Annotated in this window: 35 protein-coding genes (1 of these 35 running past the window's edge); 10 read left to right on the top strand and 25 right to left on the bottom strand. The window is 56.8% G+C overall.

Annotated elements, in window-relative coordinates; all coding sequences use genetic code 11:
* A protein-coding gene (locus tag IEX75_RS16345; RefSeq protein ID WP_188795530.1) for a RidA family protein crosses the window boundary here: on the bottom strand, window positions 1-397 show its 5' portion. 5 nt of this gene lie to the left of the window's left edge; only the first 397 of its 402 coding nucleotides appear in the window; the start codon lies at window positions 395-397; its stop codon lies off the left edge, out of view.
* A gap of 36 nt (window positions 398-433) precedes the next feature.
* A complete protein-coding gene (locus tag IEX75_RS16350; protein WP_188795532.1) occupies window positions 434-862 on the bottom strand; it encodes a DUF1801 domain-containing protein in 429 nt (142 codons plus the stop codon).
* A gap of 189 nt (window positions 863-1,051) precedes the next feature.
* Between IEX75_RS16350 and IEX75_RS16355 the strand changes: the two genes are divergently transcribed.
* Window positions 1,052-1,639, top strand: coding sequence for a hypothetical protein (locus IEX75_RS16355; RefSeq protein WP_229720887.1), 588 nt, complete (start codon window positions 1,052-1,054; stop codon window positions 1,637-1,639).
* 556 nt (window positions 1,640-2,195) lie between these two features.
* Here IEX75_RS16355 and IEX75_RS16360 read toward each other — a convergent pair.
* Window positions 2,196-3,497: a hypothetical protein gene (locus IEX75_RS16360; protein WP_188795534.1), complete on the bottom strand. Its 1,302-nt coding sequence runs from the start codon at window positions 3,495-3,497 to the stop codon at window positions 2,196-2,198.
* Between the two features lie 163 nt (window positions 3,498-3,660).
* On the opposite strand from IEX75_RS16360, the gene IEX75_RS16365 reads away from it, so the two are divergent.
* Entirely contained in the window at window positions 3,661-4,110 is a 450-nt protein-coding gene (locus tag IEX75_RS16365) for a winged helix-turn-helix transcriptional regulator (protein WP_188795536.1), read from the top strand.
* 54 nt (window positions 4,111-4,164) lie between these two features.
* On the opposite strand, the gene IEX75_RS16370 is transcribed toward IEX75_RS16365, so the two are convergent.
* From IEX75_RS16370 to IEX75_RS16385, 4 genes are all read right to left on the bottom strand, one after another.
* A complete protein-coding gene (locus tag IEX75_RS16370; protein WP_188795537.1) occupies window positions 4,165-4,848 on the bottom strand; it encodes a hypothetical protein in 684 nt (227 codons plus the stop codon).
* 110 nt (window positions 4,849-4,958) lie between these two features.
* Window positions 4,959-5,432: a hypothetical protein gene (locus tag IEX75_RS16375; RefSeq protein WP_188795539.1), complete on the bottom strand. Its 474-nt coding sequence runs from the start codon at window positions 5,430-5,432 to the stop codon at window positions 4,959-4,961.
* Window positions 5,433-5,538: 106 nt separating this feature from the next.
* Entirely contained in the window at window positions 5,539-5,817 is a 279-nt protein-coding gene (locus IEX75_RS16380) for a hypothetical protein (RefSeq protein ID WP_188795541.1), read from the bottom strand.
* Window positions 5,818-5,902: 85 nt separating this feature from the next.
* Window positions 5,903-6,310 carry a hypothetical protein gene (locus IEX75_RS16385; protein WP_188795544.1) on the bottom strand — a complete coding sequence of 136 codons (408 nt, stop codon included), beginning with the start codon at window positions 6,308-6,310 and terminating at the stop codon, window positions 5,903-5,905.
* Between the two features lie 368 nt (window positions 6,311-6,678).
* On the opposite strand from IEX75_RS16385, the gene IEX75_RS16390 reads away from it, so the two are divergent.
* Entirely contained in the window at window positions 6,679-7,158 is a 480-nt protein-coding gene (locus tag IEX75_RS16390; RefSeq protein WP_188795546.1) for a hypothetical protein, read from the top strand.
* 267 nt (window positions 7,159-7,425) lie between these two features.
* On the opposite strand, the gene IEX75_RS16395 is transcribed toward IEX75_RS16390, so the two are convergent.
* Window positions 7,426-8,460 (bottom strand): patatin-like phospholipase family protein, encoded by a 1,035-nt coding sequence (locus IEX75_RS16395; RefSeq protein WP_188795548.1) that lies wholly within the window; start codon window positions 8,458-8,460, stop codon window positions 7,426-7,428.
* Window positions 8,461-8,834: 374 nt separating this feature from the next.
* Window positions 8,835-9,050, bottom strand: a complete 216-nt coding sequence (locus tag IEX75_RS24495; protein ID WP_425490557.1) for a JAB domain-containing protein — start codon at window positions 9,048-9,050, stop codon at window positions 8,835-8,837.
* Between the two features lie 73 nt (window positions 9,051-9,123).
* On the opposite strand from IEX75_RS24495, the gene IEX75_RS16400 reads away from it, so the two are divergent.
* The gene (locus tag IEX75_RS16400) at window positions 9,124-9,699 is read left to right on the top strand and encodes a hypothetical protein (RefSeq protein ID WP_188795551.1); all 576 of its coding nucleotides are present in this window, start codon (window positions 9,124-9,126) and stop codon (window positions 9,697-9,699) included.
* A 61-nt stretch (window positions 9,700-9,760) separates the two neighbouring features.
* On the opposite strand, the gene IEX75_RS16405 is transcribed toward IEX75_RS16400, so the two are convergent.
* From IEX75_RS16405 to IEX75_RS16420, 4 genes are all read right to left on the bottom strand, one after another.
* A complete protein-coding gene (locus IEX75_RS16405; protein ID WP_229720888.1) occupies window positions 9,761-10,699 on the bottom strand; it encodes an alpha/beta fold hydrolase in 939 nt (312 codons plus the stop codon).
* A 36-nt stretch (window positions 10,700-10,735) separates the two neighbouring features.
* Window positions 10,736-11,236 carry an SRPBCC family protein gene (locus IEX75_RS16410; RefSeq protein WP_188795553.1) on the bottom strand — a complete coding sequence of 167 codons (501 nt, stop codon included), beginning with the start codon at window positions 11,234-11,236 and terminating at the stop codon, window positions 10,736-10,738.
* Window positions 11,214-11,612: an ArsR/SmtB family transcription factor gene (locus IEX75_RS16415; protein WP_229720889.1), complete on the bottom strand. Its 399-nt coding sequence runs from the start codon at window positions 11,610-11,612 to the stop codon at window positions 11,214-11,216. The genes IEX75_RS16410 and IEX75_RS16415 overlap by 23 nt, the downstream gene beginning before the upstream one ends.
* Before the next feature lie 204 nt (window positions 11,613-11,816).
* The gene (locus IEX75_RS16420; protein ID WP_188795554.1) at window positions 11,817-12,857 is read right to left on the bottom strand and encodes a hypothetical protein; all 1,041 of its coding nucleotides are present in this window, start codon (window positions 12,855-12,857) and stop codon (window positions 11,817-11,819) included.
* 342 nt (window positions 12,858-13,199) lie between these two features.
* Here IEX75_RS16420 and IEX75_RS16425 point away from each other — a divergent pair, with 342 nt between their 5' ends.
* Both IEX75_RS16425 and IEX75_RS16430 read left to right on the top strand, forming a co-directional pair.
* On the top strand, window positions 13,200-15,281 hold the full coding sequence (locus IEX75_RS16425; protein ID WP_188795556.1) for a DUF2278 family protein: 2,082 nt from the start codon (window positions 13,200-13,202) through the stop codon (window positions 15,279-15,281).
* 254 nt (window positions 15,282-15,535) lie between these two features.
* On the top strand, window positions 15,536-16,993 hold the full coding sequence (locus IEX75_RS16430; protein WP_188795558.1) for a ComEC/Rec2 family competence protein: 1,458 nt from the start codon (window positions 15,536-15,538) through the stop codon (window positions 16,991-16,993).
* A gap of 86 nt (window positions 16,994-17,079) precedes the next feature.
* Here IEX75_RS16430 and IEX75_RS16435 read toward each other — a convergent pair whose 3' ends face one another.
* From IEX75_RS16435 to IEX75_RS16455, 5 genes are all read right to left on the bottom strand, one after another.
* Window positions 17,080-17,679 (bottom strand): hypothetical protein, encoded by a 600-nt coding sequence (locus IEX75_RS16435; protein ID WP_188795561.1) that lies wholly within the window; start codon window positions 17,677-17,679, stop codon window positions 17,080-17,082.
* Between the two features lie 954 nt (window positions 17,680-18,633).
* Window positions 18,634-21,225, bottom strand: coding sequence for a hypothetical protein (locus IEX75_RS16440; RefSeq protein ID WP_188795563.1), 2,592 nt, complete (start codon window positions 21,223-21,225; stop codon window positions 18,634-18,636).
* Between the two features lie 13 nt (window positions 21,226-21,238).
* On the bottom strand, window positions 21,239-22,645 hold the full coding sequence (locus tag IEX75_RS16445) for a hypothetical protein (protein WP_188795565.1): 1,407 nt from the start codon (window positions 22,643-22,645) through the stop codon (window positions 21,239-21,241).
* A 15-nt stretch (window positions 22,646-22,660) separates the two neighbouring features.
* Complete coding sequence (locus IEX75_RS16450; RefSeq protein WP_188795567.1) at window positions 22,661-24,055, bottom strand: hypothetical protein; 1,395 nt, start codon at window positions 24,053-24,055, stop codon at window positions 22,661-22,663.
* 117 nt (window positions 24,056-24,172) lie between these two features.
* Window positions 24,173-29,938 (bottom strand): hypothetical protein, encoded by a 5,766-nt coding sequence (locus tag IEX75_RS16455; protein ID WP_188795569.1) that lies wholly within the window; start codon window positions 29,936-29,938, stop codon window positions 24,173-24,175.
* A 378-nt stretch (window positions 29,939-30,316) separates the two neighbouring features.
* Between IEX75_RS16455 and IEX75_RS16460 the strand changes: the two genes are divergently transcribed.
* On the top strand, window positions 30,317-30,484 hold the full coding sequence (locus IEX75_RS16460) for a phosphopantetheine-binding protein (RefSeq protein WP_268236490.1): 168 nt from the start codon (window positions 30,317-30,319) through the stop codon (window positions 30,482-30,484).
* 264 nt (window positions 30,485-30,748) lie between these two features.
* Here IEX75_RS16460 and IEX75_RS16465 read toward each other — a convergent pair whose 3' ends face one another.
* The gene (locus IEX75_RS16465; RefSeq protein WP_188795573.1) at window positions 30,749-32,038 is read right to left on the bottom strand and encodes a glycosyl hydrolase family 18 protein; all 1,290 of its coding nucleotides are present in this window, start codon (window positions 32,036-32,038) and stop codon (window positions 30,749-30,751) included.
* A 576-nt stretch (window positions 32,039-32,614) separates the two neighbouring features.
* Window positions 32,615-34,039 carry an aldehyde dehydrogenase family protein gene (locus IEX75_RS16470; protein WP_188795575.1) on the bottom strand — a complete coding sequence of 475 codons (1,425 nt, stop codon included), beginning with the start codon at window positions 34,037-34,039 and terminating at the stop codon, window positions 32,615-32,617.
* Window positions 34,040-34,186: 147 nt separating this feature from the next.
* Between IEX75_RS16470 and IEX75_RS16475 the strand changes: the two genes are divergently transcribed.
* Window positions 34,187-35,089 (top strand): LysR family transcriptional regulator, encoded by a 903-nt coding sequence (locus tag IEX75_RS16475; RefSeq protein WP_188795577.1) that lies wholly within the window; start codon window positions 34,187-34,189, stop codon window positions 35,087-35,089.
* A gap of 448 nt (window positions 35,090-35,537) precedes the next feature.
* Here IEX75_RS16475 and IEX75_RS16480 read toward each other — a convergent pair whose 3' ends face one another.
* A complete protein-coding gene (locus IEX75_RS16480) occupies window positions 35,538-35,678 on the bottom strand; it encodes a hypothetical protein (RefSeq protein WP_188795579.1) in 141 nt (46 codons plus the stop codon).
* Window positions 35,679-35,841: 163 nt separating this feature from the next.
* On the opposite strand from IEX75_RS16480, the gene IEX75_RS16485 reads away from it, so the two are divergent.
* Window positions 35,842-37,125: an SGNH/GDSL hydrolase family protein gene (locus IEX75_RS16485; RefSeq protein ID WP_188795581.1), complete on the top strand. Its 1,284-nt coding sequence runs from the start codon at window positions 35,842-35,844 to the stop codon at window positions 37,123-37,125.
* A 421-nt stretch (window positions 37,126-37,546) separates the two neighbouring features.
* Window positions 37,547-38,662 carry an RICIN domain-containing protein gene (locus tag IEX75_RS16490; RefSeq protein WP_188795583.1) on the top strand — a complete coding sequence of 372 codons (1,116 nt, stop codon included), beginning with the start codon at window positions 37,547-37,549 and terminating at the stop codon, window positions 38,660-38,662.
* 419 nt (window positions 38,663-39,081) lie between these two features.
* On the opposite strand, the gene IEX75_RS16495 is transcribed toward IEX75_RS16490, so the two are convergent.
* From IEX75_RS16495 to IEX75_RS16510, 4 genes are all read right to left on the bottom strand, one after another.
* On the bottom strand, window positions 39,082-40,311 hold the full coding sequence (locus IEX75_RS16495) for a glycosyltransferase family 4 protein (RefSeq protein WP_188795585.1): 1,230 nt from the start codon (window positions 40,309-40,311) through the stop codon (window positions 39,082-39,084).
* A 59-nt stretch (window positions 40,312-40,370) separates the two neighbouring features.
* A complete protein-coding gene (locus IEX75_RS16500) occupies window positions 40,371-41,792 on the bottom strand; it encodes an HlyD family type I secretion periplasmic adaptor subunit (RefSeq protein WP_188795587.1) in 1,422 nt (473 codons plus the stop codon).
* Window positions 41,789-43,921, bottom strand: coding sequence for a type I secretion system permease/ATPase (locus IEX75_RS16505; RefSeq protein WP_188795589.1), 2,133 nt, complete (start codon window positions 43,919-43,921; stop codon window positions 41,789-41,791). Before IEX75_RS16505 ends, IEX75_RS16500 begins: the two co-directional genes overlap by 4 nt.
* An 81-nt stretch (window positions 43,922-44,002) precedes the next feature.
* Complete coding sequence (locus tag IEX75_RS16510; protein ID WP_229720890.1) at window positions 44,003-52,471, bottom strand: beta strand repeat-containing protein; 8,469 nt, start codon at window positions 52,469-52,471, stop codon at window positions 44,003-44,005.
* Between the last annotated feature and the right edge of the window lie 105 nt (window positions 52,472-52,576).

The raw sequence follows: 52,576 nt of genomic DNA on the forward strand, positions 1-52,576 counted from the left end.
TATCGTCGACGACCGCCATCGCATCGACTTCGATCAGATAGTCGGGTGATAGGGCTGCGACTCCTACTAGAGTGTCGACGGGCTTGTGATCCCCGAACAGCGTCACCCTGGCCGCTTCGATGATCGGCAAGTGTTCGTCCCGCTTGTAGTCGACAACGTAGATCGTAATTTTGGCTACGTGTTTGGGAGCGGCGCCGGCGGCTGCGAGAGCTCGGCCGAGGTTGGCGAATACCTGGCGAGCCTGCGTTGCTAAATCGCCTTGGCCAACGAGTTTACCGTGGATGTCTTCGGGCTCCTGGCCGGCTACGAATATCAGCCTGGCACCCGTCGCGACGACGACTTGAGTGTACGTCTGCGGAGTGGGTAGATCCTTGGGGTTGATGCATTCAAGCGCCATGGGTTTGCGACCTTCTGTGCGATTGACAACGATCCATTAGACGCGTGTCTGTTCGATTCCATATCGCATTGCATCTTCGAGAACACCAACGTCTATATTTTTTAGCGTGCGGAATTTGATGCAATACCCCGTTACGCTCGCCTGACCGATCTTCTTTCCAAATTTCTCGGCCAAGTATTTTTTGTCTTTTATGCCCATGATGTAGATGGATATGCCTGTTGTATTTGCGCTCATGCCGATCTGATAGAAATCCTTGTTTTTTCCATCGGCATACTTAATAACCTGCACTCCGTAACCTATGTTCGGATTGGAAACCACCCGGCCGCTTTCGTCTTTTCCATCGAGAAACCACAATTTACAGTCCGGCATGATTCCAAGAATGAGGCCATGAAGCTCTTGGAGGTCTTTTTGTTTTGGCTCTGGCTGGGCCGCGATATAGTCCTTGATTTGGCTGCGCACGTTCATATGAAAAATCCCTGCCTGGGGTCTGCTTAGCCAATCCTACTCCCGGTAACACAGGCCAATCACCTTTCAACGGCGAGCGCCTGTTCGACGCCGATATCGCCCAGCAGTTCTTTGAACACACCCACAGCGGCAGCACTAAGCGTAAGATCGGAGCCCTCGCGCACTCACCACAGTCTTGAGGGAGGCCTTATGTCCCTTCTTCGTTACGCAGTTTCAGCAACTTTGGTCGTGGTTGCTACCATCGCTACCGGCCTTCCCGCCCGTGCCTCGCAGGATGAGCCGAAACCGCAGCAGACACCTAATCTTTCTGGCGTACACGATTTCGACTTTTTCATCGGCAGTTGGCGCACGCACAGTCGACGACTGAAATATCGTCTTGTTGGCAGTCACGACTGGGAGGAATTCGACGGCACGATTCGCTCGTTCAGTCTTATGGGTGGATTGGCGAATGTCGACGATACCGAGTTTGATACACCGGAAGGCATCTACCGTGGCGTAGCGCCGCGTGCTTACGATCCGAAGACTGGATTGTGGGCCATCTGGTGGATTGACGGCCGCAACCCCCATGGCGCACTCGACCCACCGGTCAAGGGTCGTTTCGTGCACGGCATCGGTACCTTCTACGCCAGCGATACACTGCGCGGCAAACCGATCAAGGTGCGCTTCACTTGGTCGCAGATCACTCCCAACACTGCGCATTGGGAGCAGGCCTACTCTGGTGATGACGGCAGAACTTGGGAAACCAACTGGATACAGGATGTGCGTCGGGTCAAGTGAACCCGAACCTCGAGACTAAACGCGTAGCGGACTGTTGAGAAACGCTCATCCATCTCTATCGCGATAACAGTCCCTAATCGCCCTGCCCGCGCGGTAACGGTGGCGTGTTCCGGACTTGCACTCCTGATCCTCCGGCTTGAACTACGCCGGAGGCTGAGGTATCCCCACGTTTTCTGCTTGATGATCTGAACAAAATCAGCAAGCTAGCCAAGGCTTATTAAATTACCTCGGCGTCATTCCGGCGAAGGCCGGAATCCATGCTTCGCATTCACCATGGATTCCGGCCTTCGCCGGAATGACGCTGAGGTAAAAATGCCAAGTATTGGCCACGAAAAAGCCCTTCCTTGAGCAGCTCGAAAAACGTGGGGAAACCTCAGCGTCGGAGGATGAAAATAAGGCGGCTTATTTGCTGCTGGCGCCGATCGGGCATGTCCCACCCGTCGAAGCCGAAGCGGCTTACTGTCAACACCACACCATGCTCCCTATTGCCGGGTGACTCACACCAAGCAGCCTCCGAGATTTCCGACGTGGTTCAATGTCGCTTCGAAAACGCTCTTTAACGCACGAATTGGCCGCCGGGTCTGGATTTCTTCAAAAGTCGATTGACTGCGTCCGCTGCGGGGAAATTGGATTCCAGGCAATTAGGCGCGGCCTGTGCAATCGATTCACCTGCGCTTTGCTTCACAGGGGTTGCTAGAAAGGCGTGCATCTCGCCCTGGTGCGACCCGCTGCATACGATTGCCATGCCTCCGATTTGTCCGCGGCTATTGATCTTGGCGGCGAAGGTCGCGAACAGGCTGGAACTGGCGGGGAACAGCGTGTTGAGGTCGGTCATCACGCCGTTCTGCCAGATGAAGGCATGCGACCAGTAGAGGTTGGAGTTCCACTCACCCCCTACTACTTGGCCCTGGTTGTTGTTGCCGAAAGCTATGCCAGCAGCATCTCCCGGCAGCAGCCCGAGCACTGTGGCGAGTTTGGTGGTGCTTGTGCCTTTGACAATCTGCCAAATCGCGCCAGTTTGGGTCGTTCCGTCAGCACTACCGACGGTTCCAACAATTTGGCCTTCATCGTTGATGTTCTCACCGAAGCCGCCGGTTCCGAGATCAGGAAGCGCAGACGCAGTGCGGTTTTCCCACAATATGCCGTGAATGGGTCCGCTGCAGTTTCCCGAGTAGCCGACGGCCTGACCACGATCGTTGATCCAAAATGCGAACCCGTCTGGATCATGATCTACCGTAGGAAGCGCGTGGGCGTTGCCGTTTTCCCACAACACCGGCAGTTGAACCCGATTATTGATGGTGCCCGTCTGGCATGAGGAGTCCACGGCACCGTTTTCTGCCATGCCAACGATTTGTCCACGGTTATTAATCGCGCTCGCCTCCCCGTTATTTCCGCCCAGTGTTGGGAGCGCGCTCATCTGAAAGGGCTGCCAAAGAAACGGAAGACACGTAAGGTGGGTGCCGAATCCGCAAATGTCTTCGCCGTTCGGATCTGGGACAGCCGTTTCGGAATCACCCACTACCTGCGCGAGGTCGTTGATCTCGCCAAAGTTCATCCAGCTGTTCGGTCCTCCGAGCGTGCCGAGGTCGACATAATATCCGTCGACGTTTATCAGGGCGCGTCCGTTTAAAGGTACCCCGGATAACGAATCGCCCTGCCCCGGCAGAAAGTTTCCAGCCATGATCTCCGACCAGCCCTCATCGTTGACGGACATGATCATCGAATAATTGTCATTCTTCGGAACGCCCAGATCGGTAACTTGGTAGCTCACCTGGGCGAAGGCATTGCCAAAGCAAGTCAGAGCAAACATCGAAGCGCACGGTATCCAGAGATTGCGCAGCTGCTTGAACATGTTCATGTTTTTGCCTCCCACGAAGTTTCGGTCCCGATCCCCCAGGTTCCTGACAACGCAGCCTTCCACGCGCGCGCAAGCTGGATGGGGCGCGCGCCGTGATAACCAGAAAAATAGTGCAACCAGTTACAATTTGCAACTGGTTTTGTTGTCGTAGAATGGCGCTGGAATGTCCACCCGAGTTGGAACCCGCGTGCGCACGAGTAGCAGATCAGAATGCGTCATCAACCAAACGCTCGAAGTGCTTGGCGATCAATGGACTTTGCTCGTCATCCGCGACATCGTTTTCGTTAATCGAAGGCATTTCCGCGAACTCCTGACCAACTCTTTGGAGGGAATCGCATCGAATATTCTTGCCGACCGACTTCGAAAGCTTGTCCAGGAAGGGATCATTACCAAGTCCGATGACCCGACGCATAAACAGAAAGCGATTTATAGCCTTACGGAGAAAGGCATCGCACTGGTTCCTCTTCTGTTGGAAATGGCTGCATGGGGAGACGAGTATTTGCCCACTTCTAAGTTGCAGGGTCTGGCTCGCACCTTGAAAGAAGGTGGGCCTGAATTGCGCGCAGAATTTATGGATGAACTTCGGAAAGCACATCTTGCGGCATCAGGATGAGCTGCTTTCTCGTCGGTTCGTGCGGCAAAATCGGCTAACAGATATGGGCGTTGACTAAGCGGCCAGCCATGCCTGCAGCCGCACCCGCTCAATGGTTTGATTGCCCCAGTAAAACGAGTCCTGGCGCTCCAGATTCGCCAGACTGGCATCAGACTGATTGGTCAGCCAGTCGACAAACATCTGCCGGGAAGTCCATTGTTGGTCAACGGCCCCCATCGCGCCATCCCACACTTCGCCATAGCACCAGACAGCATTCCGGTATTCCAGCCCCATGCCGCAGTAATCGCGGTGCCCGTAACCCAGTACTCCGCCCGCTTCCAGTTTCGTGGCCACCGCGTCAGCCAGAACTGGGCCATAGCACTCTGTCCTGCTTTGCAAATCCCGGCGTACCTGTTCGATTTTCTCCTGGGCGTTGCTTTTCTTTTGCTCGGCCAACGCCCGAGACTGCGCCTGAAGGTCAGCCATCGATAACGGGTGAAAATTGGTGCGATTCCCGATCAGATCGATCTCGACGATCAGCCCGGCACAGTCGAGGCTCTTGCAATAGTCCGTCAACAGAATGCCCAACTCGCGATCGGTGAGAAACACCAATTTCTCGGAACCATCGGGTTTGAAGCCTTGTAAGGATGTCAGCGCAGACGGTCGATACAGAACCTCGCCGCTGACGCACTGATACTTTTCCAGGTGGAGTCGGAGGATGCGTTCGATGGAGGGGCGAAGTTGTTCTGTCGTAGGCATGGCGGGAAGGTGCTCGGAGAATTGTCGACAATGCAGGCTTGATGTCGGGTAGCCGGTCCTGGCTGAGGATTCAACCGCTTCCCCGCACTAGTACACTATTCAGGCCGCCATCACGTGAAGCGCAAACCCGTGATCTGAATTCCCAGCGATCCCATCATCGTGGCATAACCAAGACGGTCTTCGATGATTTTCTGGATGTCCGGGTTGCTCGACTCTCCAACGATGTAGATATCGCAATCCTCGCGCGTCGCAGCGGCGAAATCGGTGGCGAAATTTCCGCCTTCCGGATCGATGAGCGCGACGAGCAGGCTGAAATTTCCCGACATACTCAGCCGTTTTTCGGCCTCCGCGAGTGAAAGGTCGTGCCAAACCACTATGGGGCCAGATTCGGAGGACTCTCCCTGTTTACTGGGAAGCTCGACATCGTCCAATCGAACGACCCGAAACGCACCCTTGCCTGATCTCGGTAAGGGATCAGCATCGAACGCTTTTTCGATATGCTCGGCAAGCGCGTTTTGAAACTCAACAGGAGTGCCTGCAGCGGCTAGTTTCGAGAACAGGTCGAGAACGCTCAAGGTTTTCATTTTGCTCCAGGGTGGCGCTGAGTACGTGCGCTAAGCCTAACGGCACAAATCTCTTGAAATGCAACCAATCTATCCGCTGGATAGCGAAAAGCGCTTATTAATATGGTCAGGAAGCCATGATGTACGTGATGCAGGAAATAACGCCACCGGTAACGCCAAGAGCCACGATGGGGAAGAAAGTCATCTCCACCAAGAACCACACCCAGTACTGCACGGGGTTTTCATGACGCAAAATGATTCCACGATGGGTAACAACACGCCCCGGCGGTGAAATCAGCTTGCCTTTCGGCAGCCAGAACAAGGCCATCAACGGCAGCATTAGGAAAGCAACGATCACGGGCAGCCCGAGTATCAATACGAGTAAAACTTCCATAGCCTTGATCACTGTTTCAGACTCCTTTAACCCATAGGCGCCGCAACGGGTATTGCCGGACCAGGGTAACCATGACGCGCATTCATCTCTCGCTCTTTTACCCCTCGCATTGCGCTGCAAATCTCTTCAGATGAGACACCACGTGCGGGTAATCCGCCACCAAAGCGATCAAGCAAGCGCTCACTTTGCCCACGCCAAAAATATGATATTGACATGCGTTCACCACGTCGCCGTCAAACGTAGTGAGCACACGTTTTTTCCCGTTCTTTTCCAAATACTCATCCATGTCATCATGCATGACCTCGGACTCCTTGCCTGCACATTGAAATTCGCTGCATCCCTTGTCTAAAAAAGAGTCCAAAAGAAGCATGCCTTTCCTGCGATCCTCTTCATTAAATGCCAGAAATAAAACGGCAAACGGCCGCGGAAAGGCGTCCGGGATACGGTCGTCGAGTGACCCGCAAAAAATCTCTTTTCCCCCAAACTTAATCGTTTCGAATGACATCACTGTTCGCCCGTCAGGTCATGTGTATTCAGCTGAAAAGTCCGTACTTCACTAGAAAGTGTCCGTTCTTGACGTAACCTTCACGCCGTTTCATCAAAATTTTGGCATATGGCAGGGGGATCGGGAACGTGGGGCGACTCAGCGGTGGCCGGCTTGATGGCAAGCTCGGCCACCGCGCGGTCGTTCCCTGCTTTTTCATTTGCGCGCATCGTTTAGGAATACTGACCGACCTACTCCGCGCGGATCCTTTTTTATCCATCGTTAGCAACGATTGTGAGGCATCACGTTCGATGCTCATCCATCGTTTCGATCGGTGATTTTTCGCCGCGTTCTGGCGCCATTACCCATTATCGTAAGGAGTGGACATCATGCCTAAATCGAAGCGAACAGCGGCAAAGAACGCAACGCAGGCGGCAAAAAAGAAAGCGACCGCGGTTAAGAAAACAATACAGAAACCCAAAAGAAGCCAGGACTGCCAAGCAAGATTGCGCATCAATGGATCCAACTATGACGGATCAACAGGCCGGGGAAATGGTCACGCCGAGATGGATGCGCTCCATAATTTCATCATGGAGAACCCTGGCAATCGAGGAACAATCAAGGGATCCATCGCTTACTGCGCAGATTTGCTTCTGCATGATGCAACTCCAAAATCAGTCTCATGTCCGTCCAGACCATGCTGTAAAAAGTGCTCGAAAGTTTTGAAGGATCTGGGATTTGTGTTGGCTGCCGGGACGCGGTGGAGCTCGACTCCCATGGGCTCCACCGAATGGGGCGCTTCATTAAACGTCCGCGCACTCCTGGCCCTTTGTGATGTGGACTATGACGCAGTGAAAGCACTGGCGTGATGGCTCCCTATCACAATCTTGCACAGCAGCAGGTATCGTTTGGCAGTAAATGATCCGTGTCTGCTTGATGATTAGTGCTCAGAAGAAGCCATCGGGAAGAACGAGCCTATGAGGTTGGCGATGACATATGTCATTGACACTCACGTAAAACATGGCTGGCGAAGTAGCTGCATATCGAAAGACCGGCGAGAGATCGCCGGGCTTTCGATCATTTGAATTACCGCGCACAGCGACGAAGCGTCGATATGCGCTCAACGGCGGCAACGATCAGGCCGTTTCCATTTGAGCCCAATTTTGTTTCACCCAGTTACGCACGTTCTGCCATGCGGGCGTGTTCATATAGTTGCTCGTCGCCTTCACCAACTCGTTGACATGCTGCCAGTCGTCCAGCGGGTAAGCTCGACTGAGTCCAACATTGCCACGCTCACACGCCGTCCCCAATATTTGCTTGGCCTGGATCGCGGCCAACTCTGCCGTGGCATCCAAGGTCAAGTTGAGGAGAGCCATGGAGGGAATGACACTGTTGGGGCCGCTGCTCCATGGATAGAGCCAACTGGTCACACCCCAGTTCAACGGATCTCCGATGGCAGCTGGCGGAATGCCTTGTGGGCATTCTCCAGTGCCCAGTGACAACATTCGGATGGATGCCAAGTTGGGCACGACCTTCTGATACAGCAATTCGGTCACTGCTGTCATCGATGGATTATTGGCAAAGACCCCACCATCGGCAAAGTAACCAAAATCATAGCCAGCACCGGCTACATGATGAGGAGGAAAGTAGGTCGGTGCAGCAGAAGTAGCGAGCGCAGCATCAACCATGGTGATGTTGCGATATGTATTTCCAGGTCCATTGGAAATCGTGCAAGGAGCCCAGCCACTACCGTCCCACAGTCGTGCAGAATTGACGGCGACAAACTTTTTCGCTGACGAGATCAGCGCACTGCCCAGCAATTGCTGAGCAATTTGCTTCAAACCGCTATTGACGTATTGGCAGGAGAAAAAGCCAGGCCCGCTAGCCAAATCGGTCATGGATGCGCCTAGCGGACGTTCCTGATGCTTGTCATCCAACAACCATCCGTTCGGCGTAAACACTGTCGAACCTTCATTCAAGTAGACATTCACAATGTCCCCGATGGGCACGCCGTTCGCCAAACCCAGCGCCAACAAACCGCCTGTGGACGTACCGGCAAAGCCATTGGCGCTTGCGACAATACCGAATTTCGTATCGAGGTCTTGGATCAACATGGCCGTGATCAGCCCCCGTATTCCACCGCCATCGCAGCTCAGTATTTTGAAAGCCATAACATCACTCCTTTAATGAATGGACTAGCGTCGAGAAAGGAGCGCTCGCTGCATCCTTCGTGTCCCAGATGCCAAAGCTTTGCGAACGCGTGATGATGATGGACGCGACTTGCCCTGTATGATGCGCGCAGCCGCGCCCGAGCGTGACCTCGGCGTTTTGGACCGAGGCTACACCTCGAACAAACCCCACGCTGGAACGCGTCTAAGACGACAGACCTGCCGTGCTAAGTTGCATTGATCCCTGTTCCCTTGAAACCCAGCGCCATGCTGGCGTGGGGTCCAGTGAATGTGCGCTTGAACTCGTAAGGCCGATGTCTTTTCCCGGTTACGTTGCGGATAAGTGCAACTAACGGCTCCGTTTTCCTCGGCGCAGGCTACAAGAGCCCGCGTGCCGCCATGCTCACCGTCTCACCGGCGATGATCACCAGGTGATCGAGTATCTGCACATCAATCAGGCGAAGGGCGGTGGTGATTTCCGATCGGCGCTGCTCGGTTCGCCTACCCCACTGGGACCGATCTCTACCACACGACGGTGCAATATCGTTTGAAGCAAGTCGCCGTGGTTCACCCGACCGAGGACACGCATGCACGGGTTGAGCTCAAAGGCATAAAGCAAGAACTCTCAGCTGGCGTCTTTCCATTTTGATGAGCGGCAATCAACCCATGAACATTTGGCAAATCAAAAACGACTTGATCAACAAGGTGGCAATGTTAGTGGCCACCGAAGATGCGGAAGAAGACGACGACTTTTGGGAGCAGTTCGAAGGTGCAGGTCGGCCCCCTCACTGGACAGGGCGACCGAAGCTCGAGGTCTTTAAAGAAAAGCGCAAGAAGGAGCCCAAACCACGCGCCGACATCAGTCCGCTCACCGCTGAGGGCTTGGCATTGAGCGCCAAGGCTCGCGACGCACTGGGCGACTTCCTATCGCAGTTCGGTCAACTGCTCGAACTCGACGTTGAGGGTCATGTTGAGTATTACTTCAACCCCACCAACCTGATCCGTTGCGTGGACAAAGACAAATCAGTGAGGTGGGCTTCGGGGGCCATCGACAAGCCGTCATTCATTGACTCCACGATCCCGACCGACGCCGCTGTGTTCATTGATCCATCCATGCCAGGGGACATCTACGTCAACGATGAGGCGCGGACCGAGTTGGAGCGACGGGTCAAGCAGGTCGGCATCACTGGGATGAGTTTCATGCAGGTGTGGGGCGAGCCGGTGGTGTCGGCGACCATCTGATCGAAGGACACACGCAACTCTCCAGCGCTCTAAATAGCCCCCCTGCGTGCTTCGCAAACTTCTAACCTACTGCCTTCAATGCAGCTCCGAAGAAGCGCTCGACGATCTCCGGCAGCATCGGCTCGACGGGAAGTGTGTAGTGGGTGGTATTCGGCAAGATGGCGAGCTCGTTGGCGGGCCGCTGGGAGCCATCGATCCCGGCATCGCGCTGGCCGCCTCCCAGCGCCTTCCAGAACTCGACCATGTGTTCGGGCCGGATGGCGTCCGCGTCGGCAAAGACCAGCAGTGTGCGTGCCTTGAGCTTGGCGACGTCGGCGCTCCAGTCGAAGGGGCGTTTGGTCAGGTCACCGACCTTCCTGAAGAGGTTGGTCCAATCGACATCGGGATAGGTCTCCCCTAACGGCGATGCTTTAACGCTAGGGCCGAGTGTGGCAGCGTTGGCCTCCAACTGCTTGAAGGCCGCCACCACCTCCGGATAAAAGCCGTCTTGCCTCATCGTCGCGGACACGAGCACGAGTCGGTCGACCACGTCCGGATGGCGGATAGCGGTCTGCAGCGCGACGCTGGCGCCCAGCGAGTAGCCCATGATGTCGGCCTTGCCGAGGTTCAGATGGCCGATCAGCGCGGCAATGTCGTCGCCCATCGTTTCACTGCGCAATGGCCTGTCAGTGTCCGGCGTGCGCCCATGTGCCTGGAGATGGACGGCAATCACCTGCCGGCCCTTTGCCAGTTTGGCCAGATTGCTCCCGAAACTGTCTGGGTCGATGCCACCGTGGAGAAGAATGAGCGGCTTGCCGGCGCCATGCACGCTGTAAAAGAGATGCTGGCCATTGACGTCGGCAAAATGCTCGTTCGAAATCGCCATAGTCTTCTTGGCTTGAATGGGAAGAGTCGCAGTCAGCACTGCGGTCGCTATGGCAGTCTTCAGGAAATCGCGTCTGAGCATATCGTCCTCACGTGGTGCCGAACTGGCCAGCGCGGCGATGATCGTGTGTTTCACCGTCATCCCTTCCACGCGCCGGGGACCGCAGTGTGGTCATGATCTGCTTGCGAGCAACTCATCCAGCTGCGCGAACTGCTCGGGCAGTGCCTCCGCCGAACCGGCGAGGGCTTCGTCGAGGGCCGCTTCTGTGGGGTAGAGTTCGTGAAAGGTGACCAGCGTCTTGCCGGCATTTTCTTCGAACGTTACCGTGGTCACGGCGCCCTGATCGCTATCTTCGTTGGTCCATACGAGACGCCTGTTTGGCGTTACTTCTCTATACGTGCCGAAGAACGCCATCGGTTGATCGAAGTCCGGATGGCTGAACACAAGGCGATACGTACCCCCGGTGCGAACATCCATCTCGCACGAGACCAGCGACATACCCACCGACTTCGGAATCCACCAAAGCTTGAACAATTCGGGTTTGCTCCACGCTTCGAAGACGATGTGCGCGGGGGCATTGAACGTTCGCGTCACGACGAGTTCGCGGTCGGACTTGCGTTCCACAGCGGTACGGTTCGTGGTGGCGGGACTATCTTCTTTTGCTTCGGGCATCTGCCTTCTCCTTGTTTTTCAAGTGTTCGACAAGCTCGTCCAGCGCGTCGAAGCGCGCGCTCCAGAGTTGACGGTGCTGCTCGATCCAGGCGGCCTCTTCTTCCAGCCGGCGAGGCCCGAGCTTGCAGGTTCGCACGCGCCCGACCTTCTCCGTGGTCACGAGCCCCGCCTGCTCCAAGACGCTGACGTGCTTCTTCATGCCCGTGAGGGTCATTTGAAACCTTTGGGCCAGGTCACTGATGGAGGCGTCTGAACCTCCGAGCTGCTCCAGCACGCCGCGTCGGGTGACATCGGCGAGCGCGGCGAACGTTGTGTCGAGGCGGGCTTGATAGTGAACCATGTGGTTCACTGTAAGGCGTGCATGGGTGATTTGCAAGCGGATGACCCCGCGGGCGCAAATCGCACGTAGCTGCTCTGTCGCTCTGAGCCCAAACTGCGCATACCGAGCGGGGGCAAAGTTCCGACTAGCGGCTTTGTGGCAGCCAGATCAAGACATCGGATGACTTCTCAGGATTGCGAAAGCAGACGCTGGCCCTACCCGCGATAAAGCTATTTATCAGTGCTTGGTGCGGAAAAGATGTTACTGACTATCGCGGAGCGCTTGAAAATCCGCTGCCTTGAGTCGATAGGTGGGAATGATGTCATTGCTATCCGTTGCAGTTTTTAAATCCGGATATCTCACTTGCCTGTCGCCAGACCACCCGTAACTGCCATTAATGGCGGTGTTAATCTCGATTTGTGCTATCGATTGAACTGACTTTTTTTCGAGACCTAGCAAGGCAATTTGTCGGTTAGGTAGGTCCAACAGGCTAATGATGGCGCCGGTATCTAAAATTGGGGTTGCCGATGACTCCCTGCATTGAACCGTAATGGTCTTTGCGAATCGATCATATTCAATCCTGCCGAAGATCTCCGGTCGGGCACTGCTAGCGGCAAGCGACGGTTCGCGAACCTTATAGTTGACCAAGTCAAGTGGCATGAAGAGAGCAAGATCAATGAAGCGCGAGCTTCCTCCTAGGCCATTTTGTGTGGAAACGAGTGTAGCTACGTCTGGCGCATCCTTACTGAGTATTACCATCTTTAGAATGGGAAGAAGAAGCCCATGCTCCGGCGTGTCTGAGGAAGGAAAAAGACTCGAGTCCGGGTCAATGTACATCTGCAAGATTTCAAGATGAGTATTGCGCACAACAAAAATCTTATCGTCATGGCTGTATCCGAGTGAGTCAAAATCTGTCGATTTGGATGACTTAATATACTTTTCCCATCTCGCCACCAAGGGTGCAAGCTGAGGAAGCGAAGAGGAAACTGTAAACTCAACCCCTAAAACATAGTTCGTTATTCGAAATTGGCCGCGATGTATCTCATGCAGCATCGTTTCTTGACGCGAAAGTTGATCAGAAACGTCCTTTAACTGCTTCCTCTGAGCCACTTCTTGATTGTGAGTGTCGACAGCGAGCGTAACTAGCGCGCAAACTGCCGCGACGATAAAACCAATCACTGTAAATTTATCGGACTTTGCGAGCCCCCCTTTTTTCCGCTTATAGATGACACTACCTATGCCAAATATTGCGCCGAGGAGAATAGCGACTACCTGAGTAATCTCACCAAATGCATTCAGCATGGTTCCACCTCAAGGCTAATTCACCAATTTCTCATATCGCAGGAACGGATTGAGAATAATTCAACGGACAATTGCCGCACAATCACCTAGCACCATACGTGGACTTACCATGCCCAGTTGCACTTCGCATTGTGGATGATGTTCAAGGCTCGTCTGGATTGCTGGCCACCATTCGCCCGCCAGCGATATGCGTGCAAACCCTCTCTGCAAAATAAACGACATCATTTCTTCACAATTTCTATGCAATCCATTTGATAGCAATTGCGGCATTGGCGACCGCTTAGTGGCAACGTCTTGGACATATCCACTCGGGTGAGTTCAGCCAAGAAAAGGGGGAAAGTCATGGCCTTACACGGTTACGGTCTTCTGATCGGGACTATCACGGGTTATCGCAAACCTCGTGGTAGAGAGCGTCATTGGCTGCTTATTGTGCAACCGGGAAATCCTCGCCATCCACCCTACCGGGTGTCGCTTAATGTGCCGTCGGCTCAACCGCACGACCACTCCGAAATCGAATGTCAGATCGTTGACTTTCCGGCGAATCATCCGTTTGTCCGAAAATTGGTGAATATCGGTACGAAGGGAGGTGCAAAAGGCACCTCGAACTTTCTACTCGCCAATGAGAATCAAGGCGTGCCTTGCCTGGACTATGCCGATGGCAACATCGTCGATCCATTAGGCTTTCCTTCCGAGGCCGACGCACATCCAAAGGTTGGGAAGGCTTGGCCAAAACAAACCCTGGCGAAGTTGCGGCGTGGTGTGAAAGAAGCCGCTGCTAGCTTGGAAAAAGCTGCAGAAAGCAACGCGCTGGTGGCCGTTTTTGGCACCGGCCACCCCATGAATCATCAGACGGGTGAATATCCATCGACAGGATTTACCGCTGTCGACAATGTGCATATGAACCAAGGCGCTTTTAACCGTACGCATGGCAGCCTGCACTATCAAGAAAACGGAAAGGCGCAGGACGGCGGGTTGATTATCCTGTTCGAATCCGGCGCACAAGGCATTTTCATCAAATTTCAGTCCCAAACGGTGCATACCGATGAGCATGGAGACCCCAGCATCACGGGTATTGAAAAGATAGATGCTGTTGCACCACAGATATGTCAAGCCATTATGCCTCGCATCCCTCGCGCACGAAGCCAGGCACATGCCATCGAGGCACGATCAGTGGGCGCCGCCGCTGTATCTGCGATGACCTCGGCTGCTCAGCCGTTCGGCCAATCCAATGCGCAAGGCTACGTTTTCGCCGACTTTGATGTAGATGATGCTACGGGTCAATTTATTCCTGACAACGACGGTGCCACTTATAAAACCCCTTTCGTTCAAAAGCAGTCGCTAGGTCAAACACAAGGGCCGGTTCCAAATCCCCGTAGCTATCCGGTTATGGATCTCACCAGCGTCACAGGCCCACAAGTACCGGGCTATACTCAGGATGAAAATGGCCAGCGCATTGCCTTCGACGTCATCGGCGATAGCGGTGCGGTCAACCAAACCAATTTCGACCGGTACGAACAGAAAGTTTCAGACTTGCTTGCCAATGATGCCAAGGCATCTCAGCCGGCCTTCATGTTCCACGTTGGCGATGTGGTGTATTACTACGGCGAACGCGCCTATTACTACGGCCAGTTCTACGATCCATTTCGCGCCTACCCTGCTCCCATCTTCGCTATTCCTGGCAATCATGATGGCTTGATATACCAAACATCCCAAGTTTCCCTGGCGGATTTCCAAAGCGCGTTCTGCGCCACAGCGCCGGGCCGTTGGCCGGGAGCGGGAGGCATTCTACGGAGCACGATGACCCAGCCCGGCGTTTATTTCACGCTTGACGCTCCGTTGGTTTCGATTATTGGCCTGTATAGCAACTGTGGCGAATCGCTTGGATGGCTTGACGGGCAACAACTAAAGTTTCTGTATAACGAATTGATCCGACTCAAGCAAGCACGGCAACAAAGCTTTCGCGCCATCATTTTGGCTATTCATCATTTTCCACGCTGGTTCCCTGGACAATCCAAGAAAGACCGCACCAGCATAGCCATTGATGCCACCTTTACCAAAGCCGGCTTTTGGCCAGATGCAGTGATTTGCGGCCATGCGCATCTCTATCAAAGAGTCGTACGCCAGAACGTGGGCCAGAGAAATCGGCAGGACATTCCCTATATTATGACTGGCGCGGGGGGCTACAACATCAGCCCTCAAGAAGAACTCGCCAAGACCTACATGCAAAAGATTGGTGTCCAAAAAGGCAAAAGCAACAGGCTTGGCAGTGTGATCTTCGAATCAGGCTATGTGAAAGCCACAGTGACGAAGCCAGCGACGGGAAATCCAACGCTGAAATTCGAATACCGAAGTGTCAGGCCGCAATCCAGCCAACCCGACGACATATGTACGGTTGACTTATTGGCTCGCAAGGTCATCAGCTGAAAAGGGCCGCACTAAGCGAAAAGCAAGATCATGACGCAACGGACGGTTTGATTAGCCGAGGGCGATCTGTCTGCCTTAAGCATCTCACAACGCCGGTAATGCCTTTTGATGCAACGTGGCTGAGCTATTGGTGAGTAGAATTCCAGAAATTTCAGGGAGGAGATTGACATGAGTCTGGCTATTAAGGTGGCTTGGCATGTAGGCTGTATGCAAGAAGTTGGCATATAACGATTACGGCCAGGAAAGGACTGCATATGGATGATGTGACAATTTCCACGAATGTTCACTTTTGTGGCGTTGGACAGGGACTTTTTGTTAGAGGCAGTACTCTCATCAAGTTGGTTAGAGCTTCGGCCGAATCACAAAGTGAGTACACAAGAACATTGCTTCACTGGGTCTACGACTGTGGCTCCACGGACGACAAGCTAGTTATAGATAAAGTTAATAGCTTGGCCGGCGCAGATCAGCGTCCACAATTCTCAGAAAGAGCACCTGATGAGCGCCCCATTCTCGATTTTGTCGTTATCTCTCATTTTGATTGCGATCACATCCGTGGCCTTTCATCGCTATTGAAGGCGTACAAAGTCAAAAGGATTTTCCTTCCATACCACGACCCACTCGCAATTCTCGGGGAGGTGTTCTCGTCGTTAGATGAAAGCGCGCGAGACGTTGATCCGCGCGACCTCATTCAGGCATGGACTGATCCCGTGGCGTACATCCGCAGGATACAAAACGGAGGTACTCTGGGCGATTCTATGGTTAGAGCCGATGATGACCCCACTAAAATCATTTATGTGCCCTACTCTGACGATCCAGCGCCTGAACGGGGAAACAGAGAACCTCAATACAGCGACAGCCCTGAACCAGTGATGGCGATACGCCGCCCTCAATCTGAAGAAGTGCCTTCTTCCCAAGATGCTGATGTCAGCATCCTCACCGCTAGTAGCAATGTCGTTTGGTGCGGCGTATGGGAGTTTGTGCCCTACGTTGATCCTCAGGCGCGCCAAGCACTACTGAGTTTTAAGCCTGCTGAGAAAATAAAGCTTGACGCTCAACTTGAAAAGATCAAGACGCGAAGTAATGATCCCAAGGAGACGGAAGAAAGGTTATGGGAGGCAATCCTTGATTTGAAATTACAATTCTACAAGGCAGTATCAAGGAAAAAAGTTAGAAGAGGAAGGTCGGAAAAAGTTTCTCCAAGGGAGAAGAATGTCATTTCGTTGATGGCCTATCTGGGTGCGGTCCCTTCGCTGCCCTCGGGAGTCTGGGCTCGCATCCCTGACGACAAATCGGCCTATCCACCTCAAGTCATGCCAAACGTTCCTGGTTGGGTTCGCCATCATGGCGATGGTGCCCTCTTCACCGGTGACGGTTTTTTGCGTGGCTCGAAGGACATTAGCAAATTAGTCAGGTTTTTAGGAGTATCCCGGATTGAGAATACGGTCTTACTGCAAGTACCGCATCACGGGTCCGGCCAGAATGGCTCTAAATTTACGCAAGACGCACTGAACACTCCGATCAACGTATTTTGCGCCAATCCATCGGAGAGTCCCTATCATCCTGACACCGCTGTCGTCGATGCTTTTGCTACCTGGAAAGACGCATCCACCGGCTATCGCCAGGCTCTACGTGTTTTGGTAAATCGGTTGGACTTTTCGGTGCGTCTTGTGACCGGAGCTAGAGCCTATCCCGGATATTATTGGTGGGTGTAGGACACTTGGTCGAATGGTGAACTTGCGACAATCGACTTGAACATTTGGCAGGCAATCTTCGATCTGCATCAGTAAGTGCCAGACGATCATTTTTCGATTCGGAACGAACATATAGTCCCCCCAGCAAATGAAGCTCCTTGCCACCTATCAAGATGAGGCCAGTTACCTAAAGCTATATTCTCAACTGCCACAATGTCGACAGGTCTATCGCCAGGTAAGGCAGCCACCCATCGATCGAACGAATCTAGGATGACGGGGTTTGTGTTTTTCCAAATGGCAAGTTCACCCGAGCCCCCGAATTCTGACGGTATCGTTTTTTTCAGATCGGCCCCCTCGTAAGCGGCGCGATATTTGATCGGAGGATAATTTGCCATATAAGGCTTTTTGCTGCATCGGAGGGTATCCATATACATGAAGCTAATTGCCCGCCCTTCGAAGGTCATTGATCCCGTATAGAAAGCCAGGTTTTTGTCGGATGAAGCATCTGCAACCGCCTTGATCTGATCACTTAGATTAAGCGGCAGGTTAGCAACCGAATGCTCTCCTCTATTTGCCTTCATCATCGTTAGATATGTCGATGATGGATCTGCAACCGCTACTTTTTTCCAATCTGGAAATGTAAATTCTTTTGTCTTGGATGGCGGTAATTTGGTGAAACGAAAATTGCATAGCTGATCGTCGGTCATTTGAGGTACTCCGGCCTCCTTAACCATTTGTAGGAATTCACCACACATCTTTGGGTTGGAGTTGACCTCAGTTTTGATGGTTGTAGCACCGACGAGCTCGGTCGTTAGTAGCGTTAACAGCACACACAATGAGCGCCCGCAACCGGGGAACAGGGACATAGACATTTCCAGTGCCGACGGTCTTCGAAGCTTTGTCATAGAAATCTTCCCAAAGAGTAATCTCAATTTCTACCTGTAAGAGAAGTGGGAGGAGACTCCCCACCCTGCCTTCATAGGCTCATCGAAACATCGACGGTTTACGGACATGCATGCGCTCATGCCATCGCGCACACATCAAACCAGCGATCGCCTACGTGACATACGTGCCGTATTTGTTACGCTCGGCCCGTCATCGGCGCCGTCTGTTTGCGGGCTACGCCGTTGACCCTTGCAGCAATGCAGTGAGAAAGCGCGGGCCGCATGGGGTGCAACCCATACGACCCGCTACCACAACCAACTACACGGAGTTGATCATGGGTGTCATGGATCATACGGCACGTGCGTGCCCATCAAAACCCTTCTGGCTCATCGAAGAGTCTCAGCTGCCACCAGACCCTGAACAGGCCAGGCGGTACATTCAGCTCATGAGTATCGCCGGCACGTCGCTGGCGATGTGCGTGATTCGAAATCTCTTGAGATGCGACCGGGTCGCCCGCCGACCAAAGCCGGCCCATCGGCCCGCTGACGTCGACGCACGGCCACTCAGCCCAACGCAAGTGGAGGGCCTACGCGCCGCGCTGTACTTCCTGCGCCAATATGGCGACGGGCTGCTGCAAGCGGAGCGGGATGGATAACTCGCTCGTGTACGCATGATCCCCTTCCGCGGCACACCCACTGGAGATCGGTGTGCCGCATCTGGAGTGAGAAACAGCAGGAATGCGAGAGGCATTTCTTCATGCGTTCGGCCTGAGCCGGCTAAAAGATGCGCGTCACGGCTACATCAATCGAGCGTTGCTGGTGGAGGGGTTGACACCCTTTATCGAGAAGCACTGCACGCACATGCCGCGAATAATGATAGGCGCGCATCCATGGCAACTCCGGCGCCGGAAAATCGCTGTGCCAGTCTGCCTGATATCGCAAGTACAAATTGCGGCGCGCGGCGGAGACGGCACGCTCCAGCCTGACACCTATCGCACCGATGTCCCGCAAAGCGGAAAGAAGTTCTTCCACACTGCTGCAGTCCATGCCAAAGGCCGGCGCCAACAGCGAAGCCAGCATCTGCGGAAATTCATTCCACTCCTGCGCAGTCATATCGAGGCATTCCTCGCCGTCGAATATCGTCATGTCCTCGGCGATATGCAGATACTCGGTATCGTGGGTGAGCGCGTGCACGAGCATTGCCGCCTTGTAGGTCGTGCATGCCCTGAAAAAAAGCGACAGCGCCGATGCCAGCTGCGCATCGTCGGTAGTCTTTATAAGCCTGCCCGTAGCGCCATCGCTCAAATACCACGCCAAGGCATTAAGTAGATGCCAGGCTCTTTGGCGATCGGGCGACTGTTGCTCGGTGGCCACTTGTTCGTTGTCGAGCAGGCGGTGCAGCGCAAATATGCCGCGCCGCTGTGCGGCTTTCATCTCGGCGAGGCACTCGGTCAGAAGTCGGTTGTCGGTCTCCGCGGGTGGGTGCGAAGAGGTCCATTGTCGCGACGCCTGCTCGAGATCCCGGATCAGCACGTCCAGGGCGTCATCGGTGACCGGTCCAGGTCCGTTGGCAAGCAGACGTAGACGCAAGAACAACTCGTGCGCCTTGCGGGCAGCGGAGTCTGCGATATCCCGATCGATGCGGTCGATTGGAGAACCCAGCCGGGATTGATAGATGGCTCGGCGCTGTATGGCTTCCCACACGCCGCGATGATTTTCGTCGGTGTCGGCAACACCGCTGCTGCGCACTATTTCGTAGATCCAGTCGAGCGCTGACCGCGCGGCATGGGCATGCGCCGCATGGCCGCCTGCGTCCGCGCGGGCGATCTGTGCCTCGGTATCGGCCAGCGCGCCGACTAGCGGCGCCCTCAACATTTTCACGGTGTCGACATCGGGCCGCGAAAGTTCACCGAGGATGATCACACGGCCCTGATCATCGGTGCCGAAATGCAGGCCCTGGAACAATACGTTCCAGCGATCGCCGGTTTCGTTACCGACCTGCATCGCTCCGGTGAGTGCCGGCGTGTAGCAGCGAAAGGTGGCGAATGCCTGGTCGGACAAGCGCACTACCGGCACCCTGTCGTCTTTGCCGCGCGCATCGATCGAGAAAGCAAACAGCGTGACATGTTGCCCCGGCAGCGTTATCGGCTCATCGCTGTAAAACGAAAGTTGTCTGCTAAATAAGCATAGCGATCGTGTTGCATCCAGGCGGGCGGCAAGCGATGCACTTACCGAAGTCGTATCGCCGAGAACCAGGTTGTCGCCGTCTTCGTGGATGACGATGTCGCCGCCATGACCCGCCTCGGAAGCTGCGCTATCCAGGGGGATCCGTACGGCATCGCCGAAGCGCTGCAGCAGCGCACCTTTCAATACGCGCTGCCAGGCGATCGCACGATAGTTCTCCATGTACGGACTATGCGCCGTAAATTCGATATCGATGGGGACACTGCGCTGCAACCCGTCGAGCAACGCCGCGATGTTTTCGCCCGGTCGCACGAAGGGGGCCAGCAGATTGTCTGCAGCAGCGGAATGATGGCCGCGCCATGCTCCAGTGGCCACGCTGTGCTCCAACAGCGGATCGTCCGCCGCGCTGACGATCCAGCCGCGTGATGCGATCCATTCGTCGCCGGTATACGCAAAGAACGCCTTGGCCAGTGGCCCACTGGCATCGCACGCCGACTGCGACCAGAGTGTCCGCAGCAAGCGGTAACGCTGCGGATGGCAGACCATGACCTGAAACAGGCGGTTGCCCATGCCGATCCGCGTCACAAAGTGCGTTCCGCACGTATCGAAGTAATCCAGGTAGCGGTCGGCTTGCTGTTTGTGGACGATGACGTCCACATCGCCATGGCGGCGTACATGCCCTGCGACGCGCAGGCGGCCCATGGCGTGAAGGCCCTCGCGCGTCCAATAGTTGTCGATATGGATGCGCCGCCCGACGCCGCCCTCTTCCGCCTCGTGCCGATGATCGGCGTCTTCGCGCCGCAATTGCAGCAAGACCAGACCGCCACCGTCGAGTTGCTCCACCGGCAGATGCAGCAGTGCGCTCAGCGAAGCCAGCGCTGCAGCACGCCTTCCACCGCCAAGCATCAAGGCGCTCGGTGGCAAGGCAAAACGGCCGGCGTCGGCGAGTATCGGGCGAACACGATAGGCGAACAACGCGTCCACCAATGACTCAATCGTATCGTGCAAGCCGACTTCGGGCGAACCCCAACTCCCCCTGCCTGAAGGTTCGGATACGGGAAACCCCGCCCATGCCGCGCATGGCGGCAGATCGAACGGCACCACCGTGCCGGATGCCCCAAACCATGCAGGGCGCAACCCGTGCAGCACGTTCACGCTGTTTCCCAATTGCACGGTCGCACCCATCGCGAATAACGCCTCAGGCCGGCGAAAAACGCCCGGCGATCAGCAGGTCGGCTGGAACCTGCACTTGGCTCATGCTGATCAAGTTGCCGGGAAAAACCAGATTCTTCAAGGCGAAATACGTGACCGGAGAAAACGACACGCCCGCCATGGCGTTGCGAATGTCGTTGTTGAGAATGTCCTGCAGACGCGATTTCATCTCTCCTTCGGCACCGCCGCTGACCGTCACCGACGGCGTGCCCGGCACGATCCTGATCGACTGCCCTTGCCCGCTGCCGGACAACGCCACCGCGTAACGTGCCGACACGGTGATGTCGACCAGCGCATTGCCCTGCGTGTGAATCTGCTGCGACAGCGCGAAACCTTCGGTGGCCGTGCCGGTGTAGTCGCCGCCCAGATACACGCTGTAAGTCACATCATGGCGATTGCAGCAATTGCCGTAGCTGAAGCTGCCCTGGAAATGCATCTGCGGATTGATGGTGGCATACCATGCGTTGTAGCCGTTTTTCGGCGGCAACGGAATCAGCGAAAAGCCGCCACCGTGATTGTTGAATCCATGCGTCAACACGTCCTGGTACAGCACACGCGAACTGATCATCAAGGTGCAGGTCAGGCCGTCGGCGGTGGGGATCGGCTCGTTGACATTGATCACATTGCTCGACGGCGTGCTGCCGTTGGTGGTGATCAGCAACTGCACGATGGTATTGCCGGCATTGGTGGTCACCACGTTGAAACGAAACGATCGCGGCGTCAGCCCGGGCGAGCCGGCAAGGCTCTGGAAATCAATGGAGGCCAGCACATAACGGATCTGGTGCGTCGCGAACCAGTTCTTGAGCTGGTTGACCAGCGTGGCATTGTCCACTCCCACGATGGTCAACGCATTCAAGGTAAACGCGCCCTGCGCAAATGACAGCACCAGCGACTGTGCGTTGTTGACGATGCCCTGTACCTGTTGCAGCGCTACCGTGCCGGACAGGTACGGGTGCTTCGACATGTCCACCGGTTGCGGATTGGCCCATTCCACGTGCGGATCGTTGGGCGAGAGGTTGGCGGTGGCCGGGTTGAAGTTTTGCGGCACCACCATGGTGCCCAGGCGCGATGCGCCCTGCAGGATATCCTGGCGCACCGTGACTTCGTTGCGGCCGCTGGTGAACTGAAACAGCGGTGCGCCCAGCTCGACGTTGAACTGCGTAACGTTGGTGTAATACCCCTGGCCATGCGGCAACGGCAGTACGCCTTCGCACCAGATGACGGCGATCGACAATCGGCCGGTCCGGCCGGTCTGCTGGTTCCATTGCGCCATGAAGAACGTGTTGACCGAACTCTCCAGCAGGTTCATCACGGCATCCCAGCCTTGCAACACCTCTTTGTTTTGATACATCTGCTGCAGCAGATTGCTCAAGGTCGCGGGGCTTGCGGTCATCGGAAATCCTTTGGCTCAAGCCTTTGCGTCAGGATCGAAATTGCCGACCATGACCAGGTCGCCGGGGATCTGCACCGCGTCGATCACCGTCTCGTCACCGGGAAAGCGCACGGTGCGCAACGCGAAAGCGGCCAGCGAGGCCAGCGATGTCGCGTCCAGATCGCTGCGGATTTCCTGGCTGAGGATTTGATCCAGATAAGGCTTGAAGGTGTTCTCGGCCACGCCAGCGCCGGCCACCGTCGCCTGGGTGCCAGCAAAGCTCAGCGATTGCTGGCCCGGGTTGCCGCTGCATGTCACCCGGTAGTTCTGGGCGATCTCGAACTGAAGGTCGACGTTCGCGCCGGGGTCGGTATAGGTGGATACCACCAGGCCCTCATTCGGCGAACCGGTGAAGTTCAGGCCGATCTGCGCCTGCTGGTTTACCGGCGGCATGGCGTTGCCCCAATCCACGGTGCCCGCGAAATACATGCGATTCTGCGTCTGCAGGAACCAGGCGCCACGGCCGCCTGCCGGAGCGGCGGCAGCCAGTTTCACATGTTGCGAAAGCGTATTGAATTCCGGCGCGACGACATCCTGGAATACTTTTTGACTGCTGAACATCAGTGACCAGTCCGCGCCGTCGACGACCGGCAGCGGCTCGCCGAGATCCACGCCGGTGCCGGTCGGTGCGGGCGTATCGCCGGTGGTGAAGTGCACCTGCAGCACCTGGTTCCCGCTGGGCGTGCGCACGGTAAGCAGCGCGAGCGAACGTGGTTGCAACGCCGGCGTATCAGCCTGGGTACTGCCATCAACGGTCGCTACCAGCAGCGTGCCGTTGCTGTCGCCTAGCGCATTCATCAGGTGCTGAACCAGGGCGCCGCCGTCTCCCGCCGCAGCAGGCAGTTGGTGTGCCGTCGCAGAGGCAGCCGCGGCATCAAGCACGATGTCGAAGCCGGACGCGCCGCTGCCGGCGGGTCGAACCACCAGCGGCACTTCGATATCCACGCGTGCCGCCGGATGCGCCGGCACGTTCACCGCGCTGTCGGTGTGCCAGGCGACACTCGCAGCGTCGGCGGCAGTCGGCATCGCCGTAGCGTTGCCCGAACGGCCGAGCACTTGCCGTATCGGATGGCTGATGGTGAGCGCCGAACGTCCATGCACCACGCTCACCGCAGGTTCGCCGAGAATGAAGGTCATCTGTCCAACGCCGCGCAGCGCATTGGCGGCGCCTGGGCCGGGCGGCAACGGTTGCGCGCTGAGCAAGGTGACACTGTGCGTTCCGGCCTGATCCGTGGGCCATTGGCGGCGCACGCGCCGCGCCAGGTAATCGCCGCTGATGTTCAGAACGGCGCTCCAGCCATTCAATACCGATCCCTTCGCGTGCATCTCCTGAAACAGTTGCGCCTTGGTGGCAGCGCTGGTGGTGTTCATGAGGTTTCCTTGGCTTGGTTGGCGATGGACGCGCCATTGCTACATTCGACCGCCGGTTCCGCGCGGCGACCTTGCGGTCGCGCGCAGCCCGGCCTCCGTATCGTTCGCTCAGTTGTTTCAGCTTGTCGCATAACCGGGCGGCAGCAGGATCACCTGGGCGGCGTTGTGATCCGGATCGGGCTGATCGACCACCACCATCAAGGGCGGGCTTACCGTGCCAGCCTCGATGTCAATGGTGTAGGTGACCAAGCCGCCCAGCGCCGGATTGATCGGACCGTACTGGAACTGGAATTGCTTCGGCAGGCCGGTGACGGTCGCGCTCCCTGTGCCCTGCCCGTTCTGGAACGCGGTGGTACCGAATACGCCTTTGGCGCCTGCCGATGCACTGATGGTCACGTTGTACGAGGAGGCACTCTTGCGCACGTTCGGCAGGAAGCTGCCCACCACCAGCAAATCGCCGGGCACGCGCGCCTGCTTCATGGTGATCAGTTGCTCGGCCGGGAACAGCAGATTCTCCAAGGCAAACACCGAGATCGGCTTGAAGGTGATTTGCTGCATGTACTGCTTGAGCGTCTTGGGCACCGAATCGCCCAGGCTCTTGAGCAACGCGATCTTCAGATCGTTGTCGTTGCATTCGCAAGGCCCGGTGGGCTTCAGGTCGGACGACTGGGAGAAGTCCACTGACGGCTCGACGGTGCTGAACTTCACCAGCTGGTCCCTGCCGGTGCCGGTGACTTCCAGCGGATAAGCGCCGGTCATGGTGATGTACGCCGTCGCACTGGAACCATGCCAATTACCCCAGCCTCCCGGGCTGCATCCGCCTCGACTGCAAACCGGCGGGTAATACTGCTGGTACTCAAAATTGACGTTGGTGCCACCGCTCGGCGGGCTCGCGGTACCGTTCGTATAGTTCATCACCAGGCCGGCGGCTGGTGAGCGTTCAAACTTCAGGCCGGTCAAATCCCACGTCAACGAATTGCCGCTGGACGAAATGCGAAAATTGGTCTGGGTGCCGCGAATCGTATACGGATTCTTGAAGTCCACATTGCCGGTCGCGCTACCCTGGCTGACCTCGGCACTCCACGCCTTGAAATCCTTGCCGGGATCGATCGCCTTGACCTGCAGATTGGTGCCGCCCTGATTGAAGCTGCTGACGAAGATGTGATCGAACATCAGCTTGGTGCTGATCATCAGGCTGACCGAGAAATCGCTCACGCCCGGGATCGGATTGCTCGGGTCATAAGGGACCGGCTCGTTCAGCGTGATGGTATGCGCATGCTGCACATCGCCCGTCGTGGCGATCAGGATCTGCAGGATGTTGTTGCCGGCATTGGTTGTCAGCGCGTTCAGCACGAACTTGGACGGCTGCAGCGCGACATCCTGGTTGAGATTGGTGTAGTTGATCGTCTGCACCTGGTATTTGATGTCGTTGGTTGCGTAGTAGCTCGCCAACGCATTGGATATCTGCACCGCATGGTGGTTCGGATCCCAATTGGGCGGATCGACTGCGAACTGGTTGAGCGTGAATGCACCGGCGGGGAAATCCAGCACGACCGTATGCGTTTCGCTCGACGAACCCTGCCCAGGTGGCGGCGTCACGATGCCCGATACCTTGGATAGCGCAACACTGCCATTGACGTACGGCTTTTTCGACACGTCGACGTTATTGGGCGTGCCCCATTCGATATCCGCGTAAACCGTATGCGTACCGCTGCCCGCACTTGTCAACGCAATCGGCGCACCACCGGCCGTGTTTGCCAGCTGCAGGCTGGTGACGGTCGCCGTACTGGTCCAGCCGACCACCCAATAATCGGTGTCGGCCTGCAAAGGCGCCGGCAACTGCCCAGTGGAGCGAAGCTTGACCTGCATGTTGTTCTCGAACACGCCGAGCACGGACAGGGTCAAGGTGCTTTGCCCGCTGCTGCCGGTGAAATGGACATCCTGATCGACCAGGTAGCACTTGGTGGGGTCGAAGCCGTTCTGGGTCACGCCGAGCGTGCCGACCACGACGCTGCCGCTCAGGATGTTCTGGACGACGGTAACGGAATCATTTCCGGGCACGAACTGCAGCAACGGGTTGCTGAGCTTGAAGGTCATCTTGGTGACATTGGTGAACCAGAAGCCGTGCACCTGCTGGACGTTTTCGCAGTAGTACGCACTGACTTTCATCAGGTTGTCCGAACTGCCGGGGTTGAGCTGCTTCACGTATTGCTGGAACTGCTGGTACAGGAAGGCGTTGACCGGGCCGGACAAAACATTGAACACCGCATCCCACTTCTGCAGCACCGCCTCGTTCTGGTACATCTGCGCTTCCAGGTTGGCCAGCGTAGGCGCGCTGCCGCTATTTATCTGGCCTACCATGGCCTTGAGCGACTGCGGCATGGGTGAGCGCAACGTCGGCCTGCGCAACAGCGCCGGATCGTCGTAGTGAGCGGTGATGTAGAAGTCCACTTCAATGGTGACAAACAAACTGTCGAATTCGATGCCCTGGTTGTTGCGCACATCGGACGGCAGGCTGATTTCCCAGGTCGAGAACGGCGTCAGGTGCGTCGTCTGCTTGGCGAATGTCCCCGTGTTGGTACCAAACTCGGCAGTGCCGGTGGCGATGTTGTACACATACGGCCCGAATTCGCGCCGCGAGGTGGCGAATGTGTATGCGTCTCGATTGTAGTCGCGGTCCTGGAACGGCTTGGCCTGACAGCTCAGGCGCGCCTCGTAGTTGCCGCTCGCACTGCTCTTGATGCCGAGGATGCGCGGTACCACGCGATCGATACGCACCATGTCGTAGCTGTAGAACTCCGAGCCGCACAGCGCGATCGGGAACTGGAATACGTTGCTGCCGGATACGCGCGAAGCCAGCACATTGGGTATGCGGATGGTGATCGGCTTGGGAACTTCCTGCGGCGGCGGATTCAGCCGCTGCAGCGCGGTGATGATCGCGTTGTCCTGCGTTGCGATCACCGTCTGCAGGTTGAGCAGGCTGAACGAGGTGATTGGCGTGGGCTGGCCGAAGTATTCGTACTGGATCGCGCCATCCTGCAATTCCAGCGTGCTTGCCAGCACCGACAACACCTGTTTGAGCTGATACTGAAGTTGTCCGGTAAGGCCGATCAGGTTGATGCTGTTGATGTCTGGCGCTCTTTTGCTATCGCCAAGATGCAGCATGCTGGTCAGTGCATCGAGCTTGCCCTGCTGCTCGCCGTTGATGGTCTTCAGGCGGTTCTGGTTGATGATCTGCATCGAGATCTGGCTGGCACGCGTTTGCGCTTCCAGCAACGCCGTGCCGATATTGACCAGTGTGTTGACCGCAGCGATCAGATCGGCCTTGTCCTGATTGAGCTTGCCGGTGTTGGGAACATTGGTCAGGGCCGCGCGCACATTTTCGGCAAGCGCCTGCAAATCCACCTGGCTGGGCAGATCCAGCGTGCCGGCCGCGGTCGCCGCGCTGATGTCCTTGGACAGGTCGTTGAGGTTCTTGATGTTGTTGGCGGCCTTCTCTACCGCCGACAGGCTCTGCAAGACCTTCATCACCGCCTGCAGCTTGTCGTACACATCCTTGATGGACTTGAGCGCCTTCAGCACGCCGCCTTCCGCTTCACCGGGGATGGCGGCCATGGCGAGACCGAGACTGAATACGCCCTCCACCGCGGATACGACACACTGGGCGACCAGGTCGTGGGCATAGTCCGAATAGTCCTGCTGGAACCGCTGGATGATGCCCTGGTCGCTGCCTGTATGGCTGATCACCGCTTGCTGATCGGCCAGCTTCTTGCTGAGCGACAGGATGTCCTTGGCAGTCTGCTCCTGCTGGTTGTTCAGCTGATTGAGCACGGAGTTGTAATAACCGTCCATGGCACCACGCCCGCTGGCCAGCACCTGGAAATACGATGTCAGTACGCCGCCGATCTGCTTGACGTTGTCGTTGAGGTTCGCGATCGAATCCATGATCTTGAAACTGTTGACGGTGTTGTTGATGGTGATCTGGTACTCGGAAATCTGCCCGGTAAGCGTCCTGGCCTGATCAATCATGTCGCCAACGAACTTGTTGTACGAGTCGTAGGTGACGTAAGGCACGTAAATGATGTCGCCGCCCATCGTTGCGACGTTGTTGGCCAGGTACAAGGCGCGTGCACGCGCCTCGGCCAAATCCAAATCGTGGGTATCCGCCGGAATCAGGCCGGCCAACCAGCGCAGATAGGTGCATTCCAGTTCGCGCACGGTATCGGCATTGGGACCGCGCGAATGCAATAGCGATTCACCGGCCACCAGCGAAAACTGGATGCTCTGCTTCAACGACCCAAACAACGCCGGATCGATGTTGTCGGCAAGCACGCCGCATACCGAGATCCTGGCGCGCCCATTGTTGGGATCGAGCTGGCTGTCGGTGGCAAACAGAATGCCATCCATCGCCACTTTGCGCTGCAAGGTATCGGTGTCTTCGGCCTCGAACACCATCGCGCCGTACATCTCTTCGCAAACCACCGTGAGATTGGCCAAGCCGTCCACGCTCATCGATAGCGTGGGAGTTTTCACGGCCTGGCTCATGTCGATGATCTGGGCGATCAGCGTAATCTGGTCACTCGGCAACGTCAGGGTGTCCGAGTTGACGCCCGCGGTCGTGTGCAGCACCTGCGAGAATGAGGTGAACGATTGCATCCTGAAATTCTCGGCGACGATGCTGCCGCCGAGCAGGTTGACCTTCGCCAGGTCGATGCGCTCCTGATACAGATCGATCGTCGGGGTGATGATGCTGCCGGCGCCGGTGTCGGCGGCCTCGGGGAATATCGTGGTCCAGTCGTAATCGATCTGCCGGGTCTGCGGGATGAGTACGCTGTCGCCGTATTTCTGCAGCAGGCCGCCCTTGACGATGCGATCCCAGGGGCCGGAAACCAGCGGGTTGGCGATCAGGTCGGCGATCGGCGTCAGCGTGAATGCGATCGGCACATTCAACACCAGCGGCAACATCAGCTTGTACGTATTGGCGGCGGCAAAAATACTGGCCTTGCCGGTTGGCAGATAAAGGCTGCTCCACTCACCCTTGGCGATGGCAGCATCCAGCAAGGGGTCGCGACTGAGGCAGCGCAGTGCGCCATACGCCGCAACGTAGCCGCGCCCGGATGCCGGCGACGTCATGAACGCCCATGCCGTGGCCAACGGGCCGACTACGGCCTTGCTGCCATCCGGCTGGACGGTCGCATCAGACTTGAAGCTGCTGCGAATCGACTCGAAATGCGTGGCATCGTAGGCGAATACCTGAAGCAACATGTCGCCGCTGGACACCTCGCTGATGAAGTGGCTTCCAAGCTGGTACAGCGCCGCCACGTATTGATCCGCGTCCGGCTTGCTGATCTTCGAGTCGTAAAGCACAGAGCCTGTTTTCGGTGCAACGGCCGGCGGGAGCGCGTCGATGATCGCCTTTGCTTCCGGCGTAAGGTAATCGGAGCGGTGTAAATACGATGGGCTCGCGCTGAACGGATGCGTGCAGCTCGAGTCCGGACGCGTCATCGTCACCAGCATGTAGCCGCGATCCTGCGAAAAATCGAGGCCAAGAAAAGTGCCGAGGGCGGCGAGTGCTGCGGTGTGGTCCGCGTCGTCAAGCGCCAACGGTCCGCTCGGCACGTCGATACCGGAGGGATCGCCCGACATGGGCGCGACCTGATACGCATAGAGCGTATTCAACAGACTGTCGGCCGACTCATGAATCGTAATGGTCGGCGTGGCGCTCCATTCCGGAAATGGCGCCTTGACCGGCGTAACCGTAACTGGCGCAACCGCTGCGGTAGGCGGCGCGAAAAAAGGCAATGAATCTGCTGCAGGAACCCATACCGGACGATATCCAAAAAACAGGTTTGCAGTCTTTCCAAGCTGCAAAATCGTATCCATGACTTTCCCTCGCTCAGTAGCGTTTTCGGATTGAAAATTCGCTCAATACGTTGGCCGTACCTGACCCCACGCCCGCCCGGCGCAAAGCTGCGCTCGATGTGGCGTCTCGACTCGACTGCTCGGGGAATTAAACCTGGATTTCGACTTCCCCCCCTTTTATAAGTGAGACCCCAATGGCGTGAAGCTGGCGTGATGACGTCATGCGTCACTCGATGATCGGAATAACACACGAAAATATCATTCGAAAAAAAAGTGCAACGTCATTGCAATGCAATTGGATAAACCATCTATATTCCTATAGATATCTCTGTCACGAAGAACGGTCGATCAACCATGGCAACATCCGGCGACGCCTTGAGCGATCCATAGCGCGCACTTATCGCAGATTATTTCGACTTGCCGGTGGCGCAAGTTGCGCCCGCTACCACGTTCGAATCGCTCAATGTCGACTCCATGGATCTCATCGAGATGGTCTTTCTTGTCGAGGAGCGTGCAGGCGTGTCGCTCGACGGAGCCTTGGAAGACTTGCGAGTGCGCATCGCCTGAGGTTTCCTCCCACGTTTTCGAGCTATTCAAGGAAGGACTTTTTCGTGGCCAATACTTAGCATTTTTACCTCAGCGTCATTCCGGCCTTCGCCCAGTGCTGTCCGGGGAAAGTGTTGCTTGTTCTAGCGACATGGCTAAAAGGCTCGTCGTCCCGGCGAAAGCCGGGACCCAGCGACTTGCAGATCGTCAAAGACACTGGGCCCCGGCGTTCGCCGGGGCGACGAATCGCTAGCGTTGAATGGGCTGGCAAAAATACAGACTTCGTTAGCCAAAAACAGCTTCAATTGAAGAAAGCACCCAAGTGTAACCACCGCCAGCAAGCAACACCTTTTGCGTGGTGCCGCTGAATGCAACGATTGTTTTACCGGAAGGTGCAGAAATGCTAGTTTCTTGCGTTCCAGAAACAGAAGGACTGATCGATCTCGGATAACTGGTGTTGTTTATCGTGATTTGCACGATGACATGATTGCCGTACCAATATCCCGTAACGTATTTGAACTGCTTCAGGCCATCAGGCAAGCTGATGGAGGACTGCGTAGGGACAGTGACGCCTCCGTGCTCCAACATCTCCACGACATACGTCCCGTCGTTGTTTTGATTGCTCGTCTGTATCGCATCAACCACTTCGCCAGTGCGCACAGCGATATTTTGCATCAGCGTAGCTGTCGTCTGGGCGCTAACAATGGCGCCGTCGTCGAAGGGCACCGAAACCGGACCCCCTTTAATATAGAGACGGTATAGCATTTGCTGACCTTGCTCAAACGACCAGTTCCCTGAATCCAATCGCCAAGTGCAAGTGGTTTTGTAAGGATAGTGGGCTCCCTTGGCCGTAAACCCCGCCATGTATTTTCTGTATGCCTGATAAGCGTTTTCATAAGGATTCGGATCTCCGCCTCCTTTGCTCTCGAACTTGGCACCGAAACCGAGAAGAGATGGATGGATGCCAATGTCGACAAAATCTCTTGCGGAAGTAAAACCAGAATAGGTTTGCAGGTTGATGATGTCGCAATTGCTATTTACAGCATTTGAGTCGAGTCCCGATGTGGTTGCGGGAGAGATGCTGATAAAGTAAGTAGCACCAAAGGCTTTCCTTAACGCATTCAACCAGGCAGCACATTGCGCCGGCGTCAGATTGCTGATCGGGTACTCCCAGTCGATATCAAATCCATCCATGTGGTTATTGCCAAGGTAGCTGGCGATATTGGATGCGAAGGCTGCCAGCGTCGCAGGGTTTCCAATAATCGTTTGAAGATCCTGAAAAATCTGATCTGTCCAGGCGAGTGTTGCAAACAATTTAATGCTTGGATTTTGAGATTTTGCATCGGCAACTATCATCTGCAAACCAGCGTTTCCCGTGCTGATTGTTGGTTGCTGTGGATTGGTCATATCGACGCCGTACCATGCGATGCACAAATAATCCAGCGTCTTATAAACACCATTGAGCCGCATTGAAACAAAATTGCTGTTAGGTGAAGAGGGCGATGTCGCCCCTGCAGGATGCAGCTCGGAATCGATCCAGGCGCCGATAGCACCATTGAAGATGTTTTTTTCCATTGCACAAGTCTCCTGAAAATTAGCTGGGATGCAGTGTTGCGAACGAAAATGGAGGCGACCGGAGAGAACGGCAAAGACCGACCGGTACCGAATGGCGCGTAGCTGAATATCCCCCACCGTCCCGAGCGCACGTATCCGGCTCGGGGCTTTGCGTATTAACGACGCGATTGCGTGTATTCAGCGTGAAATGGCATGACGCGAGTGAGGAAGAAACGAATCAGCCTACCTTCGCCTCCGGGCGGCCCCAATGTTCGCACCGGAAACAAAAGAAAAGGCGCCAGCTTGAATTAATGGCTAGGCGCGCGTCTGCTCAAACCCATATCGCATTGCATCTACTGGAATATCAACGTCACTATTTTTTAGTGTCCGGAACTTGATGCAATACCCTGTTTACCTCAGCGTCATTCCGGCGAAGGCCGGAATCCATCGCCAATACGAAGCATGGATTGACCAGCTTCGCTGTTGTAAAGCTCCTCGGCCTTCGCCGGAATGACGCCGAGGTAATTTAATAGACCTTGGCTAGGCCGCAATAAAACGCGTCAGGAATAACGTGAGCACCAGGACGGATCGGTGAGATTACCCCGCCGCCATCAGCAAGGTCTTCGGCTCCAGGTACGCGCTCATGCCCCATCGCCCCATCTCGCGGCCAAGCCCGGAATGCTTGAAACCACCGAACGGTGCGCGTGGTTCGTGGGCGAGCGTGTTGACGAGTACGCGGCCGGAGTCGATCTGGCGTGCCACGCGCTCGCACCGTTCGAGGTTTTTACCTAGTACGACGGCACTGAGGCCGTAGCGTGTGTCATTGGCAATGGCGATGGCATCGGCCTCGCTGTCGTAGGGAATAATCGTGAGTACGGGGCCGAAGATTTCCTCACGCGCGATGCGCATGCGGTTGTTCGCGCCGGTGAAGATCGTCGGCTTCACGAACCAGCCAACGTGCAGGCCATCGGGTCGACCCTCGCCGCCGGCGAGTACTTGCGCGCCCTCCTCGATGCCAAGTCGGATGTAGCTCTGTACGCGTTCCCACTGCTTCGCGCTGACCATCGGACCGATGTCGGTCGTCGCATCACGCGGATCGCCGGACTTGACCTGTGCGACAGCCACCTTCGCGACCTGCTCGAATTCCTTCAGCCGCTGCCGCGGCACCAGGATGCGTGTGCCTGCGATACAGGCTTGGCCACTGTTCGCGAACCCCGCCTGCAGCACTAGCGGCATGATGGCGGCGAAGTCCGCGTCGTCGAGCACCACGGTCGGCGACTTGCCGCCCAGCTCCAATGTCACGCGCTTCATCGTCTCGGCACCGGTACTGACCAGATGCTGGCCAACCGCAGAGGAACCGGTGAACGAGATCTTGGCGACGTCGGGATGGCGCGCGATGGTTTCGCCAACCACATCGCCGCGGCCATTGACGATGTTGAACACACCTTTGGGAAGGCCCGCTTCGTGCAATGCCTCGATGACGACCTGCGTCTGCATCGCACTCATTTCGCTGGGCTTGATGACAGCGGTGCAGCCGGCCGCCAGCGCCGTCGCCAACTTGTTGCAGATAAAGCCTGCATCGCTATTCCACGGCGTGATCAGGCCAGCTACGCCGACTGGCGTCAGGATCACCCGCGCGCTGCCGACTTGTTCCTCGAACTCGAAGGATCGCAGCGCTTCAATGGCCTGCATGATGACGTCGGCCGGATAGGTCGCCATCCAGCGACCACGCGCGTGCGGCGCGCCGTATTCGGTGACGACGGCTTCCATCAGCGCATCCTCGCGCGCCGCGATGGCTTTATGCATGCGCTGAAGCGCATCGATGCGCTCCTCGCGCGTGGTGCGCGACCATGCGGGAAACGCCGCCTTCGCCGCCGCGATCGCGCGCTGCGCGTCCTGCTCGTCGCCCAGCCGAACCTGGCCGATGACTTCCTCGGTGCTGGGGTTGTGCAGGTCGAACCATTCCTGGCCGTGCGGCACGACGAATTCGCCGTTGATGTAGATGTGTTCGATACGTTGCATGTCGATGTCCTCTGGGAAGGTGAAGGTGCCCCGCCAAGCTGGGAGAGCCGGCACTTGGGGGCGTTGCACAACGCAGTCTAGGGAGGGATCATTGTTCTGATAATCCGATTTATAGTGAATGGCATATTCCGAATATCAGGACAATCCATGCATCGCACGGGAATGACCGAACTCGAAGTGATCCTTGCCGTCGCGCGTCGCCACAGCTTTCGCGGCGCGGCGCAGGAGCTGGGCATGTCGACCACGGCGGTGAGCGGCGCCGTGGCGGGACTGGAGGCACGCCTCAAGGTGCGCCTGTTCAATCGCTCGACGCGCAGCGTGGCACTCACCGACGCGGGGCGGCGCTACGTAGAGCGAATCGCCCCGGCACTCGCCGAAATCCACAGTGCCGGTGAGGAAGCCGGCAGCGGCCCCGACACGCCCAGCGGCACGCTGCGGATCAATGCGCCGCAGGGCGCGGCGTCGTTGCTGCTGGAACCTCTGTTCGGCCCCTACGCGCAACGCTACCCCGAGGTGCGCATCGACCTGGTGAGCGAGTCGCGCATGATCGACATCGTGGCGGAAGGCTTCGACGCCGGCATCCGCCTTGCCGAATCGGTGCCGCAGGACATGATCGCCGTTCCACTCTCACGCGACCTGCGCATGTTGGTGGTGGCGACGCCCGACTATCTCGAACGCCACGGCACGCCCAGGCATCCGCGCGACTTGCTCAAGCACGAGAGCATCGGCATGAACATGTCGCACGGTGGCATCTACCGCTGGGAACTGGAGAAGAACGGCCGCAAGCTGCAGATGGACCTGCCGGTGCGCATGGCACTCAATGAGCTTGCCGCGATCAAGCGGGCGGTGTTGCTCGGATTGGGCATCGGCTTTGTTTCCGAATGGTTCATCGCGGAGGAACTGCAGGTCGGCACACTGGTGCCCGTGCTGGTGCCGTGGTGCCAACCCTTCGGCGGCTTGAGGCTTTATTACCCGGGCCGCCGTTTTGTGCCTGCACGGCTGCGCGCACTGATCGAGCTGGCGAAGGAGTTGCCGCTGGCCACGGGCTGAAACAGGTTCCCCAATGTTGGCGACAGCACAAGGGAGGACTTGACGTCGAACCAGGGCAACGCGCACTTGGCAGTAGTCCACGATCACTCGCGCCAATGCTGTGGACTGTCACGGGAATCACCCACTGCTGTCCGGGGAAAATGAGCAGTAAGCCAAAAGAGCGTCAGCATCTCGCCGCAAGACATTTTTTGCTGGCAAATTCAACGCTCCCGATTCGTCGCCCCGGCGAAAGCCGGGGTCCAGTGACTTTGACGCTCTTCAAGTCACTGGGTCCCGGCTTTCGCCGGGACGACGAACTATCAAGCATGGCGGCGAGTGTTAGTGATATTTCCCCGGACGGCAGTGGGGAATCGCCAGATCGCAATTTTCATGAGTGATCAATCTGCTTTACGAGCAGGCACTCAGCACGTTCGATTGGCTTTGCGATTTTTTGGTCAATTGGACCTTTCTAGTCGAAGCCGATGTTATGACGATGCGGCGTCCCCAGTGGTTGTAAAGCAATGATTTGCGATTTCAATGCGTGAGTTATCGTTGCGTCGCTGCCATTGAAATCCAGACGCCCGGTTAATGCCTTGACATCAGCTTTCATAACGAATTCGCCATACGACTGGCGATAGAACGCCCGCTCCCCACACGTACTCAAGAACGTTTTCGCGTGTCCGCCCGCACGGGCGGCTTGACAGCTTTTGCCTGCCCCAAGTCGAAACGCCCTCAGTAACACACGTGCAAGCCACCACCAAGGAGAAATGGTTATGAGCAACCGCGTATTCCAGAGAGGCACTCGCACCTTTTATTTACTCGGAAGAATCACCGCCGTCATGGCGTTGGTTGTGCTTTTGTCGGCAGCCTGTGTTCAACCGCCGTGGTTCGCAACCTGGTATGCAGCGCCGCAGAACTACAACATCCTTTTCCCTGGCGTCACCGTTCCGCCTCTCGCCATCTCGAACCAGTCGGTACGTCAGATTGTCCACACATCGCATGGCGGCAGTCTGCTCCGCGTCAAGCTGTCCAATTTCTTCGGAACCACACCTGTCACGTTCGCCGAAGCCCACATTGCACGCAGCACGGGCAACGGCGGCATCGACCCCGCCACGGATCATGCGCTGCAATTCGCTGGCGAAGGCACCGTAACGCTCGCGCCCGGCGAAGAACGATGGAGCGACCCGGTCTATTTGCAGGTGCCGACGCAATCGGATCTGGCAATCAGCCTGTACGTGCCGCAGAACACGCCCGTCGTCACCACCCACACGATAGGCATGCAAACCAATTACCTATCACCGGGCGACCAGGCCGGCGCCGCGATGATGGCCAATGCCACGGCAACTACCATGTACTACTGGCTCAGCGAGGTTGACGCATCCACAGTCGACTCCTCTGACAGCGGCACCGACCTGTGGGCACATCCGTACAAGGTGGTCGTCGCGTTCGGCGACTCGATCACCGACGGATATGGTTCGACCATCAATGCCAACCACCGCTGGCCCAACGACCTCGACAATCGCGTGCAGTCCGATGCTGAAGACCTGGGCCGCGTAAGCGTGGTCAATGCCGCCATCGCCGGCAATCGCTGGATCTACGACGGCGTCGGCCCTGCCGGTGTGACGCGATTCGCCCACGATGTCGTCGGTGTTTCGGGCGCCACCCACGTCATGATCCTGCTGGGCGTCAACGACATCGGCATCGGCGAGCAAATTCCGCAGCAAAATGTTTCCGCCGATCAGATCATCGCGGCCATGCAAGCGACCATCGCTCAGGCGAAAGCAAACGGGATCAAGATTTACCTGGGAACAATAACCCCTTACAACGGCGCCTCGTACTACGACGCCGCAGGGGAAATGAAGCGCGAGGCCGTGAACGCCTTCGTGCGCTCGGCGAACGGCGCCGACGGCGTACTCGATTTCGACCAGGTCGTGCGAGATCCGTCCAATCCCACCGCGCTATTGCCCGCTTACGACAGTGGTGATCATTTGCATCCCAACGACGTTGGATACCAGGCGATGGCGAACTCCATCGATCTTGGCGTGCTTGAAGACTGATACTCGACAGCAACGAACGACCGATGATGGAGGGCGGCGCCTGGTTCGGCGGCGACCGCCCTGCTCGCTGCCATCGGATTCAAGACTTCCATTCCTCGGTATAGGCAAAGTGAGCGAAATTGCTTGGTGAGATTCGCTTCACCCTAGCTCCCTCCTGTCGCCCATAAGAGAGGGGACCGATCACGACACTATCTCGACACATGCTGATCCGTGCGTAGCAAGCAGACTCATCCGTTGAAAATAGCTACGTAAACGTTCTCACGTTCCATCGACTTGCATCCGCATAGGCTCGCTGTCGGGAATGACCGCGCACATCACCACATGCCGCAGCGCACTGCGGCGTGGCAGTGATATTCGCGAGCGTTCGCCTATGCAAGCCATCAGCGTCAATCAACAAGGGGGTCAATTAACGGAGGCAATCATGAAGGCGACAAAGAGCTTGTATACCCTGTCATGGCTTTTGTTGTTTCCATTCTTCGCTCACGCTGGCGATGTACCCGGCACCTATGCCAAGTATCAATGGAGTTCCTCGGTTACCGGGCTGACTTCGGTGGACTATGACATCAACGTGCAAGCCGATCCGGGTTACCGCGCGAATGTGCGCTTCGCCAACCGGTTCCATCTGGCCGGTAGCAGCAACGGCGGCTATGTCGGCATGGAAGACAACAGCCGCGTCGGCCCCAACTTCGTGTTTACGGTGCGAGGCGCAACGCAGTACACGGCCGGCGATCCGGGCAGCTATTGCGTCACCTTGGGCGGCAAAGACGGCGGCATCCGTTGCCGCCTGCCCTATAGCTGGATACCAACCAATAACTATCAGTTCCAGCTTGCCTATGTAGGCGGCGAGTGGCTGAACGTTACGGTCACCGATACCTACACCAACCAGTCCTTCAACCTGGGCAGCATCCTCACTGACGCCACCAGCATTTCGCCGCAAGGCATGGAGAGCCAGACGAAATATCTAGAAGCAAATTCGCCTCATTCGAACTGCTACAACCAGCCTTACAGTGACGTGATATTCGGCGCACCCAGCAGCAACGGTGTCCAAGCGACTGTTTCGGGTACTGGAACCAACACAACGTGCGCCACCTTCAGCAACGTACTTAACGGCGAACAGTTCAACGGCGCCGGCAACTTGCTGCGTGGTTTGTACCAGGGTGACGATGGTCTTTGCGTGGATGCGGGGGACGGCCACACCAATAACGTGGCGGCTACCACCCAGACCTGCAACAAAAAGAAGGAGGCCCAAGCCTGGGTGCTCGGAAAGGACGGCACCATGCGGCTACAGAGCAATCTTTGCCTGGACGTCGCCAATGCCAATTCGCCGTCCGGCGCGGCGGTGGTTGTGGATCAGTGCACGGACAGCGCCAGCCAGCAGTGGTGGGTCGGGGGCGACGGCAATTTGTTATTTAGCAGTCTCGCCAACTCTCAGTATTGCCTGACGGAGGGAGCTGCCGGTACACAGCTGACGGTGCAGGAATGCACGGGACAAACAGGTCAGAATTGGTCTATGCCGTTGCTGCCGGTGCTGCCGTAGGCGTGGTTCTGATGTGATCGGTTGCCCGACGGAAACGACGCTTGAAGACGGAGCTTTTCTCGACGTCGTTGGATGGGGTGATTCGCATCAATCGGAGTTGGTCGTCATCCGGGCTAAGGCCGGGACCCAGCGACTTGCAGAATCGCCAAAGTCACTAGGCCTCAGCTTTCGCCGGGGTGACGGATCGGCGGCGTTGAAAGAGATGTCATCCCCATGGAGATAGATAGCGATCGCACATTTTTTCACTCATTGCTTTAGCCACCGTCCTGGTCATTTAGATTTCCAACGAATTCTCCATTTGGACCTATCATGTCCCCAGTATCCGGGTTGACACCGAAGTCACTATCTTCTCGTGCTCTGAGGACAGCTTTCCCGAGCGCCATGGTGGAAATGATTTTCAGAGCAAGCTCTGTGCATTGCTAAACAGCCTCTATGATTTCCTTTTGCCTCGGCAAGCAAACCATCCTCAAATCGTAACGTTCGATAATGGTGCGTCGTGCTTCGTCACGGATAGCTTGTAAGCGATCCGGAGCCTCGCACACTCGGTGAATGGCATTGATCAGCTCGTCGGACGAGAAGAAGTCCACCAGAAATCCATTTTTACCGTCCTCAATCACCTCTTGGACAGGTGGCGTTTTCGAACCGATCACCAGGCACCCTGCGGCCATCGCCTCCATCATTGACCACGACAGCACAAAGGGATACGTCAAATAAATATGTGCCGTCGAGACCTGCAGCACATGCAAGAAAGTCTTGTACGGCAGCTTGCCCACAAAATGAACGCGACTGGCGTCATAGCACCCTTCAATTTCAGCCAGGTATTTCTCGCGATAGGTTCCCTTTGGCAATCGTCGGCCGTACGACACATCATTGCCACCGACGATAATGACGTGTGCTTTCGGCCTCGCCTTTAACAGCTCGGGCAACGTCCGCATGAACGTATGAAAGCCCCGATAAGGCTCCAGGTTGCGGCTGACGAAGGTGATGACCTCATCCTTTCGGGTCAATCGCAACTGCTTCTTGGGAAACTGCACAAACGCGTCAGGATCCGGTGTAACCGCTTGCGTATCAACTCCATCATGAATGACTTCAATCTTGGGCTGATAGGTCAGTGGAAAACGGGTCTTCTGCCACGTTGTTGGCGCAATGCCGATATCCGCCTGCTCCAGCGCCATCAGGTGGTGGAAATTCCGCACCCTGAGACGCAGCACGTCATCCGCCGAGTTCGGAAACTCCGGATCGAAGTTAAAGTCCTGCCCGGTCGTGTGGTAGTAGAACTCGCAAAAATGGACCAGCTTTGCGCGCGGAAACACGTCTTTCAGAAACAGGGTCTCGCCCCATCCCGGATGCGCATAGACCACATCGGGATAGAAGCCTGCCTTTTTCAAACGCAACAACGCCGTGAGCACTACCTGGCCACGCTGCACCGCGGCCTCGGTCGTGCGCAAGGTCGGAAGCGTCGTGGCTGATGTAGCGGGTGGCGTTTCGTAACCGACCAGCTTCACCCCGGGGATGGGCTTGCGGATGTTTTCTTTTAGACGCTTCATCTCGCCCAGCCCTACCACTTGGCAGCCGGGCTGTTGCCCATAATGCACGAGCAGATGGCGGTATTGGCCGGGCAAGTTCTGGTGAATAAGCAGCAAACGCACTGTAGGTCTACCGTGGAGTAAGTGATGACAAGAAAGGCCGCTCGCTGGATGCCAGGCCGCTAACGCTCGTGCAGACTTTCGTTGAGATGCTCGACCAGCGGGCTCAGCACATAGCTGATGATGCGACGACGCCCCGTCTTGATCTCCGTGGTCACCGCCATGCCCGGTGTAAGCTTGATCAGGCGATCGTCAATCTGCATGGTGTCGCGCGGCAGAGCGACTTCGGCGGTGAAGATAAGCCCCAGTTTGTCGTCCTGCTTGGCGTCGTTGGATACCTGAATGACCGTGCCATGCAGCACGCCATAGCGTGTGAAGGGAAACGTCTCGACCTTGACCTCCGCCGGTTGTCCTTCTTTGACAAAACCAATGTCCTGGTTGTCGACGATCGCTTCAACCAGCAAGGTCGACCCCGCTGGCACAATCGTCATCAGCGTCTGCGCCGGCGTCACCACACCACCGATGGTATGAATGGCTAACTGTTGCACCGTACCGTCCACCGGTGCGGTCAAATGCATCAGGCGCCGGTGCTGGCTGGCCTTGGCCAGATCCTGGACCAGTTCGTTGGCCTTTTGATTGTCGTCATGGATTTTCTCCAACCAGGTACGGCGCACATCGTCGACGTACGCGTCCCGCTTGCGAACGGCGGAATCCAGTGCGGCTACGATCTCCGTGTGTTTGTCACGTTGTGCGGCCAGGTCCTGCTGGATCTGGATAACGGCCTGCTGTTCGTTGTAGTAATCGTGACGTCCCACGTATCCCTTCACGATCAGGTCGGCGTAATCTTTTTCCTTCTGCTGTTCGATCGGCAAGGTGTGCGATAGCTTGCCGATCTCGTCGTCGGTTTCATGCAAACTCGCCTGGCTCTGCGCAATGTCGGCATTCATCTTGTTGAGGTTGCTGACGTAGTCCGCATACTCGCCCTCCAAAATGCGCTGTTCCGATGACTGTTCCATCTTGGAACCCAAGGAGGGATTGGCATCCAGCTTCGGCGGATGATGATGAGCGATCGCGTCCAGCAGCGCTTGCGCACGCGCGATTTCATCCCGGGTGGCATAAAGGTCGGATTGCGCCCGCGAAGCGTCGGACGAAGCATCCGTGGCATCCAGATCAATCAGCGCATCGCCTCGCTTAACCTGTTGACCGTCGTTGATGTGGATCGTGGTCACCACAGCGGTGTCCTGCGACTGAATCGTCTTCACCTCACCATGGGGCACGATCTTGCCTGGTGCCGTGGCTACAATGTCGACCTTGCCCAAGGTGGCCCAGGCCACGGCCATCACCAGCAATCCCATGATCACCCCGGAGGCGATCCGTGGCGCGGGATGCACCGGGGTATCACGCAAGGCCAAGGCAGCAGGCAGAAATTCGTTTTCATGCCGCAGACGCGGCACCGTATCGAGCTCATGCCGCATCGTCCATGCGACCGTGAAAACCTGGGTATAGCGGCGGCGCAGGTCGCCCAGTGCTCTTAGCATGCTCATGCTTGCTGCAACCGGTAGAGGCGGGCGTAATGGCCCGCTTGACGCTCGAGCAGTTCCTGATGGCTGCCCTGCTCCACGATGCGTCCATGATCCATGACGATGATGCGCTGGGCATCGCGCACCGCCGACAACCGGTGCGCGATGATGATCACCGTGCGTCCCTGGCAAATGGCACGCATATTGGTCTGAATGATGCGTTCGGACTCGTAATCCAGCGCACTGGTCGCTTCGTCGAAGATCAGAATGCGCGGGTTAGTCATCAAGGCGCGCGCAATGGCGATCCGTTGCCGCTGACCACCGGACAGCGAGGAGCCTTGCTCTCCCACCATCGTGTCGTAGGCCTCCGGCAGCTCCAGAATGAATTCGTGCGCACCGGCCAGTTTGGCTGCTTGAATCACTTCATCGAGGCTGGCACCCGGATCAGCGAAGGCAATGTTCTCGCGCACGGTGCGGTTGAACAGCACGTTTTCCTGCAACACAACACCGATTTGCCGGCGCAACGAGGAGACGTCAACGAGTGCTAAGTCGACACCGTCCACCAGCACACGTCCGCGCTCAGGGACATACAAGCGCTGCACGAGCTTGGTCAGCGTGCTTTTGCCCGATCCAGAGCGCCCAACGATACCAATGACCTCGCCCGGCTCGATCATCAGATCGACGCCCTGCAAAACTTCGGGCGTATCGGGTCGGTAACGGAAGGTGACATTCGCCAATTCGATGCGACCTTCCAGTGCTGGCATCGCACTGCGGTGCGATACGGGCGTCTCGGTAGGCGTGTTGAGAATATCGCCCAAACGCTGCATCGAGATGCCGGTCTGCTGGAAGTCCGTCCACAACTGGGCGATCCGCATGATCGGCTGCGCCACGCGTCCGGCCAGCATGTTGAAAGCGATCAGCTGCCCTACCGTGAGATCACCGCTGATCACCAGGCGTGCACCCACCCAGATCGTCACCACGGTGACAAGCTTGCCGACGAAGTTCACGCCCTCGCGTGCCATGGCACCCAGGGTGGTCGTGCGGAAGCCTGATGCGACGTAACCGGCCACCTGGTTTTCCCACTGGCGCGTCATCTGCGGCTCGACCGCCATCGCCTTCAGCGTCTGAATGCCACTGATCGTTTCGACCAGGAAGGCCTGGTTTTCGGCACCGCGATTGAATTTTTCTCGCAATCGCCCTCTTAGCGCAGGCGTGAGCAAGACCGACAGCAGCGCATACAAAGGTAAAGACGCCACTACCGCCAGGGTCAGCCAACCGCTGTAAAGCAACATCACTCCGATAAAGACGAATGAGAACAGCACGTCCATCACCAGCGTGATGGCATTGCCGGTCAGAAAACTGCGGATGTTCTCCAGCTCACGCACGCGTGCCACCGAGTCACCCACACGGCGCGCCTGGAAATACGACAACGGCAGTGCCACGAGATGGCGAAACAGGCGTGCACCCAGTTCGACGTCAATGCGGCTGGTGGTATGCGAAAAGACATAGGTGCGCAGGCCGCTCAGCACGGATTCGAAGATCGAGCAGAAGAGCAGACCCATCGCAATCACATCCAAGGTATCCAGGCCGCGATGCACCAGCACCTTGTCCATCACCACCTGAAAGAACAGTGGTGTGACCAGGCCGATCAGCTGCAAGAAGAACGATACGAGCAACACCTCGCCCAGCAACTTGCGGTACTTGACCACGGCCGGGACGAACCAGCTGAAGTCAAACCGGGCCAGGTCGCCGGCGATGGACGCCCGCGAAGTAAACAGGATGACGGATCCCGCCCAACGCTCACGCAACTGCGCCACAGAAAGCTTCTGGGGCTGGCCAGCATGAGGATCGTGAATCAATACGCTAGTGTCATCGGCTCGCGCCAGGACGAAGAAGCCCCCTGCTCCATCCATGGCCATAGCCGGCAGAGGAAGCTTGGCCAAGCGTTCCATGCTCGCATGGACGTGTTTGGCTTTCAGCTTCAACGCCCGCGCGGCCAGCAAAATGTCCTGGGTGCCAAAAGGTTTTCCGCTTTCCTGGAATTCATGGGCGAGCTGAATCGGGTCTGCGGCCACGCCATGAAAGCGCGCCAGGACCACCAGGCACGCCAAGCCGCTATCAATAGGCGCTCCGGCCTCGACTGTTTCCGTCACTGTCCATCCCCCTTACGTACCGCTTTTTTTCCAAAACAGCCCTCCTTGATTGCCAAGGAGGGCTTATGTACCAAACGGGCGTCAATGCGCCTGCGCGGCCAATGCAATCGCGTACGCTTCCGATGCCGTAGATGCCAAACCACTCTCCGCCGAAGCTTGTGGACTGAAGCTCGCCATCGCCTCCACCAACTGCGCATGCGCCAGATCGGCCGAACCAAAGGCAGATGGCCCTCTTGATGCATGCGCGGTAGCTGATTGAGCATTCGACGACAGCGCCGCCATCGTGCGATCCAGCGAGCTCAACGACCACAGAGTGCCATCCTGCAGTTGGATTCGCTCGCCCTTGCTCTTTTCCTGCCCGTTCAGCGTCTGCACGCTGCCCTGGGCACTCAGCGCCTTGATCATGTCATTGGCTGCAGAGGCAGTGCGGCTAAGCCAGAGCCCCTTGCTGGACGAAGCCGGCGCCTGCCCCCAATTTCTCCCCGCGTCTCGCGGGGCTGTGCCGGGCTGCTGCGAGGCCCCCTTCGCGCCAAGCGTTTCCCATGAGTTGGCATCATTGGGATCGCCCTCCACCGGATCGTTCGGTGCGCCAGCATCCACGTGACTGTCGGAATCCCAGAGAACTAAAGCGGTGTTGTTAAGAGCAAGACCATTGAGTCCAGTACTCGGCGTTGGCTGGCCTGAAGCTGGCGAGACATAAGGTGCCGCAGCACCATTGCTGGAGCTGGACTGGAGATTCCCGTCCGCTCCGTCGGCACTGGAGTTCGGAATCACTGAAGGCAAACCCGCATGAGCCTCCGCTTCCTTCTTGCCGTGGATCGAAGCAACGTTGCCGATGGAACCGCTGGTCTGCGACACCATCTTTGGCGTGCCACTGGACACTACTGCCTTTGCAGGATGCGCCGATTTCGAAGTGACCGAGTCGGAGGACAGCGTCTTGCTGCTCTGAACCTTTGCTGCGGCTTGCGGAATTTCAGAATTTGCGAGTGACTCTTCGTTATTCGAAGAGTCAGAGCTCAATTGCTGATTGATCTGCGCCATGGTGACCGACGAGCCATCCGCAAAGGCCAGCTCACTGATGTCACTACTGATCGGCGTACCGTTGACGAAGTGATTGGCCACCGTGATCGTGCCGGTACCGCCATTAGCTTCGGCCACGGTGATAATCAGATTCGACCCGCTTTGCGTATAGCTCAATTGCGAAGCATCAATACCCGCCAGGAATTGGATCGTATTAGTTCCCTGTTCCGAAGCAGCGACATTGATCGTCGTCAAACCGAAATCTTCGCCGAATTCGTACGTTTCCGTTCCCGTACCGCCCTGCATCACATTGATATACGTGCCAGCTACCAACGTGTCCATATCACTGCCACCGATCAGCGTCGTATAACCCGTACCGCCCACCAGGGTATCCGCACCGTTGTCGCTGTTGAGCGTGTCACTCCCTGTGCCCCCTACCAACGATTCATTGCCTGTGGAGGCGTACAGATTTTCGCTAAACGGCAGCGTTGTATACGGCACCCACGTCGAACCATCTGCGAACGTTATCTTTGAAAGTTCGCTATAGGAATATTGCGACCACCCACTGAAGTCGATGCTATGACCGGTCAGCGTATCAGTCAGAACGAGATCGTTTCCCTGCAACTGCGCGTCAATATCTTGCGAAAGGATGCCTGCACCAAAATTCAGAGTGCTCTTGTTACTAGGGTTCGTAGCGATACCCGTTACAGTTGCGTCACCAAAATCCGCATCAACCGTATATGTCTCGTCACCGATACCCGAGTTGATTTGCGATGAACCTGTGCCAAGCGTGAGATCCTCGCCCATGCCAAGGTTGTAGGTGTCATCACCCGTTCCTCCGATTACCGTCACGTTTGACTGGGAAAACCCCACGATCTCGCCTCCGGCACCGTCAGAGACGCTAGCGGGTGTCCATAACGCTCCGTCATAGATTTCCGTGCCATCTGGCGTTAGTTGGAATGCGCGCCCTTGCGCAGTAATAAGATCTGCATTGACACTGGATAGTGACAAATTCTCTCCGTCGGCGAACGTCAAACCTTGAATATTGTCAGTCGGTTGGCCGATGGCGCTGAAATAATTATCGACCTGGACCAGTTCGAATTGTGAGTCGATCGTGATGCCTACCTCGAGCGCGGTACCGTTCTGCTGAAACACCAGGTCCGAGGGAGTGATGTCACCATTGAAGGCCAGAACATTGACTCCGTTCTCCGTGGCATTTGGCTGGATAAGCGTTTGACCGAGGCCGCCGTAAACGCTATCGGTAAATGGCGTATGCCCACCTGGATTGATTTCATAGGTTTCCGTGCCTGTGCCGCCGTCCATCTCGGTGTAGCCGACACTAGCCACCATTAGGTCGGTACCCGTTCCACCGATCAAGGTATTGGGCCCGCCGACGGCATTGACGACCAAGGTGTCGTTGCCGTTGTCGCTAGCCAATGTACTGTTGTAACCAGCGAACTGAAGGGTGCCCGTCGAACCCGTTGCAAACTCGGTGAACTGTTGATTGATCTGGGCAGAGGTAACGGTCGAGCCATCTGCAAAGTTCAGGCTGCTGATGCCGTTGGCGTCCACAAAATAATTAGCCAGTACAAGCGTATCGCTTTGCCCGCTGGCCTGCGACACCGTAATGACCAAGTTGGCGCCCTGTTGGGCATAGCTCAGCTGGGACGGATCAATGCCCGCGGCAAACTGGATCGTGTTGGTGCCGTCTTCCACTGCCGAGGTTTCAAGAACCGTGTTTCCAAAACCTGGTGCAAACGCATAGGTTTCTGTTCCTGAGCCTCCTTCCATCTGGTTGGACCCAGTTCCCGCCACCATCAGGTCTGTGCCACTTCCGCCAATCAAGGTGGTGGCGCCGGTGCCGCCCACCAAAGTATCGGTGCCGTTGTCGCTGTTGAGTGTGTCGTTCCCAGCCGTACCGGTCAGGGATTCATTGTTGACTGAGGCGTGTAGATTTTCATCGAACGGCGCGGAGGGGGAATCCCAGTTCACCCACCATATCGAGGAATCCGCAAAGTCTATCGTCGAAAGCTCACTGTCGGTGTTGCTGTACCAGCCGCTAAAGTCAATGCTGTGGCCGCTCACCGTATCGGTCAGCACCAGATCGTTGCCTTGTTGTTGTACGTCAATATCCTTAGGCAAGATGCCGGCACCAAAGGTCAGAGAGCTTCGGTAGCTGGGACTGGTCACGCTGCCAATAATGGTGGCACTACCGAAGCCCTCATTGGCTTCGTAGTAATTCTCTGTGTTGCCGGCATTGATCTGCGCATTGCCCGTGCCTAGCAGAATGGTGTTGTAGCCAGCACTACCTGAGGTGTTTGAGATATTGACGGTATCAGTGCCGCTTCCCAGCGTAAGGGTGTCATCCTCGCCAAGGTTGAACACGTCGTTGCCTGAACCGGCAACGGTCGATGAACTATCCGGCACCGCAATGGTGTCTGCCGCCGACTCGCTTAGGATTTGGTTGATCTGCGCCATCGACACCGTAGTGCCATCGCCGAAGATGATTTGGCCGATATCGTTGACTGGCTGCCCATTCACGTAATGATTGGGCAGTGTGATCGAACTTGGCTGGCCATCCGCACCGGTTGAACCGGTCACCGTTATCGTCACGTTGGTGCCATCCGACGAGAACGTTACATCCGAACTGGTGATATCGCCGAGGAATTGGATGGTGTTGCTGGCACTGGCAGTATTGGCTTCGATGGTGTCCTGACCAAAGCCGGTACCGAATGCATAGGTTTCGTTACCGCTGCCCCCAACAAGTAGCTGGTTGCCGGTGCCGGCCTCCAGCAGATCGCTGTTTGCAGTACCGGTCAGCGTCTCGTTGCCGCTGTTACCGATTATCGTGTCTGAGACACTGCTTGACCCATCGGCGCTGTACACATAGGTTGAATCCGAGATCACTCCGTTGGCGCTTGTCACATCTGCAGTCAGCACTTGGCCCTTCGCGTTGTAGGTATACGCGTCCGTCGACCCATCGGGGTTCGTGTCCAGCTCGCTTACCAGCTGATTGGCGGCGTTGAACCCCAGGACCGACGTGGTCGAAGCACCTCCCCACGGCGTTGACACCTCCGTGTCGATATACGAGCCGTCGGCGTTATAGACGTAGGTGTCCGTGACCTCAAACCCATCTGCGTACACATAGGCGTCAGCCGTGTAGTTGCCACTCGAATCGACGGTATATGCGTAGTAAGTCTGCTGCTGGGACGGCGTAAAGCTATAGCTCGTCACCGAACCGTCGGGATTGCTGATACTGTCGCTCGTACCTGTGACTGCACTATCAGACAGAAGCTGGGCGAGTGTGAGAGTCGTCCCATCAGAGAACTTGAACGATTGGATCGGTAGAGATTGAACCGGATTTAGTGGGTTGAATCCTTCGATACTTACTGAATCCCCTGCCCCGCCCGTCGAGATCACGAGTGCGCCATCGCTCGCAATGCTCAAGGTGAGGGATGAAGGTGTGATCCCGACACCAAACTCGAGCACGTTCGCGCTCGTTGAATTCGTAGCGACCGATTCAGAGATGATCTCGGCACTGCCGCCTGGGTTGTACTGGAAGGTGTCCTGTCCTGAATTGCCAGCGAGCGTATCTCCTGCGTATCCCCCCACCAAGGTCTCTGGACCAATGGATCCACCGACTATCTCCTGGTCTGCTCCCGTCGCTTCATAAATCGAAGCCCCGACGTTAAAGGACGTCGCATTGCCCCATGTCACGCCGTCGAATGCCGACACCTGAATGCTATCAATGCCAGCCGCTCCCGCTACGTACGTAAGCTCCTGCAGCTGACCCGCGCTGACGTCGAATGCTTGTCCAGGCGTTTGCACAACCCCGTTCAACTCGAAGTAGCCACCATTCGTTCCAGTGTTCGAGATTTGATACCAGGTGATCGGCAGTCCGCTGCTATCAGAGCCGCTGAAGAGGCTCCCACCTTGCACGATGGTTCCCGCCGAGACGTGACTAATCCCGAGCGTGACCTCTGGATTGAAATCACTGATGGATACTGGAGCTCCCGCCATGGCGATGAGCTGGCTTCGGCTGAGCACTTCACCATCGGAGAATTCGAAACGGTCGATGCCGTCTTCATCACCATTCGATGGCGCTGGATACAGTGCTGCGTCATTAAAGCCGAATGGCAGGAGTACGCTCGAATTACCATAGGTAATCTGAAGTTCCTCACCCGTAGACAACAACCCAGGCTCCATGGTGGATGGGACCGGCACGTCGGTGATGAGCCGATACTGCAGATCCTGCGGCGTGATCCCGTTTGGCATTACCAATGTACTTTGAGGAAGGGGCGCTCCACCGTAGTACGCGCCCTGGATATAGATGTCTTCCGTGGATGCACCTTCAAGAGACACGTACACCGTGCTGCCCATGGCGGCGAGAATTTGGTCGAATCCCGAGCCGGCCGCGATGACGTCGGCACCACCGGAACCCACGATCGAATCATTGCCGCTGCCCGCCTCGATGAAGGCACCCAATGGCAGCGCACCATTCGACGGATAGTATTCGGGCTGAGTCGGTCCCCCAGCGACGTTACTCATACCGAGATTAACGGACACATTGCCATTACCGGTATCGACCGTGCCGACGAAACCGGTATCCGACGTGCTCGTGCTAACGCCATGTCCATTGTAGTTATAGCTGCTGCTTCCTGCGCCTGCGGTAATGACATCATTCCCACCATCACCCGTGACGTTGTACACCGTGAAGCCTTGGGTTTCCTGGTAAGTATCCGTATAGACCGGAACCGTCTCCACGGTGGTCGCGGTCCCAGTTTGCACGTTCTCGGTCGTAGGCAGCTGAGTGACTTCGAACCCTTGGCCCCCGGCATCGGTTGTCGCCTGAATGCTAAGGCCATAGGGGTTGCCTACCCCGGACTCGTTGTCCATGGTCTCGATTTGGAGCGAAGTCAACGAGGAGTCAGGAATGAACTCTTCCCAGCCTGGGATCGTGACTTCCCCATACGTCGGCGTCGTCACCGCATAGGTGGTCGACCCAGTCTGCGTGACAGTGAACGTTGTTTGCTCGTTATCCGAGTTTCCGAGATTGGCTGCTCCGCTCTGAGCCGTTACGTTCTGCGTGGTGATTCCGTTGAACTGATATTCGTTTCCTGGCCCTTGGGCGAACGATGCAGATGGCTTCGACAGGCCACCGCCCTGTTGACCGGCCTGATTCAGCGTAGCCGTGAGATTGGCTTCGAATTCCTGCTGGAGATCGGCGACCTCCTGCGTGTAATTGGAAGGAGGCTGGCTTTGAGACGAACCGATCAATACGGCCAACGGCTCCGCGGCACCCGCGCTGTCGGCGACCATCCACAGCTTGCCGCTTGAGTTTGTACCGTAGAACCCTTTTATGATCGCGGTGGTACCACCCGTGGTGGACTGCAGGATCATGTCTCCGTTGGTACCTTGCTCTGCGGTGAAATCCGTGAGCGTCATACCGACAGGAAGCTCGATCAGCTCCGTGGCGCTTGCGCTACCCGGATAGTACGTGACGGTACTTCCCGCGGTGAGTACGATCGAATCGGCTTGCGCCCCGCCGTACATGACCGTATTTCCCGTGCCGGCAACGAGTGTGTCATAGCCCGCGCCACCAACCAGCGTGTCGTCGCCCAGGCCCCCGACGAGCACATCGGCGGTCCCGAAGCCGTCGAGCTGCTGATTGCCACTGCCTCCGGCCACAGTGTCTTCATTGCCGGCACCGACTAGCGTTTCGCTCCCGGACCCACCAATAAGACTGGCTTCATTCCCCGAAGCCAGCAGGGATTCGATGCCGATTCCTGCCGTGAGCGTGTCGGACGCACCGGTGGCAAGGATCGTGTCGTTTCCGGAGCCACTCAAAGAAACGGCTGGCGAGGTGTTGATGAATGCGTCACCGCTTGCACCAACAATCGAACCGGGCATGACATTCGCACTCGCAAGCAGTTCCGCCAACGTGAGTTGTGTACCATCGGCGAACGCAAACTGATCAATATTTCCCGCAAGGCCGCCCTGGATGGTGGCGCTGCTGCTTCCATCCCGAATCAGTAGCGCTGGATTACCCGTGGAATCGGTGGTCAACCCCAAAGTGAGATCGGCAGCACTAATTCCGGCTCCGAACTGGATCATGCCAGTCCCTGCTCCCGGCTGGATCTCCGCTTGCCCGAATCCAGAATTCAAGACGTAGGTCGTAATCCCTACGTCGCCTTTCAGCACATCACTGCCGGAGCCTGCCACCAGGACGTCGTCGCCCGAACCCCCAACCAACGTGTCGCTGCCCGTCCCCGCAATCAGAGTGTCGTTGCCTGAGTTCGCCTCAAGCAGATTGGACAAGTCGGTGTTACCCATACCTGTCACGTTCGAAGAACCTTCCAGGACCAGGGTGTTGACGTTGGCCGACAACGCATAGCTAACCGACGATTCAATCGTATCGTTTGTCGTGACGGAGTTCGCTTGCACGACGTCGGCGGTGTTGTTGACCACAAACGTATCGCCACCGCCGCTTCCATCGATGAGCGTATCGATGCCAGTGCCAGCGATCAGCGTGTCGTTCGTGCCCTCAGCAGTCAGCAAATCCTGCCCGGAACCGCCAGTCAGGAGATCGTTCGCCCCTGTCGCCTCAAGCACCTGATCACCGGTGCCGCCTGTAACCGAATCGTCGCGCCCACCCGCTGTAAGGCTGTCCGCACCCGAACCGCCAGTGACCTGCGCAGAGCCACCACCGACGAATACCGTCGATCCCTCATCATTCGTCTGCGATACGTTGATCGTGTCGTTGCTACCCCACGCCGAGATCGTATCGGCCGCCGCCGCGTTCGTACTGAGTGTCGTACTGTCGTCCACGTTGAACGCCATGACGCCGGATGCACCCTGAAGCGTCTGATCGCTCCCATCACCAACCCCACCTGCATCAAGGAGCTGGTCGAGGCTGTACGTGGAGCCATCAGCGAAAGCGACGCTTCCCACTGCCCCGGTGAGGCCGCCGAATACATCGATCGCCCCGCCATCGTCGATCTCCAGCGCCATTTGTCCGTCTGTGGTCTGAACCGCCGTCACCGAGAGATCGGTATCCGCAATGCCGGTGCCAAACGTGAGACTTGCCGTGCCGCCCGACTGGGCGATGGCATCATCCGAGAACCCAGAGTTGAAGATATAGGTCTCATTGCCTGAAGTGGCAAAAAAGTTATCCGCCCCCGATCCTGCTGTAAGCGTGTCTGCCCCGCTACCGATAAGGCTCTCATCACCACTGCCGGCAAAGAGCTGATCCGCACCACCGGCGGTGTCCTCCAAAACGTCAGCACCTGCACCACCATATAGCGTTTCCGTACCGCTACCTGCAATGACTGTGGTGGGGTTGCTGTCATCGCCACCGTCTCCGGCGTACAGCACATCGGTGCCGCTGCCGCCTTCGATAGCATCCACGCCGAGACCGCCGTATATGGTCGTGTCTCCGGCCCCCGCCACGACAGTTGTGGATGCAGTCGACGTACCGCCATCACCCGCATAAATGACCGTCGAGCCGTTACCACCCTGGATGGCATCCACACCGAGACCACCGTAAATGGTTGTACTTCCAGCGCCGCCCAGTACAGTCGTCGGTGCAGTCGACGTTCCGCCATCACCCGCATACAGCACGTCGGTCCCACCACC

Origin of the sequence: Dyella nitratireducens (genome assembly GCF_014642835.1) — a bacterium.
Lineage (GTDB): Bacteria > Pseudomonadota > Gammaproteobacteria > Xanthomonadales > Rhodanobacteraceae > Dyella_B > Dyella_B nitratireducens.

Bases quoted from the DNA above. Each gene is read 5' to 3' on its own strand.
- IEX75_RS16350 (WP_188795532.1), bottom strand. From the start codon at position 862: ATGAACGTGCGCAGCCAAATCAAGGACTATATCGCGGCCCAGCCAGAG.
- IEX75_RS16355 (WP_229720887.1), top strand. From the start codon at position 1,052: ATGTCCCTTCTTCGTTACGCAGTTTCAGCAACTTTGGTCGTGGTTGCT.
- IEX75_RS16360 (WP_188795534.1), bottom strand. From the start codon at position 3,497: ATGAACATGTTCAAGCAGCTGCGCAATCTCTGGATACCGTGCGCTTCG.
- IEX75_RS16365 (WP_188795536.1), top strand. From the start codon at position 3,661: ATGTCCACCCGAGTTGGAACCCGCGTGCGCACGAGTAGCAGATCAGAA.
- IEX75_RS16370 (WP_188795537.1), bottom strand. From the start codon at position 4,848: ATGCCTACGACAGAACAACTTCGCCCCTCCATCGAACGCATCCTCCGA.
- IEX75_RS16375 (WP_188795539.1), bottom strand. From the start codon at position 5,432: ATGAAAACCTTGAGCGTTCTCGACCTGTTCTCGAAACTAGCCGCTGCA.
- IEX75_RS16385 (WP_188795544.1), bottom strand. From the start codon at position 6,310: ATGTCATTCGAAACGATTAAGTTTGGGGGAAAAGAGATTTTTTGCGGG.
- IEX75_RS16390 (WP_188795546.1), top strand. From the start codon at position 6,679: ATGCCTAAATCGAAGCGAACAGCGGCAAAGAACGCAACGCAGGCGGCA.
- IEX75_RS16395 (WP_188795548.1), bottom strand. From the start codon at position 8,460: ATGGCTTTCAAAATACTGAGCTGCGATGGCGGTGGAATACGGGGGCTG.
- IEX75_RS16400 (WP_188795551.1), top strand. From the start codon at position 9,124: ATGAACATTTGGCAAATCAAAAACGACTTGATCAACAAGGTGGCAATG.
- IEX75_RS16410 (WP_188795553.1), bottom strand. From the start codon at position 11,236: ATGCCCGAAGCAAAAGAAGATAGTCCCGCCACCACGAACCGTACCGCT.
- IEX75_RS16420 (WP_188795554.1), bottom strand. From the start codon at position 12,857: ATGCTGAATGCATTTGGTGAGATTACTCAGGTAGTCGCTATTCTCCTC.
- IEX75_RS16425 (WP_188795556.1), top strand. From the start codon at position 13,200: ATGGCCTTACACGGTTACGGTCTTCTGATCGGGACTATCACGGGTTAT.
- IEX75_RS16430 (WP_188795558.1), top strand. From the start codon at position 15,536: ATGGATGATGTGACAATTTCCACGAATGTTCACTTTTGTGGCGTTGGA.
- IEX75_RS16435 (WP_188795561.1), bottom strand. From the start codon at position 17,679: ATGACCGACGATCAGCTATGCAATTTTCGTTTCACCAAATTACCGCCA.
- IEX75_RS16440 (WP_188795563.1), bottom strand. From the start codon at position 21,225: ATGGGTGCGACCGTGCAATTGGGAAACAGCGTGAACGTGCTGCACGGG.
- IEX75_RS16445 (WP_188795565.1), bottom strand. From the start codon at position 22,645: ATGACCGCAAGCCCCGCGACCTTGAGCAATCTGCTGCAGCAGATGTAT.
- IEX75_RS16450 (WP_188795567.1), bottom strand. From the start codon at position 24,055: ATGAACACCACCAGCGCTGCCACCAAGGCGCAACTGTTTCAGGAGATG.
- IEX75_RS16455 (WP_188795569.1), bottom strand. From the start codon at position 29,938: ATGGATACGATTTTGCAGCTTGGAAAGACTGCAAACCTGTTTTTTGGA.
- IEX75_RS16465 (WP_188795573.1), bottom strand. From the start codon at position 32,038: ATGGAAAAAAACATCTTCAATGGTGCTATCGGCGCCTGGATCGATTCC.
- IEX75_RS16470 (WP_188795575.1), bottom strand. From the start codon at position 34,039: ATGCAACGTATCGAACACATCTACATCAACGGCGAATTCGTCGTGCCG.
- IEX75_RS16475 (WP_188795577.1), top strand. From the start codon at position 34,187: ATGCATCGCACGGGAATGACCGAACTCGAAGTGATCCTTGCCGTCGCG.
- IEX75_RS16480 (WP_188795579.1), bottom strand. From the start codon at position 35,678: ATGAAAGCTGATGTCAAGGCATTAACCGGGCGTCTGGATTTCAATGGC.
- IEX75_RS16485 (WP_188795581.1), top strand. From the start codon at position 35,842: ATGAGCAACCGCGTATTCCAGAGAGGCACTCGCACCTTTTATTTACTC.
- IEX75_RS16490 (WP_188795583.1), top strand. From the start codon at position 37,547: ATGAAGGCGACAAAGAGCTTGTATACCCTGTCATGGCTTTTGTTGTTT.
- IEX75_RS16500 (WP_188795587.1), bottom strand. From the start codon at position 41,792: ATGAGCATGCTAAGAGCACTGGGCGACCTGCGCCGCCGCTATACCCAG.